This window comes from Providencia sp. PROV122, from assembly GCF_028482365.1.
Lineage (GTDB): Bacteria > Pseudomonadota > Gammaproteobacteria > Enterobacterales > Enterobacteriaceae > Providencia > Providencia stuartii.
Genome location: NZ_JAMPQI010000008.1, coordinates 1 through 57,671, shown reverse-complemented (window position 1 = coordinate 57,671; position 57,671 = coordinate 1). Strand labels below are relative to the sequence as shown.

Here is a 57,671-nt window from a genome sequence, read left to right as displayed (position 1 = left end):
ACAAGCAGGCTAATCAAAAGCCTACAAGTGCTGATGAGCGTTTAACAACCAAAGGCCATGAGCCATCCACGGGAAAAGAAAAGGAACAAGCAGAGCAGGCAATTGAGCAACTAAATTATAGCCGCCACTTACGCAACGGTAGCGAGCAACCTGCTTTACAATCGCAATTATTGGCGCAATCAGACGCTGTTGAGCAAGTGTGGTTAGCTAACCTGAAAAATGCCGTTGATCAGCAAACCCTGTCGTCAGCAACAACAAAATTTGCTGATGGTCAGCGAGCGGCTTTAGTGCCATTTGCCCAAAAAACTCAACCTTTAAATGACTCGTTGGTGGCGATGGCAACAATGGATGAGCCAACTGACCTAAGTGCTCAAATGCAATTAGCCGGCGAAGAAGAATCGCCATCATTAGGGGCTTTCATTAAAAATGAGCGAGAGCCGCGTAAAGATCAACCACTTTTCTCACTCAATGAAGGCCGCGAGAGCTTAACCAAAAACTTATCCTCAGACTTTATGCCATTAAATAAAAAACTGGCGGATAAAGAGGCACCAAGCTCCATCGTACCTACCTTTGCGACGGCAGATAACGGCGCCCTAATTAAAGGGGCATTTACCCCGACAACGGGCAGTGATGCCATTCAAATGGCACCTTCATCACCCACTCAAACGGTCAGCTTAACGCCGCTGCCTAACAGTTCTCAAATAGTTTCGACGAATGTGCCCGTTATCCCCATGCAGCCGGGAGTACCATTAGGCAGTGAAGCCTGGCAACAGCAATTGAACCAACATATGCTGTTTTTCTCACGCCAAGGGGTCTCACATGCACAAATTCGCTTACATCCGGAAGAGCTTGGCTCGTTAAATGTTCACCTACGCATTGAAGATAACCAAGCCGTTATGCATTTTGTGTCGCCTCACAGTCAAGTACGTGCCGCGATGGAAACCATGATGCCAATCTTACGTAATGCGTTACAAGAAAGTGGCATCCATTTGGCTCAAGGCTCGGTTGGGCAAGATAACTTTAGTGGTCAATCGAATGCGGATACGCACTCAGAGCAAGGTCACGAAAAAAATCTGTATGGCGGACAAACGCTTAGCAGCGTGACAAGTACTGAGATGGCGGCAGTGTCACCGACGACTTCCACCATTCGCACACGAGGTGGGATCGATACATTCGCTTAATTTTTAAACGAGAGGTGGTGATTTCGTAATTAAAGCGCCGAGTTACCCCCTTTTTGTTTCGTTTTTCCCCCCTTTAGTCTGGCTCAATCAAGCCATAATGCTAAAGATAACAAAGTAAAAAACCCCGAGGTGGGTTTGGTCTTCATAAATAGGAATTTTGCTAACATGTCGTCTTCAAGCAATACATCTAAGAATTCAAACAAAGGGTTGCTCGTGCTGTTCGCCCTTCTCGCCATTGCCGGTGCGGGTTTTGGTGGTTATACATGGTGGACAACGCAACAGACGGCAAATTCAGTTAATGAGGAAGAGAAATCACCTAAGCTATCCCAACCTATTTTTATGGATTTAGAACCTTTTACCGTCAACCTTCCGGGACTGAACGAATCCCCCGATCGGGTTCTGTATATCAATATCACGTTACGATTAGCAAATGAGAAATCACGCAAGCAACTGCATGATTTTCTACCTGAAGTCCGTAGCCGTTTGTTGTTATTGCTATCAGAGCAGAAGCCGAAAGCACTCAGTACTCATGACGGTAAATTGCAATTAATGCAAGCCATTAAAAAAACTTTGTCTCCAACTGTGATCCCCGGCGAAAACGATCAGGAGATCACCGACGTGTTATTTACGACATTTATTTTGCGGTAATTCAGATGAGCGATAATATTTTATCTCAGGCTGAAATCGATGCGTTGCTCAATGATGACGCACCATCGTCAAATGAATCAGCGACACAACCTAAAGACAAAGAGCAGGTTCGCCCTTACGACCCGAATACCCAACGTCGTGTTATTCGGGAGCGGATGCAATCACTCGAAATTATTAACGAGCGGTTTGCACGCCAATTCCGTATGGGGTTGTTTAATATGTTACGCCGTAGCCCTGACATTACTGTTGGTGGCATAAAAATCGAGCCTTATCATGAATTTGCTCGTAACTTACCTGTTCCTACAAACTTGAACCTTATTCATATGCCACCGTTACGCGGCACGGCATTATTCACATTCGAACCTGCGCTGGTGTATATCGCGGTCGATAACTTATTTGGTGGCGATGGACGTTTTCCTGTTCGCTCAGAAGGCAAGGAATTTACCAATACCGAGCAGCGCATTATTCATCGTATGCTGAAATTGGCATTAAGCGCTTACCGTGATGCTTGGAGGCCTATCGCTGATATTGATGTGGAATATGTTCGTTCCGAAATGCAGGTGAAGTTTACCAATATTACGACATCGCCTAATGACATCGTGGTCACGACACCTTTCTTAGTCGAGATAGGAAATACCATTGGTGAATTCAGTATCTGTATCCCTATTGCCATGATTGAACCGTTACGTGAACGGTTGATTAACCCACCTGTGGAGCAAGGGCATCAAGAAAATGAAGCTTGGGTGAGTAATTTAGTCACCCAAGTCAAGCGCTCAGAGTTAGAGCTAGTCGCAAATTTTGTCGATATTCCACTGCGGATATCTCGCTTACTGCAATTGCAAAAAGGGGATGTTATCCCTATTGAGAAGCCAGATCGCCTCATCGTTAGTGTTGATGGCGTGCCTGTGTTGACCAGTCAATACGGAACCCAAAATGGCCAATATGCATTGCGTGTAGAACATTTGATTAACCCTGTTTTAAACACTCTAGATGAGGAAAGTACCAATGAGTGAGGCGAAGAATTCTCCTGATGCATCAACCAATCACGACAGTGAGGACTTATGGGCTGAGGCACTGGAGCAACAAAAGAAAGCGGAATCCGCCTCTGCCGGTGCACAGGCGTTTGCAAATCTTGATGGGCAAAATGCACTCAATCAGCTTTCTGATATCAATCTTATTATGGATATCCCCGTTCGCCTCTCTGTCGAACTGGGGCGCACAAAAATGACGATTAAAAAGCTATTAAGTTTGTCACAAGGCTCTGTCGTTTCTCTCGATGGATTAGCCGGTGAGCCATTGGATATTCTTATTAATGGTTACTTAATTGCACAAGGTGAAGTTGTAGTCGTTTCTGATAATTACGGTATCCGTATCACGGACATCATTACACCTTCAGAGCGTATGCGCCGTTTAAGTCGTTAATAAGACAGCGGAGACTAGACTGAAATGAAAACAACACCTTTTATCAGCCAGACCGAACAACCTAGCAGCCAAATATCCCCTGCGATTAGCAATAGCGATAGTTTAGTGCAAGTTTCAGGGGCGTTAGGTGGCATCATTTTGTTGATATTGGCCGGTGCTTGGCTAGTGAAAAAACTTGGTTTTGCGCCTAGAAATTTAGGTAAACCCTCATTAATAAAAGTCAAATCGAGTTGCTCACTAGGCAATAAAGAGCGTGTTGTTGTGGTTGAAATGAATAACGAATGGCTGGTGCTTGGTGTCACGGCACAATCTGTTAATTTACTCCATCAATGCCCAGCTAAAAATGAAACTGCACTCACTTCAGTGACTGAGCCACTCACATTTCAGTCTATCCTAAAGAAAAAACAAGATGCCGCCAACCATGCGGCTTCAAATCTCTCTAATTATAACTAACTGGAAGCGCTCATGTTTTCTGTGAAATCCCCAGCAATGATCGCTTCGTTATTATTGATGCTACCTATGCAAGCTCTAGCATCATTACCGCCTGTAATCAGTCGAACATTACCCGATGGTGGGCAAAGTTGGTCGTTACCTGTCCAAACCTTACTTTTTCTAACATTGCTGGGTTTTATCCCTGCACTGTTATTGATGATGACAAGTTTTACGCGCATTATCATTGTGCTAGGTTTGCTGCGTAATGCGCTTGGAACCCCTTCTGCACCACCAAACCAAGTATTATTAGGCCTTGCGTTATTTCTCACATTTTTTGTGATGTCGCCTGTTGCCGACCAAGCCTATCGTGAAGCTTATCAGCCATTTAGTGAAGATAAAATCAGTTTAGAAACCGCTTTAGAACGCGGCACAGCCCCCTTTCGTACTTTTATGTTAGGGCAAACTCGAGAAAGTGATTTGGCTCTTTTTGCACGCATTGCCAAAGTCGGTGAGATCCAAGAGGCAAAAGATGTTCCAATGCGGATTTTAGTACCTGCATTTATCACTAGCGAACTAAAAACCGCATTCCAAATTGGTTTCACTATTTTCATTCCATTTCTGATCATTGACTTAGTGGTTGCCAGTGTCTTGATGGCGCTTGGGATGATGATGGTACCACCCGCCACTGTCTCTTTACCGTTCAAATTAATGCTTTTTGTTCTGGTTGATGGATGGCAATTATTACTCGGCTCTTTATCACAAAGTTTTTTTAATTAAGGGATCACAATGACACCCGAATCGGTTATGGCCCTGGGCACTGAAGCAATGAAAATTGCCTTAATGTTAGCGGCCCCACTATTGTTGGCGGCACTCGTTGCAGGGTTGACGATCAGTTTGTTGCAGGCTGCAACCCAAGTGAATGAGATGACGCTGTCATTTATCCCTAAAATTTTGTCGGTCATCGCGGTAATTATTATTGCAGGGCCTTGGATGCTCAACCTATTACTGGATTATATGCGTACGCTATTCAGTAATCTGCCCTTTATTATTGGCTAATCATGTTAACGATTACCAGTGAGACACTCACACTCTGGTTAAGCCAAGGTTTCTATCCTTTTATACGCCTTTTAGCGCTGTTTGGTACAGCGCCCTTTTTTAATGAAAAGCAATCCATTACTAAGGTACGAGTTATCTTAGCGTTTTTTATAATCTTAATAGTTTCTCCGCAACTTCCTGTCGTTAACATTCCCTTATTTTCAGCGATGGGGTTATGGGTCATCGTACAACAGATCGTGATTGGCGTGGCTATTGGACTGACCATGCAGATGGCATTTGCGGCTGTGCGCCATGCCGGTGAAGTGATTGGTTTACAGATGGGGTTATCTTTTGCAACGTTCTTCGACCCAACCGGTGGGCCAAATATGCCTATTTTGGGGCGTATTCTAAATTTAATTATGTTGCTGCTTTTTCTCTCATTTGATGGGCATTTATGGTTAATTTATATTCTTATTCACTCATTTGAATTGATCCCAATTCAAGTTTCCCCTCTTAGTCGAGATGGCTTTTGGTCATTGGCTCAATTTGCGAGTAGCATTTTTATTAATGGATTGATGTTGGCATTACCATTTATCACGCTGTTTCTGATACTTAACCTTGCTCTCGGTATTCTTAACCGAATGACTCCGCAGTTATCGGTGTTTGTGGTCGGTTTTCCACTGACTCTAACTATCGGTATTAGTATGCTTGGGTTAATTATTTCGATTCTTCCTCGTTACAGTGAACGACTGATTCATCAAGCTTTTGAGCAGCTATCCTTGATGTTTGGGTTACTTGGGGGGTAAATAAGTATTATCCCGTTTAAAAAACACTTTTTTATTTGAAATATAATTTTGATAAAACCTATCATATTTCCTTTTAATTCAGTCGATTTAATCTAATCAACTAATTAAGTATTTATCTAATAGCCCTATTATCACTATAAATGAGAATAAATACCCTGAGTTATAGTTCAGTTTTACTTTTAAAGAAAAACAGGTAATTACGCGTGGATTGATTTTTAGTTTACCAATGCAGCATTTAAAGAAAATTTTCATTTTTCACCCGTGATTATTGGTAGTAGCGTTTAAATTTAAGGTTAGCATAAACTCCGACATCGTCAACCAAATAAAAACAACAATAATATAGTTCAGGGAAAAATCATGTTCATCAAAACAAAAGGAAAGAAGTATAATCAGCCAGTTAACAAAACATAATTAAATAGCTGATTATACCGACCTTAATGCTGCCTATACGGCAGTAAACACTTGGAAAAAATACCAAGAATATAGTTCATTTCTAAGCTGTCTTATGACAGTTCAAGAGAACAGCAGTAAAGAACAAAGCACTTTCTAATTTCAATACTACTATCCACGTAAAACTGTAGCGCTTCAGGAATCAAAAAGAAAGGCCAGAATCAATTTAATAGCATCAATCTATCTATGTAGCAGTGAACTATATCAATTGTTTGCAATGCTCTAACTTTCTTTTCAAACCACCTATACAACAATATAGGTAGCCTACTGACTTGTAATCAAAAAAAGTGAAGCGACAGCGTCTCCTTTTCTCCGAGGTCAGTTATCGATGATGGATTTTTAGCCCATTAACTTAGCTAAGCCTGATTAGGTTGGGCTTCTTTTGACGGTGCAATCCAAAATATTCCTAGTCCATTGATTGGTGCTCTTATCAGGTACACGTTGTAATCTTTCGATACTACAGTGTGATTCAGAGGCTGAGTCGAAAAACGCTAATGGCGATATTGAGGTGTTTCGAGTTAATTCGAAAAAAGAGCTCCGCTTAAAAGGCGGAATTTTGCCCTATTCTATTTATGATCAGCTGTCCGAGGTTGACCAAGGGCTATCGTTGATAATAAACGCTTAGGCCGCACATTAGAATTGATAAAATTGGTTCAGGATAAATGGTAATACGCGTTCTCAAGGTGTTCCTCCGGATAATGGGCCATCTAACGGACGGAAAAGAAGCCTAAACGCATACTCAATCATGATGATATACTTGAAGCCTTAACTCAACTTCAAACTCGCACTGAGGAAATATTTGTTTTATTTCAGTAGGATGCTTATCTCAGAACTCAATTGATAATCGTTATCAAATTGGTCATAAAGATGAAGTCTAAGTGATTGGGGCTAACTAATATGGTTCTTTTCGTGAGCAAAGTGCCTCATATAAACCAGTTGTATTTACAAAGCCGATTGATAAATCCTCGCCTCTATTAGCGGTGACTTTGGACGAAAATAAAGAATTAGAAGCGACCTTTGTATTTTATAGAACAAGCCAAAATGGTCACCTTGAAAAATATTATAAAATCAAGTAGATGTTTCATTTTTCTAAGCTGCCTATGCGGCAGTGAACTGACTGGTCTTGCTAACACAATTGGTACTAATTTTCTAAGCTGCCTATGCGGCAGTGAACACGAAAGATGGCAGAGACTAACACACTCAATCTTTTCTAAGCTGCCTATGCGGCAGTGAACTATAGCGTATCAAATAAAAAATAAGTCACAACAAACAGTTAAAGCTATTTTTATCAAAATACCTTCTTTTTTACAGTCTGCTGCAACTTATTGTTTTTATGTTTAATTTTTAAAGAGCAAAAAAACAAGGGTAAAAAAGGTCAAAAATGTGGAACGGTGGCAACCTCTTCGCCTTTCCCCATAGACTGACTTAACCCATAACAATTAAACGTGCCTGCCTTTGCTTCCTTCGCAGCAACACACCGAATAAAGAGTGGAAATGGACGATGCCCATCGCCTTCTGTTTTAGACTTTGTTTGCTGACTTTCCATCCAAATAAAAGGTAAACGACTACGCGTTTGAGGCTCTTTTATTGCGCTTAAACAGACCTCAATAGGCTGCCCTGATTTTACTGAATACAATTGAGCTTTCTTATACCTATCCAGTTCAAGACGCTTTGCACCTTTTACATGTTGACGCACATAACTAATTGGCGTGGCATGCTCTGGCACCGCTTGAATCGACTTAATATGCACATAATCCGCTAGCCTCATTAGCCAGTGACTGATATTTAACTGAGTCAGCGTTTTTTCAGTCTTTGCGAGCAAACGCAATTTTTTTCCTAACCGGAAGCCAACACTTCCATATTCAGGAAATGCAACCGCAACTTCGCTATCACCGGCCTCAGACTTATTTTCTACCAACGCAATATGTATTTGCTGATAGACCTTTTGCCATAAAAAGTCCAACGGTATCGTCGAATCAGGCAGTAATGTGATCTCCTGATAATAGTCCATAGTTCACCTTATTTGTCACTTTCCCCAAAGACACCACCACGCACCAAGACCGCCATAACATAGTGTTCATCTTCGAGTCGTGCCAATTTTTCACCACGAGCCCATTTATCAAAATGCGTATAAAAGTCCTGTTTATCGCTAGGAGTTCGATATGCACGACCAAGGTTAGTCACGGCCCCATAAGGTTCAATAGCAATTGCCCCCGCACTATTAACTTCATCGTTATAATCAGGATACCAAGTATCGATAGAGCGTAGAGCATTGCCTATTTTTTGTGAATGCATCGCCGCATGACCGTTCACATGATAAAGGATCTTACTTTTATCACCTTTACCTTTATCCAATACCAACTCTTCACTAGGATAAACTTCCTGAGACTGCCCGAGTTGGGCATAGGTGGTAATTTCAAGAAGTAGTGCCCCTTCACTGTTTGCCAGTGCAGCAGCAATTTTAGCGCCTAACTCATTCACTTTATCATCTTGCTTTTCAAAACTACGAATGCTGTATTGTGTCGCATCAAATGTCCATTGCTGCTCTTGCCCTTTATTTAATACTTTCACTTCAACTTCAATTTTTTCAGCGCCCACGCGGTTGCGCCATAAGAAGCGTGCATTAGCAATATTATGCGCATAACGGCGACCAAGCTCACGGAAACCTTCCCTAGCAATATATTCTTTTGCCGCTTTAGTATAACTTTCTTTAAAAGAGGCATTATTACAAGCAGATGGCGTCTCTACACCCCCCAAAATTTTGAGTGTAAATTGATGCTTTAACGTATCTTGTTGAGTGCCTAATGCACAAGCATCAACTGTTTGTAAGTTGGCTTTTTCTACTTCAGCGTTCAATTTTAATGGGTCGTTTTTAACTGGACCTTTTAAACGATTTGAAATGGTACCTCGGACTGACTTTTCTTGTAGCACGAGCGGTGTACATTGTGATTTATGATCCCAACTCGTACCATAAAAATAACCATCTGAAGGAACTAATTTTTTTTCAAATGCCAGTACTGATGCTACATCATTATTCTTCGCCATTGTTACTCTCCGCTCGTAAAATATTTTGATTCAACTTGTTGGCATAAATAGAGACTATTTTCTAAGTTATTACTGTATTTCCATAATATTTCATTGGGATGGCCTATCTTATTGACCATGACAAATTGACCAAGCGTCACAAGACTTTCCGCAAACCGATGGGGAACGTTTGGGTCTCGTTGATTTTTAGCCTGACCTAATGGGGAAATACCTTGGTAACCTGTCGCTATTGGTACAATCCAGCCCGCTGTTTTACGCTGAACTTTCCACTCATAGTGTTTGTTTTTTGATTCATTTTGACTGTCTACTTCAACGCATTGATTATGGACAGTCACATAGTCTAAAAGCGCATCCATGGCATCTTGACCATCTTCCATTGCAGATACCATTAAGTCTCTACGCTCAATCAAAGCGTAGCCGGGCATTAAACTATTGAATAAGCTACGTCTATATTTCCCCATATCATCATTGGCAGGCAAATAATGCATCTGAGGCAGATCCACAGACAAAATATCGCCACCAGCCAGTTTCATCATTGGGATTAGCTCATAAATCCGGTCAACGATTGATTTATCCGTTAACACATTACCGTACTCATCATTTCTATCTGAAAATTCAATCAGTAATGAAACGTCTAAATGACACCGGGCTTCTTCAATAAACGCTGAACGGTTACCCTCTTTATCGAGTGGGTTACCCGTACCGACGATTGAACTTACAAAATCACTAGGACCTTTATACGTTTGTAAATTACATTCGTGGCTGATAACCGCGATTGACTCGAGTTGTAATTCTAAAAAGCCTATCTTTCTTAATTTAAGCTCTAGCGCATGCATAAACCCTAGCCATGCTGTCATGGCAGGAAAACCGATAGTGAATGGACTTGATAGTGCATTAGCATTATGTACTTTCAGATGTGAGAGCTTTATTAGATTCATTGAATTGTTCATCTCAATAATTCCTTATATCTCGCAACAACATCAACAATGGCATTAAATTCATCGTTACCTAAAAATAATGCTTTTTTGCCATTAACTACCTTATAGCCTGCAATAAATTGACGAGCAATTTCTGGAATTAATATTTCGAGCCAGTCATCCGTATTATCTCGTTGTTCTTGATTATCTGGAAATAACCATGTTTTTTGATAGTTGGAAATCTTATTTGGTAATGTGATATTTTCCGGTTCCAAAGCACGGCGAACTTTCCACATCATGACGATAATATAATCCACATATTCTTGAATTCGGTTATCTCGGTATTCAATAAAGCGGTTACCTCGTTTATCTTTCGGTAAATTAATTAATCCATGGAAAGCTTGAAATGTTTCCTTGGTGTGCCATGGATTTATCGCGTCAGTAAAAAAATTCGTTTTTGGTAAACGTGTTTCTCGAATATTCAACACTGGGGGCAAAGAAAGCAATAAATGGGCTTTCCCTGCATTTTGATTATTTAAAACTGAAATATTTTGTGGTTTAGTGCCACCAAAACCAATGGTTGTGAGCCCATAAATCTCTTTAAAACCTACCTCGCTATATTCCCCTTTACGTTTTAGATCACGTAATGTCTTAGTCTGTTCAGAAAAACGAATATCATCAATGCGGCGGCGCATTTCAAACAACAATCCTGAAGGGGTTAAAATAGACAATAAGTGATAGTCTTCGTCATCAAACCACACCGGAAAATAGACTTGTTTGATTTTTGAACTCGTCACCACCGAATCATCCGTTGCGCTCATTGCCAAAAAACCATTTCTTATCTCTTGATAAGACTCGTTATTCAGAGTTAATAACGTTTTTGCAAGTTGCGTTTCCGCTTCAATATGCGCTAATAACGTTGCCCCATCTTGCATCTGTAATGTAAGAAATTTATAGACATCTAATGCCGCTGCATTACCTAATGCATCAGGCTCTACAGCAACATTGCTTGAGCGTAAAAAGCCATCATTCGCTTGCTTTGCATTAGCGATAATTGCACTAACATAGCCATTTTTATTTTTACGTGCGCTAGGATGGCTAAAGGTACACGGGTGAGTCGAAAGCGATATTTGCCCTGCTCGTTTTGCCGCATTCGGTAACCATTGCGATAAAGCAAAAGTATCTTCACACTGTTGCTCTATTTGATGCACTTCTGCTTCACTCATAGAAGCTTTTAGATTCTTTTTAAGCCAGCCTTCTTTGCGCTCAGCAAAAAAGGCTTCTATTGCTGGATCTAACATATTTTGGCCCTTGTGACTTAACTTATCTATTAATCTAGCTTATACACAGATAGCTCCCCACTTATCTCAAGCTATATCCTATTTCCCCATCTGATAAACATCACGTTCAAAAATAAGTAGAAATACTCCTTTTTTGCTAAGTGATGCAAACTACCTTTTTATTGGGTATACCCCCATCTGGTCATCATAACGATATCCATCATGTACATTTAAACATTTTAAAAACGTTATCTCGCCATAAAACCGTGAAAGTGAAGTGATTTGCTCTGCTTCCTCTGTCTGGGATTCGAGAGATTTCGCATAATCCCGAACTAACCAAAGCCTCTTTTTCATTGACTCAGGGAACTCTATGAAATGAATTCCATTCTGAGCCCCCACATTAACCCAACCATTTTCGCGATGATATTCACTAAATTGCATTTCCCCTCTTGGTAAGATTTCCAACACCAATCGAAAAGAAGGGGCGCCGCTACGAAAAGATGCTATCTGTTGAGATATTGCTGTCATCCACCAATTACCATGGGTATAACCCCAAATATGAGATGCTGCATTACTGGGTATTGTTTGATGATTTGAACGTCGAGTGGTTCTTCTTGATGATGTTGCTGAATTTTCTGCCCGTTTAGGCGGGAAAATATGCTCAATTTTAAATGTATACTTTATCGCTGCATGCTCTAAACAGGCCAAATTAGTGTGTTTTTTACTTTCATAATTTGCTTGCTTTTGTATTCGAGGGATCGCATCAACTGATTTGTTCAATTGTTGTTCATCAACCAGTTCGTAAAGATCATGAGTCGATAACCCTAAATTAATATATCTATTTTCATAGCCGGGTCGAGAAAATGGATTATCATTGCCTTCTTCAAACCCTTTTAAGTTGTATTGTAATAACGCCATATTAGGTTGTGCCACTTCCCCTTCTCGATGACGACGAACACGCCCAGCGATTTGAATAATAGAACGCCAGGATGAAGGCTCTACCACCGCCCAATCAAAATCATGATCGCGCCCTACTTCTTCTACTGGTGTAGCAACTAGAATAAATATCAGATGCTTAGCTTTCCCCTCTGCACTGACTTGTGCGAGATGTTGGCGAATGATCGCATCATTTAGCGCATCAGGTTCTTCTCCTGATTTTTCCTTACGTTTTAAAACACTATCTAAATGTTGTTCCTGTTCATGCCGTAGCAATAGAACTTGCTGGCTATGGTAAGCCATAGTGCGGATCTCAACCTCATCAGGGCACTCACACTCAAGTAAGAAACGCGTTAGATCAATACAAGGTAAAATATTGGCAACACGGATTACGCCAAATGAAACTTGGATACCCGTGCGTTTATCAAGAAAAGCATGGTAATGATGTTGGGTTAATACAGCATTGAGGATGTGATTAAAATAACATTGCTGACTCTCTTGCGTATTATCCTTTGGTGTAGGAACTATTAATGCCTTACGGCGTGCAGGTTGCTGCCCTAACACTTTGGCTCTTTTATCAATAAACTTGCCATGGTACTGCTGATAAAAGTAAGGGGTATTTTCATCATTAGCCACAAGCGTAGCAGCTAGCGTTGAAGATTTACATTTCTCTTTTACGGGGTCATATTCCCCCTCATCAATCCACATACAACCAATCTCTAAAGACTGTTGACGGCTTTTTGCATGAGCATGCCACCCAGATTGATAAGCATGAAAGTAAGCCAAAGCAGTATCTGGGGTTATTGTAGCGGAAGAGATCATCACTTTACGCCCAAGTAACCCAACCATATGGATCAGACGCGCGATGGCTGCCGAGTCAGCCTCAATAAAGTCATCGACCTCATCAATCACAAGATCTGAAGACATTAAACGTAAACAAGGCAGAATATAACGACCGCCACGAATGGTTTCAGTAGCCCCTATAATATGGTCGATAGTACAAGCTAATACAGGAGCATAGAGTAAAGCCCTATCTTTCTCCCTTGTCAGTACGGTGGATAATACTTCTTCTGGCAGAATACCTGACCATTTATTCTCATCCCATCTGAGCATTTCTTCATTTTCATCAAATAACATTTCTTGTGATTCAGAGCCAGTTTGGTGAGGCTTCAAATCATTTGATTCGCTATTAGTCTGATGTGAAGAGGTATCATTCGAGGCTTCTGATGCATTTTCATTCTCTTTTGCATTCTGATGCAGTTGAGCCACCGCTTTAGAGCCAATTAAAACCGCAAGATCCCTTTCGCCTAGCCCAATCTTGTTTTGATCTTTATACTCATCCCCTGTTTGTAACGTTAATGTGCGTAACCCTAACGCTAAAATATAACGTAGACTCTGCTTATCTTCAGATAATGCTTGCATGATTTTGGCATTAGCCCGCGTTTTACCGCAGCCAGTACTCGCCATATTGACAATAAAATAACCTTTAATGTCATCATTACGCTCTTTGCGGTATTGATAAATTGAATTAACCGCATCTTCTTGCCAACTAAATTTCCCTGTGCTGTTTTTATCATATGCAAGCTTTGGAACATCACTAGCAAACGGCGGTTCACTTTCAAAATAAGGTAATGTTTCTGCAATATCTCGAGCAGTTTCAGCGACCTTGACGAGATGTTCATAAAGTTTCTGTTTAAATGTAACTTGCGGAATATTGTTAATATTGCGGATTTTGTGTGTGTTGGCATAAAGTGCAATATCACTGTGCCATTGTGGGTCATTCCCTTGAGATGAGTAATTATGATCTCCTAGCATTAAGCAAAGGCGAGCATAGTGAGCGATAACTCGCCAACTCCCATCTGCCATTGCTTGTTGGAACAAAGGGAGTTGATTTTTTAAATCAGTTGCCGCTTGTTGAACGGCTTGGACCCACGCTTTGGAGTTACTCAATAAGCCATTAGGGAATTCAAAACACATCTTGATGCGTTGTTGAAATTGAGCATCGTCATTCCCGTTTCTATAGCCCCAACTTTGTTTTATCTTAGCCAATAATTGAGTATGCAAATTAATGGCTTTGTCCTGCCAATTACAAAGCTCTTGCTCATCTAAGAAAGGTAACTTATGGTGAGTTAAAATTAGCCAAGTCAACAACGCTGCCGCATCGGGTAATTCAGCGAGTGGATTTGATGCTAAACAATTATCGTTTACGCATTGCTGTAGCTGTGATTCATCCCATTCTTGGTGAATGAGCGCATCAAGCCATTTTTCCTCACTCCCTTCCGCTGAATGGATTTTAACCAATGAACTAAACAATATTGAGGACACCCACTCATGCCGAACAGGGTCACCTTTAAAAGGCATTTTAACGGCTGGATTCAGTTTATCTTGAAATAAGCGGGATGCTTTCCCCCAGTCATGGAATAAGGCTGCTAACCTAGCAACAGCGGCAATTAAAGAGAGATATTTCCAATCATTTTCAAACTCGCTGCCTAAAAATGATTTTTCAGTACGGTTCACCGGAACATGCCCCTGTGAATTAAATTTATTGCGATTCCCGACGACCCATAAGAGTTGAGAGCGTGATCGAGAGCGTATCCAATGACAGCTTACAGCAGTATTGCGACTGGCGCTTTGCCTCAGCATTTTTTTGACTGTTTGTAAGCCGTCTTCAGTGATGAGGGTTTGCCATGTGTTATCACCAATACGGTTAGCAAATGCATCCAATACACGTCGTGTTCTTTTTAGTGCATGTTTTTCACATTGCGAAACAAAAGTGACCATCATAATTTAGGCTCCTGAATTTGTTGCTCTGAGCCGGTTTGTAACGCAATCGTTTTAACGGTATCAAAAAGAAAGTCTAAGGCGTGATTATCGATGAAAGATTGTAAGATTTGCTGGCGGAACTCTTGCTCTGAGGCTCCCTCTTTAGCGCAAATAAAGGGCCAAGGGAGAACGATGGCATCTTTAATTAAATCTGCGACATCAAATACCAGCGCGCCGCGTCGGGTTTTGCCATGCATAACCGCAAAACCGTGAGGGATCCCGAGTACCCATAAGCAACTCGCTGCGAAACCATATGCCAAATAATTACCGTGGTTTAAAAAGGCATTCGCTTTATCCATGGCTTGATGTTGACGTGTGAAATTTTTTTGCCCCGTGTTATTTGCTGCATATTTATAAAGTGCCTTCGTTAATTGGGCTTCTGTGAGTAATAGCGTCTGAGGGTCATCCGCCGCCTCAGTTCGTGTATGAAAGGTTTCTAAGGCATTTTGGATCAACGTATCATTATAAATAAACCCTTCATTCTGCAATTCTCGGGAGCTTTGCCAAGTCTTCTGTAAATAGCTGATGCGAGATCGTTGTAACGTTTTAGCGGCAGCTAAACGCTTTTTATCATCGAACCAAAAACGCATCCAACCTTGCAAATATTCGGTTGGCCGATATTCACTTTGTGGTGTTAACCATTCTACTTCCGTTGACATATATAAAGGTGTGCCACCGCCACCACAAAAACCAACCAGTACCCCAGCCTGTGAAAGCATTCTCATCGCAGCTTGAGTAATAGAGGTGCCAGTGCCTAATAGCAAAACTGTTGTATTCGCAATGGGAATATTGAAATAGAGGTTTTCATTTTTCGCTTCGGTGAAGTAGAGAACTCGACCATCTTTTTGCATAACGCGGCAATGCTCTAAATAGTACATATTAGCGCGCTTGGAATGAAGGATAGTTTTTAAATCAGCGGGAGAAAAGTCATCCATGTTGAATTAGCCTTCCATTGACTTGGTTAAATCATATGACTATTTAAATACAGTTTAACTTAAGTGTTGTCTATAGCTATTCATTGTTTGTAAAGAGTACATGGTGATTTTGGGAAGCTGATCGCAAAGCGTTTTATCAAAAATAACTTATTGCTTGTTTTAGCGTTATATCATTGTACGAACGATGATGACTATCAGGCGATGGGGATTCAGTTAAGCCGAAGTATTGATAATGCAAATGTCAGTCCAATCATCTTTTTTACGGGTAAAAATCAACGGTTGTTAGGTGATGTTTCGATGCTAAAACCGCTTGAGGAAAAGGTGAGCTGACGTTCGTTCTATCTATTATTTTATCCGATTCATGTATAACGGATAGAATCATAGTATTACGAACCTACAACTATAATACTTTCAATATCAATGCCGCTCATTTTCTGGAAGAAAATAAATAACATAAGGCTCCGCCCTCTGGCTATTTTCTTCGGCTGAACGCTCATCAGGAGAAAAACAAAAGCCTACCGCCCTCGTTTGACTCGGTTGGTCAAATCGTTTCTTGCCACAAAACAAGTTTGTGCCTTTTAGCGACTTCGCATCGTTTTACCTGTTAGTTTGCATGATGTTAAAAGCGTACTCAGAATCCCGCAAAACCGTTCTAAACTTTCAACGTATATTTGGATGTTTTATAGGGTGAACTGAAGTTTTAGAGGCTAACTTCATATTTTATCGAACAAGTCAGAATGGCTAGCTTGAAAGCATTATGGGGTAAAACTTACAGGAGTATCATTGGTTGATATCTCAGACATATTTCCGGATTCAATAAAAGATAATGACTCTATATGCCATATCAACGAATTCAAATGAAATATGAGTCGATATCACGACGCCATTTAATAGCGAATACATCAAAAGATATATATATTACTTACACATATCTTTTGATATCACATACTCTGTTGGTGCAAATATAGAGCTTTTATAACACTCAGTATAACCTTTTGATGTTAAATTAAATTTGATTTCAAAAGAAAAGAATAAACTAACAAAAACGCCAATTATAACTATACCAGCTAAATAGTTAGCCGCTTTTATAATTTTTTTTGTTGGCTTTTTTTTAAACGCCAAAATAAATCCAAAATATGAAAAATATAAGACTATTGGTGCTCCAAAGCCAAATAGTCCCGTTAAAAATGAAAATAATATTCTATCTTTCATTAAAAAGTAATCAAGATAATGAGATACTGATACATACACCCCGTATAATGCCAATAAAAACAATATAATAGAAGATATTAAAAACTTTATGTCCGGATTAGAAACCACGACTACATAACCCCCAAGTAGTGAACATTTGTTGTGGATGCCCTAATGGTACAGGTTTATTTGGCCTTTTAGATTTCAAAGCGTTAATAATTGATTCACTGATACCAAATTCATCATCCAGTTTATATAAAGCATATGAAATCAATGCACCTGTTACAATACCTCCTGTCACTGCCGTTGTTATTTAAGCAGCGATAGCGAATTTTGTCATATCCATGATTACTGTCCACTCCCCATTAATTGAGACACATCAATTTAGAGTTTTCTAACTGTTTACGATATACCTCTGGAGGGAGGTGATTTAAGCTTTCGTGCGTTCGATTTTGGTTATAATATTATTGCCAAAACCACACCATTTCACGTAGTTGGCTTAATGACTCAAATAAATATGCATTTAGAAATTCACGGCGGAATGAGCCATTAAAACGTTCGATAAAGCCATTTTGTTGTGGCTTACCGGGTTGAATATGACATAGCTCAATTCGATTATTTGCACAATAATTCAATAGCGTCGCTGAAATCAGTTCAGGGCCATTATCGACTCGGAGCTGTTTCGATAACCCTCTTTCTGCTTTTAAACCTTCAAGCACCCTGATGACGCGCTCAGCCGATAATAAAGTATCAACCTCAATCGCTAAACATTCACGCGTTCCTTCGTCAATAATATTGAGTGTTCTGAAACGGTTACCACAAGATAAACTATCATGCATAAAATCCAATGCCCAATGAATATTCGGTGTTTTCTCAATTATTAGTGGTCTTTTTTCACGTACTGGTAGCACTTTTTTAATTCGACGTTTTAGATTTAATCCTAATCGACAATAAACGCGATAAACTCGTTTATGATTAAAAGGATAGCTTTGAAAGCTCAGTCGGAAATGGTATTTACAGAAACCTGATTGAGGTGATTTCACTAAAATCGCTTGTATGGCATCAATCACCACACTGTCTTTTTTATGCCAATCTAACGGCTGACGATAAAAAGTAGCTCGTGACAATGATGTCAGCTTGCACGCTTTAATGACTGAGCGCAGGACTTTTTCTCAGCCACTATCAACCCTTTTTTGTAAAGAGTTCCTTCATTGCATGATTTTCAAGGCTGACTTCTGCAAACATTTTTTGAGTTTTGTACTTTCTTCTTCAAGCTCTTTTAATCGTTTAGCTTCATTAGTTTCCATGCCGCCATACTTTGTCATGAATGTTATCTATCTCGGTATTGATTTGGCTAAAAATGTTTTTCAACTTTGTGGATTAAATCAGTCGGGTAAACCGGTTTATAAAAAACGCCCTGATCGTAAAACGTTACTACAGACCGTCGCGAATATTCCGGCTTGCCTGATTGGTGTGGAAGCCTCCACGGGCGCATTTTACTGGCAGCATGAGTTCGAAAAACTGGGACATAAGGTAAAAGTGATCAGTCCCCAGTATGTAAAACCCTTTGTCCGCGGGCACAAAAATGACGGTAATGATGCACAGGCTATCGCAATTGCTCTGATGCAGCCAACAATGCAGTTCGTTCCCCCAAAAAGTCCGGAACAGCAGGATATTCAGGCCTTGCACTGGGCAAGACAGCGTATTGTTAATCACCGCACTGCGACAGTCTGTCAAATCAGAGGACTACTGCTTGACCGTGGAATAACAATCGGTACGGCAGTCTCAAGGGTTAGTCACGATTCTGGAGGACACAGAAAATGGTCTTAGTACCAGAATGCGCAGGAAGATAGCAGAACTCTATGATCTTTTTAACGATCTTGGTCGTCGTATAAACTTTTTTGATAAAAAAATTGATACTGTTTTCCGACAATCTGAAGCATGTCAGCGGATTGCCAAAGTTAAAGGTATTGGCCCTAAAACAGCAACTGCAGTTGTTGCTGCGATTGGCAAAGGAACTGAATTCAAAAATGGTCGTCATTTCGCTGCCTAGTTAGGACTTGTACCAAGACAGCACTCCAGTGGCGACAAATGTCTTCCACTTTCATCCCTGAACCAGCGAGTTTTAAGATATTAATAATTTGAGTTTCAGTAAAATGAGCTTTTTTCATCATGACCTCTGCAATTTTTAGGGCAGAAAATCTAATTATAGCTGTCTCATTTTAGGGGAAGTGGACAAGTACTTTATGGTTACTATCAAGATCCGTTTTAACGAAAATAAGAAAAACCAGTTACTAATCAGCACATTAGAAGCATTGAAAAATGAAGTAACAAAAAGATTAAGCGCTAAGTATTCTGATCTTAGGGTCGATATTAACTGGGGTACTCAAGATAATATATCTATTGATGGTCTTGGGTAGAATGAGAAGAAAACGTATATTGAAGAAACGCTGGAAGAGATATTCAATGATGGTGATTGGCTTCCTGAAACCCAAGAAGCCAAAGTGGAATATTTTAATAAGTAATATCTTAAATATTCAACCTAATTGTTTACAGATAATTACTCAATCCCTATACTTCTTGACTCTTTACTCTAAAATTTCAGTTAAGGATTAACTAATGAATTGGTATTTGGAAGTTATAAAAAATAATTATGCCAACTTTAATGGTAGAGCTAGACGTAAAGAATATTGGATATTTAGTTTAATCAATTTCATAATCATTATCCCTTTGTATCTTGTAGTTTTAGCCTCTACAAACGACTATACTGGAGATATAAATGGTTTGGGGATCGTAGCTCTAGTCCTCCTGATGATTTATTGCGTAGCTATTTTAATACCTAGCCTTGCAGTAACTGTTAGGCGCTTACATGACATAGATAAGTCAGGTTGGTGGTATTTGCTCACATTTATACCTTTTGGTGGTCTTGTCATTTTTGTGTTTACATGCCTTGATGGAACCCCAGGTAACAACCGATTTGGCTCAAACCCTAAAGAATAAATATACACATGCGCCAACTACTCGAGATGGCGCATTAATTTTTATTGTCCTCTATCTGTGATGCAGCTTCAAGCTTAGCATCTCTCTTTGCTGCTTCTTTTGCTAATCGCTCTGCTTCTGCTTGTCGCTGATTGTAGATTAAATTACTTGGCATTTCGACAAGCATATCAATCCAACGTGAATCAGGAACGTCGCAGGGTTCGTAGTTTTCGTAGTAAATTGACTTACTTTCTTCATCAATTTGCTTAATGCGTTTGTTTTGGAAACGTTCATTTCTAAGCTGCCTATACGGCAGTGAACAGGGGAGTTTGCCATCTATCACGCAATTCCTTTTTTCTAAGCTGCCTATACGGCAGTGAACTGGTAGGTGAGACATGAGATCAGTGAATGAGCTTTCTAAGCTGCCTATACGGCAGTGAACATGGAGGGGGCGAAAAATGCGGGTACCCAATTTTTTCTAAGCTGCCTATACGGCAGTGAACTCCAACGTCCTGCTTGTACATATGAGATTAAATTTCTAAGCTGCCTATACGGCAGTGAACAATTAGCTTACCAAACAAAATCCCTAAATAACAATTCGTTAGCCTATTTTTTAGAAAAATACCTTCTTTTTTATGACACTTAGTAACTTATTGTTTTATTGGCTAATTTTTTAAAGAGCAAAAACAAAGGGTAAAATAAAGAGTAAATCATCTTAAGAGAAATGCAATATAGGATAAGAGAAAAGAAAATAATTGTAGGGAAAAATAACGATACGGTAATTGCGCCAGCCTCAAATGAGTTGAGACTGGCACACGTCTTAACGACCACCAAATAATGACATGCTATTTAAATCTTTAAAAATATCTTGCGATGCTTGGAACATAGCCATTTCTTTATAATAGTCTGTTGTGACTCCAGTCCAATTTGTATCCAACAACTCACTTATGCGCTGACTATTTTGAATACTTCTTGTATCTGCTAGAAAGTTTAATTGGTCAATTTCTTGTAGCTGCAACCCCTGCTTCGACTCAATATTTGAGATTTTATCTAGCGCTGATTTAACCGCTGTATTGGCGCTATCTAATGCTTTTTGAGCTGCCTCTTTTTCGCTTTGTGTTGCTTGGTCTTGAGGCGTTTTCAGCGCAGCAATGCCTTCATTTAACGCTTTGAAAACATTCACGACATTATTGCTATCCGTTGCAAACACTTGTGCGCCAGTAAAGTAAGTGGTCATTTCGCGATCGCTGGATACATTCTGCATAATCGCTTTATCGCCGCCTTTGTAAATCACATCGCCCGCAGCATTCACCTCAAATGGTGGCTTGTCAGATTTATAACCTGCAAAAATATAGCGACCATTACCATCTGTCGTATTGCCTAACGCTACCAGCTGATCTTTCAAACCGCTTAATTGCTCCGCAAGTGACATTCTGTCACTATCACTCAAGCTACCTTGGTTTGAAGCTTGAATAATTGTTGTATCAATCTGAGTGGTAACCTCTGTCATCTGGGTCAACACGCTCATCTGTAGCAGCATGCCTGTTTTGGCAAAACCTCGACTTGCCACATATTGCTGGTTGCGGTTTTCAGATTGATTAACACGCACCGCCTGCGATGAAGCTTGGGGGTCATCCGACGGCTTGCTGACACGCTTACCGGATGCCAGTTGGCTACCCGCATCCATCCAACGCGCTTGAGCATTATTCATATCTTGCAAGCGCTGGTGATAAATCATATTCGTACTTAAACGCATAATAGAATCCTTTTAAATGACTAGAATTTAGAACGCTCTCATTAGGGCATTAAAGAGGTCATCTACAGTTTTTAGCACTTGCGCATTCGCATTAAAAAACTGTTGGATTTTTTGCATTTGAATGCTTTCTTCGTTCATATTGACGCCCGAAACCGCTTGCTCTTGCTGATAGAAACTTTCTGTCATTTTGTTTTGTGTTTCAGAGTCAATCTGTGCTTGCTTGGTTTGGTTACCCACATCATTGACGATAGTGGCGTAATAATCGGAAAACGTTGATGTGCCCCCAATTAATTTTTGGTCTTGAAGCTTAACCAGCTCTTTTAGGTTATCATTATCACCAGGCCCGCTCCCTTTCTCACCCGCCGCCGCAAAATTTGCCGCATCGCTTATCAAAGATTGCATGCCATTGATGACGCCATTAACTGGTTTGACTAAAAACGAATCACCACTTTGGGCATTGTTTTGGGTAATTTTCAGCTCGATACCATCAAACTTCAATGTATCTGGGGTTGAGCGATCAACGGTAACGGCAAAGCCTTCAGGTAGTCGAGTGACATTCCACTCTTTACCATCAAAACGCATCTCATAATTATTGCCAGTGACTTGAGAGACATCGCTATAGTTAAAATCAAATTCTGCTTTACCGCGGTTAAAGGTATTACTGACTACATTACCTTTGCCGATTTCGAAAAAGTCCTTACCCGGATTACCATTAGCATCAAAGCCTTTCTTATGTACTTCGTTGAATTTACTTGCGAAGACCAAGGCCAATTTATTGAGTTTTTGGTATGCAGGATCAATGACCTCTTTGCGAGAGCGTAATACGCCGCTGAGCTCACCACCACGAAACGCATCGTCTGCAATTTCGCGCACTTGACCATTAGCACCAACAAAACCAATACTAAAGCGGCTGTCATCCTGTGAGGAAGGAACGGCCTCAAGGCGGTTCGCATTTTCTCCAGTCACCAACGGTAAACCATTTGCAAAAGTGACGTTGTAGTTTCCATTTTGCTCAATCACTTTTACGCCAATCAATGAGTTGATCTCACTGACTAGGCGATCACGTACGTCCAGCAAATCATTAGGCTCTGAGCCGCTCACAGAGCGCACCCGCGCTATCTGTTGGTTCAAACCAGCGATTTTCTCTGCGTAGGTATTGATGTCTTTCACCTTAGTTTCAATTTGGCGATTAACATCACGCTCCATTTCTTGTAATCGTCTATCTGCTTCCTTGAACTGCCCTACCAGTGCATTTGATTTACCTAAAAAAACATCGATTAATGTTTTATCACTCGCATCACTACTTGCGGCATCAAGCGCTGTAAAAAAACTCCCAATATTGCTCGAAATATCTTCAATATCATTAGTGAGTAAGTCATCGACTTGGCTGCTGTTTTTCGCATAAGCTTCATACTCACCACTACGAGCGCGTGATTGACCATATTGCTGGTTAATAAACTCATCAAACTCACGGCGAACATGGCTAAAATAGGTGCCGTTACCAAAATAACCGTTAGGTGTCATTGTGCCGGGATTCTCCCCGAAAACAGCACTTTGGCGATGATAGTAACCCACACCTGCGTTAGCTAAGTTATTTGAAATCACACTTAACCCACCCTGTGCGGCATTCACACCACTAAGTGCATTATTCATTACATTGTTCAGCATAAGCTTTTCCTTTATCTGCTGCTTATCGCCATGGTTCATCGATAATAACCGTCGCAATATCAACCCGAACTTTTTATTTATATTTCAAATAATTCGAGGTGCAGTTAGGTAACAAATCACTGTATCCTTGCAGCACCAATAAGCATCATCAATCGTGCTGTCACTTGAAATATGACGAATATAGTTAGTTATCGGAAAGATGCCGCAAATGTTTAGTGTTTACGGCACCTTTCAAGATGAAAATTTAAAAAATATCACTCAGATCGACGGTATAGGCTTGAACCGCTCGTGACGCCGCTTTGTCTGCTGTCTGATAGCCACGAATTTGATTGATTAACGTAATTAATTTATCGGCATAATTAGGGTCTGTCGCATAACCTGCTTGGTGTAAGCGACGCGCCGCTACCTCAGGGGATTGCGCGTGTTTAACATCACGATAGCGTGGGTTCTCAGTCAATAAATTAATGTAATCGGCTATCGCTTCTTCATATGAGCCATACACACGGAAATCGTCTCGCATTTTGATGCTTTTGCCATTAATCACTTCCGTTGTCATAATATTGGTTACTGGTCCTTGCCAACTTTTACCCGCTTTAATACCAAATAGGTTATGGCTGGTTTTGCCTTCCGCCGTTAAAATTTCTCGACGTCCCCAACCACTTTCTAATGCCGCCTGAGCAAGGACCAAAAGGTGCGATATACCACTTTTCTGGCTGGCAACTTTTGCAGGCTCTATTAGTCGACTAATAAAGTTTTGACTATTTAAAGAGAGGGATTTGACCTTCTGCATGGATGACGATAGAGCATCTCCTAACGGAGCAAAACGACGGACAATCTGCGCCATTGCTTGATTAGGTAGAGAGTCTATCAATCGATCATCCATGTTAAAGGGCTTCACTGGTACGTCTTCTGAAGATGTATCACCTTGCATTTGAGTTAGCTGCTGATACATCATTTCACCAAAGCCTAACCCTTTTTGTGACAGGTCTTGCGCAATTTGCTGATCATACATACTGGTTAGCATACGCGTCTGATCGGAGGAAAAAAGACCATCTTGCGGTAGTGCATCACGCATGCTTTTTAACATCATTTGTACAAACGTCGCTTCTAATTGCTGGGTGACTTGACGCAACCCTTTATCTGGCGAATCAGTTAATTCACGCTTTAAATGGCTGAGCGACTGCAAATCAAATGCGGCACCTTGCATTAATTGCATATCATTCATCAGATGATCTCCAGCTTAGCGCGCAAGCATCCAGCGCTTTCCATGGCCTGTAAAATCGACATTAAGTCGGTTGGCGTCGCCCCTAAAGTATTAAGTGCTTGTATCACTTGGTTAAGTTGTACGCTGGCATTGACTTTTTGTAATGCGCCGCCTTGCTCCCTCACCCCAATATTCGTATTACGGGTAACGACGGTTTGCCCGCCTGCAAAAGGCGTGTTCGGCTGACTGACCTGAGTTTGCCTCTCTACCATCACCGATAAACTGCCGTGTGCTACCGCACAGCTTTCTAATGTTACACTGCGATTGATCACAACTGAGCCTGTTCGCGAATTTAAGATCACTTTGGCTTCGGCAATTGGCGTACGTACATTCAATTCTTGAATTTGTGCAAGAAAACGCACCTGATCACTATTGTTCATTGGCACACGTAGCTGAACTGTGCGTGAATCTAATGGTGTTGCGGTGCCTGCACCACGTAATCGGTTAATTGCATCACTAATATCTTGCGCTAATGTGAAGCTATCATCGTTCAGTTGTAAGTTAATGATGCCATTTTGACCAAAGCTAGTAGGTAGCTCACGCTCAATGGTCGCCCCTCCAGTGATCCGCCCACCAGCTAATTGATTGACTTTAATACTGCTTCCCCCCGCACTCGCGCCAGCTCCACCAACTAAAATGTTACCTTGTGCCATGGCATAAACCTGCCCATCAACGCCTTTAAGTGGGGTCATTAGCAAAGTACCACCTCGTAAGCTTTTCGCATTCCCCATCGAGGAGACCACCACATCTACGGCTTGTCCTGCGCGAGCAAAAGGTGGCAATTTCGCGGTAACCATCACGGCTGCCACGTTTTTCAACTGCATGTTAGTGCCAGGTGGCACGGTGATCCCCATTTGAGATAACATATTGCTCAAGCTTTGAGTGGTAAAGGGTGTTTGCATGGTTTGGTCACCGGTGCCATCCAGCCCTACTACCAATCCATAACCAATTAACGCGTTGTCACGTACACCCTGCACTGTTGTCAAATCCTTGATACGTTCGCTATATGCCGATGTAGCAAATAGACAAAGCAGCGTTAGCAGAAGAGTCACTAATTTATTCATTCGATTATCTCTATGGGTTTACAGCTCAATTTCTACCTAAATTAATAAGGCGAAACGTTTAAGAAAAAGCGTTGCAACCAGCCCATGGTTTGCGATTCATTAATATAACCATCACCAACATATTCAATACGCGCATCCGCCACTTGTGTGGAGCTGACATTGTTATCTGCGCCTATTGTGCGAGGGTTTACCACGCCCGAAAAACGAATCGACTCCGTTCCTTGATTAATCGCTATCCGTTTTTCGCCCACTACATGCAAGTTACCGTTAGCTAAGAGTTGATCGACCGTGACGGTTATGGTGCCTCTAAAGGTATTGTTGGCATTGGCCCCGCCTTTCCCTGAAAAATCACTACTGCCTTTCACATCCAGCTCTGTATTACTGCCGCCCAGCCAACCTTGCATAAAACCAGGCAAGATTGCGGCTAAGAACCCCGTTTTACCGCTGCGATTTGCATTCGCGGATGAGTTCTTACTGGCGCTCACATTCTCTTGCAAATTAATGGTTAAAATATCGCCTACATTGCGAGGTCGCCTATCTTCAAACAGTGGTTGGTAGCCGTAATAGGCGGGCTGAGCACTTTGAAAAATAGCGCCATTGGGTGCGGGGGCTGTGGGTGCTGTCGGTAACGCACTTGTTTGAGTATCCACCAGAGGACGAGGTTTGACATAAGCACAACCACTTGTGGCTAATACCAAAGCAATCACCAAAACCTTACTCGGTGAAAAGAATGAATCGCCCTTAATTTCAGGGGTAAAACCGTTTTTCGTCATCATGGTACTCTTTTGCTGCTGTGTCTGTTTTATCATCACATCAAATGCCTAGTTATCACCAAATGACAACTTACCTTCTCGGGCAAATTGTCATTTGGGATCAGGCCGCGCGTTATGCCATCAAATTACAGTTGCGTTAAGCGTTGTAGCATCTGGTCGGAAGCTGAAACCGCTTTACTGTTAATTTCATAGGCGCGTTGGGTTTGGATCATATTCACCAATTCCTCAGCCACATTGACGTTCGAGGTTTCAAGCATATGCTGATACAGCAAACCAGCACCATTCGTGCCCGGCGCGCTTTCATTTGGCGCTCCTGAGCTAGCGGTTTCCATGTACAGGTTCTCACCCATACTTTCCAAGCCCGCATCATTAATAAATGTTGTTAGCGTAATTTGCCCAATTTGCTGTGGTTGGTTATCCCCATAGACCGTGATTGAGACCGTACCATCACGTGCGATGGTGAGGCTATTGGCATTATCAGGGATGGTGATGGCAGGTACGATTTGGTAACCACTCGAAGTGACTAGCTGACCATCTTGGTTTGGCTGCAAAGCACCGTCGCGTGTATATGCATCCGTACCATCGGGCAACTGCACATGTAGGAAACCTTGTCCTTTGATAGCAATGTCGGTGGTGTTTCCGGTTTTATTCAACGCACCTTGGCTATGAATACGCATTGTCGCCACAGGGCGTGACCCTGTACCCAGTTGTAAACCTGATGGTAAAGAGGTCTGCTCAGAGCTCATTGCCCCCGGTTGACGAATATTTTGATACAGTAAATCTTCAAATACTGCACGTTGACGTTTGAAACCATTTGTACTGACGTTTGCCAAGTTGTTGGAAATAACATCAAGGTTGGTTTGTTGGGTATCAAGCCCAGTTTTAGCAATCCATAATGAACGGATCATCGTTATTCCTTACTGAAAATTAGCTAACGGCAAGCAGTTGGTTGGCTTTTTGTGCATTTTCATCGGCACTACGAACCACTTTCATCTGCATTTCAAAATACCTAGCGTTGGCAATCATCGACACCATTGCTTCTGCGGCATTGACATTACTGCCTTCAATCACCCCAGATGTCACGGAAGCTCGCTCACTTTGTGCAAGCCCATTACCATTCGCCGCCGCGGCTTGTGGTGATAGATGAAATAAGCCATCTTCACCGCGAATTAAATCTTGCGGCTGAGCTTCAACCACTTTTAAGCGCCCTATCTGCCCTAACATTGTTGGCGGGTCGGTCGCCAATAAGGCCGTCACTGTGCCATCTTCACCGATGGTCAGTTCCGCATTCGGCGGCACATTGATCGGGCCACCATCTCCTTGTAGACGGCGCTCACCAATCACCAATTCACCGTCAGGTGAAATTTGAATGTTACCGTTACGGGTATAAGCTTCACTACCATCTGCAAGTTCAACGGCTAGAAAGTGTTTGTCGTTTAATGCCACATCCATTGGCCTGCCCGTATAGTTGAGCGGCCCTTGGCTCATATCCGCTCCGGGCGTTGAAGCAACCACCAACGTTCGTGTTTGCTCGCTATCTCCATGAATAGGAACAGCCCGCATCGCCGCTAATTGCGCTTTAAAACCCGATGTGGAAACATTCGCAATGTTATTAGAAACAATCGCTTGGTTTTCAAGCGCATGTCGTGCGCCTCCCATTGCGGTATAAATGACATGATCCATAGCCACCCTCTACACTTAGCGTAAGTTAACCATCGTTTGCAGCATCTGATCTTGGGTTTTGATCGTCTGTGCGTTCGATTGGTAGTTACGTTGCATCACAATCATGTTGATCAGCTCTTGGCTCATATCTACGTTGGAAGATTCCAGCGCACCGCTCGTTAGCTTACCGAATTGACCGACGCCCGGTACGCCATCCATCGGGTTACCAGAGGCATTAGACGGTGCCCAAACGTTACCACCTTGTGATACTAAGCCATTCGGGTTAGCGAATGCTGAAAGTGCCACTTGCCCAACAACACGTTTTTGTTGGTTTGAGTAATTCGCCACGATCAAGCCGTTATCTTCGACTTTGAAATTGGTGTACTCACCTGCCGGATAACCGTTAACATCAATCGCACTCACCGATGATTCGCTGACTTTTTGCTGGCGTGTTTTATTTAGGTCAATCTGCAACGTACCGTTATTGGCACCATTTAGACCTTGATAATCAAACGCAAAAACGGCATTAGTTGGGCTATTTAGGCGGCCATTTCCATCAAACTCCATATCTCCTAATTTCTTAGCCACTTTATCGCCAGCATCTTTTGCATAAGCCGTCCATTTGTTATCGTCTGTTTTGACAAAGTAAACGGAGATTTCATGGGTATTACCTTGGCTATCAAATGCGGTCATGGTGGTACTGAAGTTATAGCTGCCAGTATCATCTGGGTTATTGATATCAAAAGGTTTGGATTTAACTTTGTCTTCAGAATTCAGGTTGATAGTCAGTTTTGCCAAATCAGAGGCTTGAGCATCCATCATATCTGTTGGGATATTTAGCCCTTGAGGAACACCACCACTTTGAACGACCACATTACCATTCTCATCCAAACCAGCCGGATAACCTGTCACTGTCATTCCTTGGTTGTTGACGAGGTTGCCGCTTTTATCGCGAATAAATTGCCCATCACGGCTATAAAAAATATCACCGTTTTGGTCTTGCACACGGAAAAAACCATTTCCTGAAATGGCCACATCCGTCGGTCTGTCAGTACGAGTGATTGGGCCATCTTTAAAGTTTTGGGTTACCGCGGCAACGTTAACCCCCAGACCTACACCTGAACCGGCAAACATATCGGCAAAAGAGGTGGTTGCACCTTTAAAACCATTAGTTGCGGAGTTGGCAATATTATTACCAATCGAATCAAGCCCCGCTGAGGCAGCATTTAAGCCACTAACTGCTTGTGAAAAAGACATGTTTTCTCCATGACGGTTGGGGAAATAAAATTAAGATGATGGATAGACTTTAAAAATGCTGCTAAGCGGCACACTTTGTCCTATACCAACATCCAATAAAGGAGCATCTGTACCCGGCGTGACACCATTAACTCGGGTATATCCCAATTTGGTGACTTCAATTTCTGCGCCGTTACTGACAGCCCTTACATCAAAGAAGTATTTGCTGTTCGTATCAGCAACGAGTTTTCCATTGTCATCGCGCCCATCCCACGACATGTCATAAATGTCAGGTTTCACTTCTGTGTCGTAAGAGATGGTACGAATAATGGCTCTATTTTTATCGCGTATCGTGATCTCAACGCTGTCAGCCATTTTGGGAAGGAAGAAACCAAACGGCGATGAGATATAATCCCCTTGGGACGCATCATCATCTCCGCCATTGTCATTGGCTGCGGACAACGCACGGCTAGTTTCATCATCAGGTAATGGATTTGTTGGTTTAGAAATAGCCGTATTATCACTGTCATTTTGCGTTTTTAATGGCGCAAGAACGATTTCATTACGCGGTATCAAAACCCCTTTTCCGACCAATTGAGTCGCTTGCAATGATTGACCAGAACCAATTTGGCTTGAAATTCCGCTGACTTTGTCACTCAGCTTATTCATACTTTCAAGGGTCGCGATTTGTGCAAGTTGGCTGGTCAACTCTGCGTTTTCCATCGGCTTAGTGGGGTCTTGATTTTGCATCTGCGTCACAATCATTTTTAAAAACGTGTCACGCATATCATCCGTTTGACTCTTATTTTTATTTGGAATATTACTTTTCAGCGGCTCTGGGCCTGCTGTGGTGTTATCCAAAGAGTCATACATGGTGGCTGCTATGCCCATTTAGCTTCCTCGTTACTGGCCTATGGTTAAGGTTTTCTGAAGCAGCGTTTTAGCTGTATTCATCACTTCTAAGTTTGCTTGGTAGCTACGCGATGCCGAAATGGTATTGATCATTTCACCGACCATATCGACGTTAGGCATACGCACGTACCCCTTCTCATCCGCCAATGGGTGACCGGGTTTGTATTCCATACGTGGTGGCGTGGGATCTTCAATCAACTGGCTCACACGAACACCGCCAACGCCATTACGGCCTTGAGGCGTCATTTGGAAAACTACCTGTTTAGCACGAAACGGTTCGCCATCAGGGCCTACAACACTTTCCGCGTTCGCCATATTGCTAGCGCTCACGTTAAGACGCTGTGATTGCGCGGTCAGTGCGGATGCTGAAATATCAAAAATACTGAGTAACGCCATTTTTATTACCCCTGCTGTAACACGGCCAACATACTTTTGACGCGGCTATTAATAAAAGTGAGATCTGCTTGGTACTTCAATGTGTTATCTGCGAATTGACTGCGCTCTATATCCATATCGACGGTATTACCGTCCATTGAGGTTTGATATGGAACACGATATTTAAGATCCAATTCGGGCTGTTTCATGTTTCGACCTTCGATATGGCCTTTTGATGTCACCGCCAAAGCAACGCCTTTACCTTTTACAACGCCATTTTTCATGGCTTGCTGTAACTGGCGGCTAAAATCAATATCACGCGCCTGATACCCCGGTGTATCCGCATTAGCAATATTTGCAGCCAAAATAGTTTGCCTTGCCTCGCGTATTGATAACGCCTGTTGCTGAAAAGCAAATGTGGCATTTAATTTATCAATCATGTTCAACCCCAATAAATTTTGCTTATCTCTCTCTTATCGTTATCACGATAAAATAAGCACCAATGCGTCACGCCATTCGCTAACTGTAATTTTCAAAGAATAGCAATGCAGAAAACGCTGAAATTTAAAATTCGACGCGCTTATATTAGCCGTATAACAAAAAATCTAATGGCAAGATAAAGGCAAAATTATTGACCTATTTGGCCCATTCATTATTGATGAGATGCGTAAACTGCGAGCAATTAGAAAAGTATCTTTTGATGAGGAGGCAACTCAATGAATGGTTTTCATACAACGCTATTTGGCTCGTTAATTTTACTAACGACAACAGCGCAAGCCTCTTTACCGCAAGACATTAATAACTATTTTCGTAAAATACACACCAAGCCGAATCAAGTCTCTATTGAGATAAAAACACCTATAGAACGTTGGCCTAGTTGTGAAAAGCCCCAAATTCTTCCTCCTGTCGGTAATCGTAATATGGGAAATGTTTCATTACCGGTGCAATGCGGTAAGAAAAAACAGTTTATTCAGTTAACTGTTAATGTCACCGGACAGTATTATGTGGCAACACGTAATATCGCTCGTGGGGAAAAAATTGAATTTGTCGATATTGGCACCCAAAAGGGGTTACTCCATAAGCTACCTACAGGGGCTGCCACCGATAAAGTGGCAATACGCGGCAGCATCGCATTGCGTGATATCAATGCAGGTCAAACATTGACACAATCTATGATGCGTCGACCTTGGGCCGTTAAAGCAGGACAAAACGTTTATGTCTTTGCAAATGGCCATAATTTTTCGGTTAAATATGAAGGACGAGCCATCAACAATGCCGCCACCGGGGAAAACACGCGTGTTCGATTAATCAACGGTCAGGTTGTTAATGGAGAAGCCTTAGAAAATGGCAGTGTGCGGGTAGCGCTAAAGTAGCGAATTTTGATTGAGACTCAATAAGATAATCGATATTATGCGCCTACTCATATCAAAGGGTATCATTATCATTCTCAAGCATTAGAATAGTCTTAAAGATAAGCATTAGATTAAAGAATTGGTAATTAACGCCGATATTCCATTTATAAAAATACTGGAACAGGAAAAACACTATGGCTATCGAGCAAACATCTGCAATTTCAGCGCTAACGCAAGTGACAAACCGTGACCCACAGGATCCCACGGCGCCCCTTCGTGAGAAAAAAGTATCAGCGACTGAATCCGTTAAAGAAAGTACTTTTTCACCAAGTGAACTAAAAAAGAAGTTATTGCAACCTCAAGCCAGTGATATCAACAGTGAAAAAGTTGAACGAATTAAACAGGCCATTAAAGATGGTACATTGCAAATGAATACCGAGAAAGTTGCCGACGGTATTTTACGTGATGCCCATGAATTCATGCTATCAATGAAGTAAGACAATGAATATGAATGATGATTTGTTGACGTTGCTAGAACAACAGCTCACTCATTTACAATCACTGCAAATAGTGATGAAAAATGAGGAGTTACTGTTAGGCTACCATCGTGTTCCCCCATCACCGTTTCAAGAAGCCACCGAGCAAAAGCGTTATTTGGTTGCCGCTATTGGACATGGTGAAACACATCGTCTACGCCTTGAGCAAGAAATGGGAATTGTGGCGCCCTACGATGAAAACCCTGCGCTTCATAGCCTGTGGGGTGAAATCAAAGCGCTGACAACAACATTAAAAGAGTTAAATTACCGTAACCACCAAATGTTGCAGTTACATATTGAACTGAATAACCAGCGTCTTGCTTTTGTCAAAAAACATAATAACCAATCAACTTATGGTGCAGACGGTTTAGAAGAAAAGCGTCCAGTATTAGGTAAGAAAATTTCTATTTAGGCGACGGTGATAAACAAGATCACCGTTCTGTTCGGTAACGTGCAGTCATGCGCTTGTAAGCCATATTGAATATACTCTTTATCTTCTCTTGTTTTTCGACTAAATAAATCACGCCATTTTTATGTCTATAAAAGAAAAGTGGTCACCTATATCCACTATCGCATTAAGTGAACATAGGTGACCGTTATACGAAATGATTAGCTAGCGCTATTCAATATCAGCCTGCCTTTTGTAACCTTAATGAAGTGCTAGCGTAGTTTTATTACCAAGGCAATTTAGCACTCAAACAAGATGAGGCTCTGATTTTTATTCCTGTCATTTTAAGCCAAAAAGCGTAATAACCACAGAAAGTGTGAATTAAACGCTTCATGCCTCCACTACGCTATTAAATCGCCCAAAACAGTAAGTTAAAAAAGATAACCCGCTCTCTTATGCATCAAAGCAGTTGTATAACAACTGCTTTGATATCCGTATCAGGAATGCGTTGACGCTTTGCTTGTACATGATAAAAAGCGCTTCTTACGGCATCGCCCATAAGGCGAGACTTTAACTGTTACTTCTGCAATTTTAAGCAAAATAACGTAATAACTACAGAAAAGTGTGAATTAAGCATTTCATGCTTCCAATACGCTATTAAATCGCCCAAAACGTTAAGTTAAAAAAGATAACCCGCTCTCTTATGCATCAAAGCAGTTGTATAACAACTGCTTTGATATCCGTATCAGGAATGCGTTGACGCTTTGCTTGTGCATGATAAAAAGCGCTTCTTACGGCAAAAGCGATAAAACCTCATTCCTATACTCAGCAACTTAGTTACCACTGATCATCGATGTCATGCGAATTTTCCGGCGATCGTTTAGCTCAAGATTCGACATTACCACCAGTTCAGGTAAGCTTCTGCGTAAAAAGCGAGATAAGATCAAACGTAGTCCATGATTGACCAATAATACCGTCGGTGCGCCCATCGCCTCTTGGTGCTTCACGGCCTCTTCGGCTTGCGTCTGAATAAATTGCGCAAGGTTTGGCTCTAAGCCACCACCATTTTTGGCCGCTTGTAATAAAATCTGCTCAAGCCCCGCATCTAGACCAATGACTTGTATTTCATCCGCATTGCCGAACCATTGCTGAGTGATTGCCCGCCCTAATGCGATACGTACCTGTGATGTTAGATAATCCGTATCTTTTTGCTCACCATTTTCACCCGCCATTTCTGCAAGTGTTTCGATGATTGTGCGCATATCACGGATCACAACATCTTCCATTAATAGATTCTGTAATACCCGATGCAATGTGGTCAAAGAAATGGTATCCGGTATTAAATCATCAGCCAGCTTCGGCATCTCTTTCTTCACTCGGTCATAAAGCATTTGTGCTTCTTGGCGACCAAACAATGTGCTCGAGTTTTGTAGCAAGATCTGATTAAAGTGCGTAGCAACGGCAGTGCTTGCTGAAACCACGGTATACCCTTGGATTTGCGCTTGTTCACGCAAATCATCATCAATCCAAACGGCAGGTAGGCCAAAGGCAGGCTCTTTGGTTGCATCTCCGGGTAGCGTACCTGCGGCATTACCTGGGTCAATCGCCAAGCTTCTTCCTGGTTGCGCCTCACCATGTCCGACAACCGCACCTTTAATAAGGATACGATATTCACAAGGCGCTAACTCTAAGTTGTCACAAATATGCACTACAGGTGGCAAGTAACCTACCTCTTGCGCAAATTTCTTGCGTAAGCCACGAATTCGTCCAAGTAATTCACCTTGTTGGTCATTATCTACCAGTGGAATTAAGCGATAGCCCACCTCCATGGCAAGTAAATCTTCAAGCTGAACATCATCCCAAGTGGCTTCAACGACCTTATTTGCCTCTTGGAACTGTTTCATTTGCCCATCATCTGCCTGACTTTCTGGCTGTTTAGCTTTGCGAATCAAATACCAGCCTAGCCCTGCTAATGCGGCAGTAAACAGTAAAAATACAAAGTTTGGCATACCTGGGATTAAACCGATTAACCCCAACACACCGGCACTTAGCCACATCACCCGTGGGTTATTAAATAGCTGAGTGACCATCTGCTCACCGACATCTTCATCGGTTGCGACTCTGGTCACAATCACCCCTGCCGCCGTTGAGATAATCAAAGCTGGGATCTGAGCGACTAAGCCATCACCAATCGTTAGCAAAGTATATGCACTCGTGGCATCGCCCAATGTCATATTATGTTGGCCAACACCAATAATTAGCCCACCGACAACGTTGATCACCATAATCATGATCCCCGCGATGGCATCCCCACGCACAAATTTACTTGCACCATCCATTGAGCCATAAAAATCGGCTTCTTGGGTCACTTCAGCACGGCGCTTTTTGGCTTCATCATCATTGATAATGCCAGCATTTAAGTCCGCATCAATTGCCATCTGTTTACCTGGCATACCATCAAGGACAAAGCGTGCGCCTACTTCGGCAATACGCCCCGCACCTTTGGTGATCACCATAAAGTTAATTAACACTAAAATGATGAAAACCACTATCCCTATGGCAAAGTTTCCCCCCACCAAAAAGTGACCAAAGGCTTCAACAACACGCCCAGCCGCATCAGGCCCAGTATGCCCCTCCAGCAGAATAATGCGCGTTGACGCAATATTTAGTGATAGACGTAATAGTGTGGCAAACAGCAAAATGGTTGGGAAGGCTGCAAAATCAAGGGTACGCTTAGTGAACATTGCCACTAATAGCACCATGATCGATAAAGCGATATTAAAGGTAAACAGTAAATCTAAGATAAAAGCCGGTAATGGCAGTACCATCATCGACAAGATCAGCAAGATGAGAACAGGCCCAGCAAGAATTTGCCATTGCGTTCCCTGTAAGTTTTTAGGCAATTTTAATAATGCAGCCAAATTAGCCATCGCGATTGTTTTCTCCAGCAAAATCCAGCGCCGGTGGCACTGGTAAATTTTTCGGTTTTCTTGGTTTTAATCCACCCTCACGCCGCCAGCGACGTAGCTGGTAAACCCATGCTAAAACTTCTGCCACCGCAGCATATAGCGCTACAGGAATGCTTTGCCCGATTTCGGCAGGCGATACAGTGCACGCGCTAATGGGGGAGCTTCTAATTGTAAAATTCGATGTTCTTGGCCAATTTCTTTAATGCGTTGAGCTATCACGCCTGCGCCTTTAGCGAGCACTTTCGGTGCTCCCATACGTTTATCATCATATTTCAGTGCAACCGCATAATGAGTTGGGTTCGTCACTATCACATCCGCTTGAGGTACATCAGCCATCATACGATTCCGCGCAATTGCACGCTGCTGTTGGCGGATTTTGGCTTTTATCTGAGGGTCACCTTCTTGTTGTTTAAACTCATCTTTAATTTCTTGGCGACTCATGCGTAATTTCTTCAAATGTGAACGAAATTGATAAAAAACATCAAATGCCACCATTGGGATCAGCAAAAATACGATTAGGTATCCAGCAAAAATCACTTTATGCATTGCATTCCCTAAAGCGGTTACGGGAGATTCAGTCACAAGATGCAAAAGTGATGACCAGTTTTGCCAGAGAAAAATAGCTGCCCCTAGCCCGACAAAGAGCGATTTCAAAATGGCTTTAAATAATTCAGAAAGCGCATTCATCGAAAAAATTCGTTTTAATCCACTGATAGGATTAAGTTTTTTCAAATCAAATTTAATTAATTTGCTATTAAATAATAACCCTCCAACCAGCGACGATGCAGAGATCCCAACTAACGCCAATCCACCAATAACAGGTAATAAAGCAAATAGTGCTTCGCCCACCATGCGCCCAAAGTAGCTCACCATTAACAAGGTGTTTTGTATGTAATGCCCATCGAAAATAAAACCTTGACGAAAAATTTGCCGTAGTTCATCAGCAAGATGCCCACCACTGAGCCACAGGAGACTGACCCCTGCTAACATCATCATGAGTGAACTGAGTTCTTTTGAGCGAACTATCTGCCCATCATCTTTCGCCTTCTGTTTTTTATGGGGCGTGGGTTCTTCTGTTTTTTCTACATCACTTTCATCGGACACGCCGTTTCCTTGCTCGTCAGCAGATTAGAAGTTTGTGCTATAGCATGACAGAGTGTAAAAAAATCAATGCAAGAAAATAGACGAAGTTCACAAGGGTTATTTGCCAATTGAGTAAGATGACATCCGTTTTGCGAACCGTTACGTAACGCCTAGTAATAACACCACGCCGAGGTGGCGGTAGGGGAAAAGATAGGTTATTTTTCCCTGAGAATGAGTCAGAAATAAATACACTAAATCCTATTTTGTTAGGTAATTTCAAAGGGTAAGCTACCTACCCACTCTTTAGCTTAAAGGTCATAAATATATGGATAGTTGTCATCTCGTCGCCCCAGATGTTTCAGCAGAGAATGCAGAAAAAGAAGCGGAACGCATGCTGAACTGGCTCAAGCAACAAGGGATTATCGACCCTGATTACCAACTCATAGAAGATGATGAGGTGATATATCGCCCCACCCCTGAGTATAAACAGCCTATCCTCTATATTATTGATGACAAAATTGTGCCCACTCAGTTACCGGAACATATATTAAAAAACTATCTCACCATTACCACTCAACGTACCGTATTTCATGCAGGTGGAAATGGTCTTGGTATCTACTGCCCTGTTTGTAAAAACGAACAAAGCAACCAAAGTGAAGATTGGAGCGATGCTGTAACTGCATGGTATGAAGGTAATCCGCATGATTTGTCATGTGTTAATTGTGATTATCGTGCGCCAATTGGCGACTGGCATTATGACCCAACCTGGGCATTTGGCGAGCTTGGTTTTAGCTTTCATAGCTGGGATATGAGTAATGCGTTTATTCAACAATTTACCAAAGCATTTGGGGGGAGAATCATTGATGTCTATCAGCATGACTGAGCATCACCGCCTTATTACACTGATTAATTTGCAATTCGCTCTTGACCCCCTGCTTTTTGGCAAGGGGGGAACTTCAACAAAGATTTAAAAACCTAGCTCGTCTAATAAATCATCAACTTGTGATTGTGATGCCATCACATTGACACCTTCCTTGTTAATTTGCGGGCCATTTAGCAAACTGTCATTTTGTTGCTTCACTCGCATCTCTGGTGGCGTATTTTCCATAAGCAGTGCCAACAGCTGTTTTTCTGCCTCTTCAACCACTTCCATCATTTTTTTAATCACTTGCCCAGTTAAATCTTGAAAATCCTGAGCCATCATAATTTCAAGCAACTCGGCTTTCGTCGTACAGCTGTCATTAATCACACGCCCCAAAAAAGCATGGGTTGATTGATGGAGTTCAGGTGTGATTTGATTCGTATTCACCCCTTCCCATTGCTGTTGTAGTTTGATTGCCTCATCATGCATTTCTACTTGAAGTGGCTTGATTATATCAATACCGTTTAGGGTTTTTTCTGCCGCTTGAGCCGTCATTTGGGCGATATAACGCAAACGATCTTTACCATCAGGAATGCTAGCCACCGCCTGCTGAACACTCTTTTCTAAACCGAGTTCACGCATGCTTTCGCGTAGCGTTCTCATCAAGGTGCCAATCCGCGTAATGACCTGTTTTAAATCTTCATTACCTGTAGGATTGCTCGTCGTTACTATTTGCTCTGTCATCACACTCTCCTTTTACAGGTTCGTTTATTGCAATCCCATTTTTTCAAAGACTTTATTCAGTTTCTCTTCCAATATAGCCGCGGTAAATGGCTTCACGACATAACCACTCGCGCCCGCTTGTGCCGCCGCAATGATATTTTCTTTTTTCGCTTCTGCCGTTACCATCAAAACAGGAATGTGCTTCAACGCTTCGTCGCCACGGATCGTTTTCAGTAGTTCTAAACCATCCATGTTTGGCATGTTCCAATCTGCTACGACGAAATCGATATGGCCCGCACGAATTTTTTCTAATGCATCAACGCCATCTTCTGCTTCTTCTATTTTATTAAAACCAAGTTCTTTTAATAAGTTACGGACAATACGTCTCATTGTGGAAAAATCATCAACAACCAAAAAACTGAGATCTTTAGCGGCCATAACCACTCCTTCAAAAATACAATAGTAAATTCTGTAACCGCTAAGCGGAAACAGATGAAAGTCGAGCCAAAACGCTTGGGGCAATTTTGGCGATATCCTGAATTTCGTCCACGGCATCCAGCTCAATAGCGGCACGTGGCATGCCAAATACCACGCAACTACTTTCATTTTGTGCGTAAGTCACCGCACCTTGTTGGCGCAAGTTGAGCATACCTTTGGCCCCATCCATCCCCATTCCGGTCAATAGAATGCCAACACATTTACGCCCCACACATTTCGCAACAGAATCAAATAACACATCGACAGAAGGACGATGGCGATTAACCGGCTCGGTTTGTTGCAAACGAATCTGATACCCTCGCCCGTTATCAACCACCAGCATGTGAGAGTCACCCGGCGCAATATAGGCATAGCCCTTTTGCAAAGGCTCATTGTGCTCCGCTTCTTTTACCGTCAATGAGCATAACTTGTTTAGCCTTTCTGCAAACGAACGCGTAAAACCCGCAGGCATGTGCTGAGTGATCACGACTGGCGGACATTCGCGAGGCAACATTTCTAAAAATTGACGGATGGCTTCTGTTCCTCCCGTCGAAGCGCCCACGGCAATCACTCTGCTATGGCAAACATAAGCAGATAATGGCTTAGCGATATTGGCTGGCTCTGGAGTTGCTTTTTCTGTGCGCGCAAAACGGTTTCGATGTGTTATTTTCGACATGGCGGCAGCACGAATTTTTTCACCAATCACATCTCGATAGCTCATCATCGTTTCACGAATACCAATCTGTGGTTTGGTAACAAAATCAACCGCGCCCAGCTCTAATGCTTTTAATGTGACCTCTGAGCCTTTAGAAGTTAATGTTGATACCATCACGACAGGTAATGGGTGTAAACGCATCAATTTCTCTAAAAAATCAATTCCATCCATACGTGGCATTTCAACATCGAGCGTTAACACATCGGGTTCATGTTGTTTAATTAAGTCACGAGCTACATAAGGATCAGGCGCTGTGTCAACTACCATCATATCGGAGTGACTGTTAATGATTTCACGCATGATTTGACGCATTAGTGCTGAGTCATCGACACAAAGCACTTTAATTTTTTTCATCACCCCCTCCTCGCCGGTTGTAGGCTGTAGACGGTTTGTCCTTTAATTACAAATCGTTGTGATAATTGAGATAAATTTTCTGAATGGCCGATAAATAACAGTCCATCCGGTTTGAGTAACGGTGCAAATCGTTCTAATAATTTGATCTGCGTGTCTTTATCGAAATAGATCATGACATTACGACAAAAGATTGCATCGAAACGGTGTTGAAGCTGCCAATCGCTATCACTGAGATTTAAATAACGAAATTCAATCATCTGCCTAAGCGTTTGTTTCACTCGCGCATAGCCTTCAAAGTCGCCAACGCCTTTCATAAAATAGCGTTGACGTTGCAACGCGCTGAGGGCTTTTAACTCCTCGATACGATAAACACCTTGTTTTGCTTTACTTAACACTTCCGTATCAATATCACTCGCAATAACTTTGGCATTCACCGCTTGTGAACCGAGCACATCACTTAATGTCATCGCAATGGAGTAAGGCTCTTCACCGGTAGAAGAGGCCGCACACCAAATATTGATATTGCTACTTTTACGAGAGCGTACAAAGTCAGCCAATGTCACGAAATGGTGAGGCTCTCGGAAGAAGGCGGTTAAATTTGTCGTCAACGCATTGACAAATGCTTGCCACTCTGGGTGTAAAGGCTCGCGCTCCAGCATACGTAGGTATTCAGAAAAATTATTGACGTTACAATCACGTAGTCGTTTTAGCAGCCTGTTATACACCATGCTTTTTTTATTCATGGTAAGAACGATGCCTGATTTTTTATGAATAAACCGGCAAACCCGACCAAACTCTTCATCGGTCAATGGTTCTATTTGTGGTGCAAAAAGCATCGTACTTTGTCCTATTTGATAAAAACCCAGAAGCAGCCGGTTATCGGCTGCTTAGTCTTAACAATAATAACTAGCTAACCTGTGCGGCTTTTGTTTCTGACACTTCAAAAAAGGCAACTGTATCGACTAAGTTATTTGCCTGATCTTCCAAGGCAGCTGTTGCACTTGTAGATTGCTCCACTAACGCAGCGTTTTGTTGCGTCACTAAATCCATTTGGCTCACTGCGGTTGCGACCTGTTCGATACCACGACTTTGCTCATTAGAGGCAGAGGCGATATTGCCCATCAATTCGGTGACCTGATTAACTGCTGCCACTAATTCATTCATGGTTTGTCCGGCCTCATTAACTAATTGAGATCCTTGATTAACACGACCCACAGATTCATCAATTAGTGTTTTGATCTCTTTTGCCGCTTCTGCGCTACGCTGAGCTAAAGCGCGTACTTCCCCTGCCACCACGGAGAAGCCTCGACCTTGCTCTCCGGCTCTTGCCGCTTCTACTGCCGCGTTTAAAGCCAAAATATTTGTTTGGAAAGCAATGCCATCGATTACGCTAATAATGGCGCTAATTTTTTGCGAGCTATGTGAAATTTCCGTCATGGTATCAATAACATCAACGGTAATATCGCCGCCTTTTGTTGCTGTTTTTGATGCTGATATTGCTAGCTCACTGGCTTGACGTGCGTTATCTGCGTTTTGTTTCACCGTCGCCGTGAGTTGCTCCATGCTAGCCGCTGTTTCTTCTAGCGACGCAGCTTGCTGTTCGGTGCGAGATGATAAATTATTATTACCCAACGCAATTTCACGAATACCGGTATACATTTGGTCGGTATTGGTACGTAAATTAATGACGGAGGTCGCCAGTGATTCTTGCATTAATTTTAGTTGCTCAAAGACCTCACCAATTTCGTCACGTGTCGTCACTCGAATATCTTGGTTCAACTTACCTTTCGCCAATTTCATAAAGTGATCGCTCATGCTCATCAATGGATAAATGAGTTTTCGTTTCATCCAAAAATGGGCTAAGCCAGAAACCGCTAAAATAATAAAAGTCACCGCAAAGAACATGAACCATGCCACTTTGTTATAAAAATTGGCGGAATCTAATGAGTTTTGGCTATCGGTATTCAATAAATTCAGGTATTGATCGATAACTGCGGCCATCTGTTCTTGATGTTGTTGTGCAGGTAATGCGACATAACCAGGAATATCATTTTTATCAATTAACGCTCTTAACTCTTTTAAAATAGCTAGAAACGCTTGATATTTTTCGTCAATAACCGCGATGTTTTCGTGTTCACTCAATAATGGCTGAGCTTTAAATTTTTCGTAGTCGTCAGCAGCTTGTTGTAAAAATTGCTCAAAAACCGCTTTTGCGTTATTAATACTCGCGGTATCCGAGTCCACTTTCATATGCACGACAATTTGAGTCAATGTGCTACGAGCCTGCATCAAATCTTCATAAGTTGTTTCGAGTAAATCACGTTTTTTCGAACCAAGATCGATACGCTCTAAAGAGGAGAGCTCACTTGACACTATCCCTAATGAGAGTGCGCTCGACACAATTTGCATCCCACAAAACATCACGAGAAGCAGATATAAACTGACTGAAATCCGTATACTCTTACCAAACATATTTTATCCCCACATACGCCAGCCAAGATTTCCATGCGTTACAGTCACTATCGCAGTGATGCACAGAAACGCTGCCAGGTGTAAAACTTGGCAGCGCTAAGCTGAGCTGAGTCTTTAGAAAGTTTCCCAATTGTCATCATCTTGATGATTTTTCGATGATATTTTATTTAGATCCGGTGTCTTCACGACATTTGAAATGGTTCTTGCCGCAGGCTCAGTTGTTTGTAACTCTTTTTGTTTCATTGCAGGCAAACGGAAAATAGAGATTAACTGAGCAAGTTTTGCGACTTGTTCTTCCAAGACATTTGCCGCAACCGCTGACTGTTCAACCAATGACGCGTTTTGCTGTGTGACTTTATCCATCTCTTCAACAGCAATGCTGACTTGTGAAATGCCTTTGCTTTGTTCATCTGAGGCCAACGCAATATGCGACATGATGTCGGTAACACGGGTCACTGACTCGACAATTTTAGTCATTGTCTCACCTGCATCTTCTGCTTGGCGCGCGCCTGTATCCGTTCTTGATACAGAATCTTCGATGAGTGCTTTGATCTCTTTGGCAGCATTTGCACTACGTTGTGCCAGATTACGCACTTCATCGGCAACAACTGCAAACCCACGACCATGCTCCCCAGCGCGAGCAGCTTCAACCGCCGCATTTAGGGCTAATATGTTGGTTTGGAAAGCAATACTATCAATGACAGCCGTGATATCTGAGATTTTTTGCGAGCTTTCTGCAATATTCAGCATGGTATTTACCACGTTGGATACCACTTTCCCGCCCTCTTTCGCAATCGCTGAAGCTTGGCTTGCATATTCGCTTGCTTGGTGAGCGTATTCTGTATTTTGCTTAACCGTCGCCGTCAACTCGCTCATACTTGCCGCGGTTTCTTCTAAACAAGCCACCTGTTGTTGAGTGCGAGCAGAGAGATCATTATTACCCGCAGCAATTTCGCTGGTGCCTTGATAAATAGTCTCACTACCATCTCGAACGCCGCGTACGGTGTTGATCAGCTCTTTTTGCATATGCTCTACGCCACGCGCTAATTCACCAATTTCATTTGTTGCTTTAGTATCAACACTTGGGGTCAAATCACCCGCAGCAAAAGTGGTAATTCGTTGAATTAAAGCTCTTAATGGTTCAATGATGCCTTTGCGTACATAGCGATAACTAAAGAAGCCAATCAGTGCTAATACGATTGATAAAACAATAATCATATAAAGTGATTCGCGATAATTTGCTTCTGCACGTTTCACTTCACTTTGGAAATCTTCCGAAATATCCGCAAAGTAAGCATTAAACTGTTCTTCAAATTTAATTTGATACCCAGATGTACGGTGAGCATAGAATTCATCTAACTGCCCTTTTTGAGCATATTTTCCTAGCTGGATCAGAGCGTCCCGATAAGTTTCATAGGTGGAAAAAAGCTGTTCAAATTTCGTTTTATCATGGCTCGTTTCTGCCATCAGGTTGATATATCGCTGATAAGCAGCATCTGCGGCTTTGAAATTACGCTCTGCCGCTTTAATTAAATCTTCGGCAGAAGCATCATCTTGGTAGGTACGCCCTTCCAATAAAAAAGCATTGACCGAGCGATTTAAATTAGAGCGAGCTTGTAATAAATTAACCCAACTTTCGGTTAATACTTGTCTTTGGCGTTGGAGCGAATTCAAATATTTAATACTGTCACTATTATCCCCAAGTTTATTGAACATCAAACCGCTGGATATTAATTGCAACAGAATAAAGATAACAATGACGGACAAAAGTCCTGATACGATTTTAATTCGGCTATGCATGATGTTTTACTAACATAATGTTATTGTAATTTGGATATCGGTCATAAGGCTAAAAACTTTAGCCATAGTAGATAGAATATTTGAGGCCAAGTTATTACTCGGCCATGTTGTCAATCAGTGCCATCTCATCACTGGTTAAAAGCTTTTCTATATCCACTAAAATCAGCATTCTTTCACCGACTGTACCTAGCCCTGTCAGGTACTTAGTAGATAATGTCACCGCAAAATCAGGCGGAGCTGCAATTTGTTCTTCGTTTAAAACCAATACATCGGAAACACCATCAACAACAATTCCAACAACACGATCTTTTAAATTCACCACAATAACGACGGTATTATCGTTATAAGTGACATTTTGATGAGAGAATTTCACACGCAGGTCAATAATAGGGATAATCACACCTCTTAAATTGGTCACCCCTTTAATAAAGTCTGGTGTATTGGCAATACGAGTCACTTGTTCGTAACCTCGGATTTCCTGTACTTTTAATATTTCAATGCCATATTCTTCTTCACCTAAAGTAAAAATGAGATAACCTTCCCCATTTTTTTCTTCATCAAGTTTATTTAAATCATCATCCAACATTGACATGGTGTTTAGCCTCTATTTAGTGCATAACGGGTTGTGCAATTTGCTGCTTCTTTTTGAGCAGAATGCTGTTATTCATTTGTTGTAGCTCGGCAACATCTAAAATCAGAGCGACCGAGCCATCCCCCATAATGGTGGCGGCGGAAATACCGGGGATTTTTCGGTAATTACTTTCAATATTTTTAACAACGACCTGCTGTTGCCCAATTAACTTATCAACCAACAGTGCAAAACGGTGTCCGGCATGTTGAATAATCAGCACAATACTGTTGGTTAAATCACGCTCTGCGCCTGTGATGCTAAACACTTGATGCAACTCAACTAATGGCAAATACTCACCACGAACCAATAACATTTTTTCCTCACCAGCAAGGCGATAAATATCTTCTTGGCGTGGTTGCAACGTACTGATAATGGCACTTAAAGGAACAATAAAAACATCCTCTGCAACTTTAACCGACATACCATCGAGGATAGCCAATGTGAGAGGCAGCAAAATGCGAATAATGGTTCCTTTTCCTTCGGTAAAACCAATCTGAATACGGCCCCCCATATCTTGAATATTGCGTTTCACCACATCCATGCCAACGCCGCGTCCAGAAACATCGGTGACCACTTCGGCTGTAGAAAAACCAGGCGCCATAATTAACATGGCTATCTCTTCATTACTCATGCCATCATGAACATTCATGCCTTGGGAGCGTGCTTTCGCCAAAATGCGTTCACGGTTAAGCCCCGCCCCATCGTCACGAACTTCAATACAGATGTTGCCACTTTGATGTGATGCAGATAAGGTCAAAGTCCCTGTTTCCGGTTTACCATTTGCCACACGAACTTCTGGTTTCTCGATACCATGATCGAGGCTATTACGTACAAGATGGTTAAGTGGATCTACAATCCGTTCAATCAAGCTCTTATCAAGCTCTGTCGCACTTCCTTCCACCTTCAGCTCTATTTTTTTGTTAAGCTTAGTGGCGATATCTCGCACCATTCGAGGGAAACGACTAAATACATAATCCATTGGCATCATGCGGATCGACATAACAGACTCTTGCAACGCTCGCGAGTTGCGCTCTAGCTGCACAATCGAACTCAATAAGTCACCGTATTCGTTATGGTCAAGCTGCTGGCTATGTTGTGTCAGCATGGATTGAATGATCACCAGCTCGCCGACTAAATTAATCAGTTGGTCCACTTTTTCCACGGCAACACGAATACTACTGGAATCCGCTTTCGCTTTTGCCGGAGGCGCCTTACGAGCTGTTGCCGTAGGTTTCGATTTCGTCGTCTCTTCAGCGTCTGTTTGTGGAGCCTTAGGTTTCATCGCCGCTTCAGCTACTGCCGTGGTAGCAACATCTTCGGCAGGTGACTTGGCAGCTGGCGGTAAATGGGCTAAACAAGTTTGAGCATCAACCACTTGATGTGTAATTTGTGATTCATCGACCACAAAACAGAGCACCCCACAAATATCGTCAATCACGGTATTTGTTCCAAGCCAAGCTTTTAAGCTATCTGCCGTTTTTTCGGTGTCATAAAGTGTGCCAAATAAAGCCAATTCTTCTGCTAATAAATCGACTTCATTGGCTTTTAGCTGACTTAGCGTGATAACAAAGTAATGGGTATATTCATCACTTGCCGCTATTTCAGTTACCGTCGGCTGTTCAATCGGAGTCGATGCTTGGATTGGAAGTGCCTCAGTGACCACTTCTTCTGCTTTTTGTTCAACACGGCCAAGCACCTCACAAATATGTTTAAATGCCTCTTCATCAGGTAACGAGTCATTTTTATAAGCTTCAAGTTGTGATGCCATCACATCTTTAGCGTCTAAAAAAACATCAATAATATCTGGCGTTAAAGTCAGTTCATCGTGACGTGCTTTATCGAGCAGGTTTTCCAATGTATGCGTGGTGTTTTGCAACTGTGTGAAACCAAAGGTCGCAGCGCCCCCTTTTATTGAATGGGCACTACGGAAAATGGCATTTAACTGTTCGCTATCTGGGTCGAAAGGATCGAGCTCAAGTAAATGTTGTTCCATATCCCTAAGTAGCTCATCAGCTTCATCGAAAAACGTTTGATAAAACTCGGTAATATCCATGGTTCTTATCCAATTTAGCTTAGGTTTCACTTAACGTTGTAAGTCTGTTTTTAAGTGTCACAACGAAAATTAATTTGAAGGCGTTAATACTGCTGCTGAATGAGTTGCCCCATCCGCCTTTTTTTCTGCATTCTCTATTGATGATGCCTCAGCGTCTTGCTGCGGTTTGTTCAATAGTTCATTCAGTGGCGTTGCACCATCGTATTCATGCAAGATCTGTTCAGTCTCAGTTTCATTTAATACAATAATGCTAATACGGCGATTGACTGGCGCTAATCCATTGTTTTTATCCAGATGAATACTGGAAGCCATCCCTACAACACGTAAAATTTTGTCTTGGTTTAATCCCCCAGCGATAAGTTCACGACGCGAAGCATTTGCCCTATCAGCTGATAATTCCCAGTTGTTATAGTTGGCTCCATTCGCATACGGCAGATCATCGGTATGACCTGATATGCTAATTTTGTTTGGAACATCATTGAGTAAAGGTGCTATGGCACGCAAAATGTCGCGCATATGTGGCTCAACATAGGCAGAGCCCACCATAAACATTGGGCGATTTTCACTATCAACAATTTGGATGCGTAAGCCATCATCAATCATGTCGATCAGTAGATGAGGCTTCAGTTCATTTAACCGCGGGTCTTTTAGAATCGCTTGCTCAAGCGATTGCTTTAGTTTTTCAAACCGATAATTGGATTGATCTTCTATTTTGTTATTCGGCTCAGGTAAGATATCCCCATCACGAAACACGATATCTTTCCCCCCGCCCGGAATTGGATTGGTGGCATCACCACTTTTAGTGCCTGAATTAATGGCTGTTTTTAATGGGGTACGAAAATATTCGGCAATCTGTGTCAATTCTTGTGGGCTAGATATGGAAATTAGCCACATCACTAAAAAGAACGCCATCATCGCCGTCATAAAGTCTGCATAGGCAATTTTCCAAGAGCCACCATGTCCATTTTGATGGCTTGCAACGCGCTTTTTGACTCGAATAATATGGGCGTTATTTCCTCTCATTGGCTCATTACTCCTCGCTCTGTGCTTGTGAACGATGACTAATTTTGACTTCGCGAACCTTATCTTCTAGTTCCATGAATGAAGGGCGATCAGCGCTGTACAAGACTTTACGACCAAATTCGACAGCAATTTGAGGGGCATACCCTTGTAACGCGGAAAGGAATGTCACTTTTATACATTCCAACATTTTTAATTGTTCATTGGTGCGTAAACGAATCAATGCAGCCAGCGGTAAAATAAACCCATAAGCCACTAAAATACCAAGGAAAGTACCAACCATCGCATGCGCAATTAATGCGCCTAGTTCACCCGCAGGGCGATCGGCTGATCCCAATGCGTTAACCACACCCAGTACGGCGGCAACGATACCAAAAGCCGGCATTGAATCCCCAACCATATTTAAACCAGAGGCAGGCACCTCACTTTCTTGGCGAAAAGTCTCAAGCTCTTCATCCATCAAGGCTTCAATTTCATGACTTTGTAGATTGCTTGTTACCATTAGGCGTAAATAATCCACAACAAACATCAGCGTTGTTTTATCTTTTAATACACGGGGATATTGCGAGAAAATTTCACTCTCTTGAGGGTTTTCAATGTCTTTTTCAAGCGCCAGTAAACCTTCTTGACGTGATTTATTTAATAACTGAAATAGCAATGCCATCAAATCCATGGACATCGCTTTGTTGTATGAAGAACGGCGGAACACGCGGGGTAACACTTTGCATAAGGCGATAATCGACTTACCACTGTTACCAACAACGAATGCACCGAAACCGGCACCTAGAATAATGACAAATTCAGCAGGTTGGTAAAGTGCCCCTAAGTGGCCACCAAGCATCAGATAGCCGCCGATGACTGTACCTGTAACAATGATATATCCGATGAGTATTAACACAATATTCCCTTCAACTCAGTTATGTAACAGATGGCAGTTAAAGGGAATATTAGGAAGGACAGATAATTTATTATCTGTTTACCACATCAATCCAATTACATTACCGCTTTAGTAATGCCATCCTGTCGATATACCGTAATATCGGCGAGATGTTCGGAAAGTTTACGTTTTTTTATTGCCCGTGATGGCGGCTGGCATAAACTGCAAGTAAAACTATTTTCTGGTATATGAGCATAAGTAATAAATGAGCCATGACAGCAGCTACACACCGAGCTTTGCAACATGCCACTCTCAACGAAACGAACTAGTGTCCATGCGCGTGTTAAAGCTAATAATGGTTCTTCTGATTGCGGTGCGCATTGTTCCAAATATAGACGATAAGCTTTCACAATGGCATCAACACCCTTGCAGTGCCCTGTGTTAATTAAAAACTGATAAGCGTTATAAAACATGGAAGAGTGAATATTTTGTTCCCAAGTCATAAACCAATCAGTTGAAAACGGAAGCATACCCTTTGGTGGTGGGCATCCTCTTAACTCTTTATATAAACGGATTAATCTACCTCGGCTAATTTGGGTCTCACTTTCTAACATTTGGAGACGAGCGCCTAAAGAAATCAGTTCCATCGCAAGGCGAATATCGCTAGCTTCTTTAACAATACTTTTTTCAGTAGTACTACTCATCATTTTCTCGCTGTTTCATTGTCATGTGCCTTGTGCGTTTGCAACAAGTGAGTTGAAAGTAATATACCTGTATGAATTTGTTGTAATTCATCCACCCTTGAGTCACGTGTTAACTTCTCTATCGTGTCACTATTTTCAAATCTAAATTGGCAGATAAGCTGGTTTGTTTCTGCTAATTTAACTAATTGAGGCAAGGAAAGATCTGCTAATGTAGTCGCCATTGATTCAGAAATACCAAGACGAAACATCGCGGAGGCCTTTTCTTGAGAGATAAGTTTTTGAGCAAGCAGCAGATAGGAAAGATTAATATCGTATATATGCTTCAGAAAATCAGTCGTTGAGGTCATTTTTTTTCCTTTTAAATATTATCTACATCTGTGTGCAAATAGGACAAACATGAAGTTTAAACGTACCGCTATAACCTAATTTTTAATAATAAGAAAAATATACTAGGCGACAGTCTCCATTACCGATTCATGCCACTCATTAAGCGAATACCTATTAAGGAGTATAAAATACGTGAAAGTTAAAACTTAAATTAAATCTATTTCCTAAATACTTACAAAAAATAATGAACCAACTAAAATCTTTATCAAATGTAGGAATTTGCCGATATCAATTTTAGTCGTTATTTATTATGCACCACAAAATTAACTATTCAAGATGCTGATGTTTCTTTTTACCCTATTAGAACGATAATCCGTCGATTCATAAACAATTCTTCATTATAACTATATCTTCTACTTCCATATCTCAAATAACCACGACATATAAGTTTGACATAACCTAAATTACAACACCTTAGATAACCTTTCTACTCATATTTGTTTAAAAGTCAACTAAAAAGACCAAGCATAATAGACAAAGCAGGATATTGATCTATATCAAAGAAAGTTATTGGGAAACTCTTATCTATTTTAGGTAAACGTTCAAATTGAATGAGAAACAGATTTAATTTTATTCATTAAATTTCAATTAATTCAATAAAGTAAATATTATTCATTCAAAATTCCTCAACCTCAATTGTTTGTTTTTTATACTGTAATTCAAATGATGCATTATAAATCCCACTTAATATTTAATAAGTTTCACTAATCAATTAAATGATATTGATTATTATTTACTCTTTCGCTTTACTGGTAATTTTTTCTTAACAAAATACAATTTATTTTTTCAAAAACCGCTATTTTTTTATCTGAGAAATAGCAATATCAATTAATGTTTAAAGAGAAATTCATTATTTACCTCATTTATTCTTTATTGGTTGGGCAATAATTTTACTTTTGGCAATTTGTCATTGGCGTCTATTTTTTTTAATAAAATGATCAACCTACATTTCCAACGTCGCAAATAGTGAGATCAAGAAAATAAATTATTCGGGTTATAAACATTATTTTTCTATTAATTTATTGTTTCAATATTTAGAGATTTAGTTGCATAAAAACATAAAAATTCAAGCATTATCTGATTACTAATTTTCTTTCAGAAAGGTAAAATTTTACTCCCTTTTAGGTAACAATTAGTAACATTAGGTTATAGTTTATGACTAATACTATCTATTTTTATTTTAACAAATTGACTATTTTCAATAATCGACATAAGTAAAATTTCTTAGCAACTGCAAAATGGATCCAGCTATCTCCTCTTTTCATTTCAAAATTTCATTTCAAAAATAAAATAGGATCTAATAGCCAATTTGTTGAATTTATGAGCAAAAATAGAATCTCAAAAATGAGATAAACATCACAATTAGTTTCATACTTTCTGAAAGTTTTCCAATTAATGGGATAGTTTCAAATAATGCCGCTGAATAGAGCTTCATCAGGTTATATAAACTGTTTTAAAAGTAATCACTTAGCTCTTTTCTATCTCACTAGCTTAAAAATTTTTTTTCATTGCCTACCCACCTTGATAAAAAGGCGATAAAGCGCCGAAAAAACCGCCTTAAAACGATAAAAAAGTCCTTGCTTTGACTTTGTTTACAACATTAAACAATTGATTAACTTTATGATAACAAAAATAACAATCGCGACTATTCGAAGATAGTGAGCTATTTTCCATCCAAAAAAATACCAATATTATCAATAAATTAAATCATTCCTCATATATTAACCATCTCAATAACAAAAAATAACAGATAATAATATTGCTTTTATTCTTTTTATGATGAATTAATTTATACGTTTGCGCTGTCAGAAAGTAAAAATTCAAGATTAATATAACGATAATCCCTACACGAGGTTCCTATGATACCGACAGTGAAGAACGTATTTCTTCTAACTATTGGCTCCTATTCAATGTCATCCAGTCTTAATGCAGCAAACTTAGCAACAACCACTTTTCAAGTTTTAATGACGGTAACCAGCTCCTGCCAAGTGAGTGTTAATTCTGATATCAACTTAGGCTCCGTCAGTTTAAACACTAGCAATCCATCGTCGAAAACCACATTGAGTGTGACCTGCTCGAAAAACATTCCTTTTAGCATTGGGTTGTCACCTTCGGCGCTGAATAGTGGTACGGATGATGGCACAGGCACTTTATCTTCAGTGACTAATTCAATAAGCAACACCGATAAAATTCCTTATCAGCTCAAACAATCATCTGCAACAGGAAGTCATTGGGGAAATACCGCAACATCGTTAACGCAAGGAAATGGAATTTCCGGAACGGGCAATGGAGAGGTGCAAAATTTTACAGTTTATGCGGTAGTGACAAACACTAATTTCACGCCAGATACCTATTCTGACGTTGTCACTGTTAACGTCAATTATTAAGGCTTCGTCATTTCAAAATCACTATAAGGAAGATCAAACGAATGGCATGCAGACTTTCACCATTATTTATCTGTTCATTCATCTGGTTATTCTACTCAAGCCAGCTTTATGGAGGTGGGTTACAAGTCACACCTGTCACACTGACATTTAATCCCCAACAGAATTCCGCAGGAATTTGGCTAAGTAATAATGGAAAAGAGCCGATACAAGCGCAAGTGAGGACATTTCTCTGGTATCAAAAAAATTCAAGCAATGAGCTAGTGGCTACCAGAGACATTATTATCAGTCCTCCTATGATCAAACTGAACCCCAATGAACAACAATTAGTCAGAGTGATCCGGAACAACAATATAATGGGGAGTGAAGAACTAGCCTATCGCCTTTCAATAAATGAGTTGCCTACCGGGCAGAATAGCAGCAATAAATTACAATTTGTTTTGCATTATTCACTGCCTATTTTTGTACAACCCTTAAATATGCCGAGTGCTACCGTTTTCTTAGAATGGCAGTTCATAAAACATCCATCCAAAAACACCCTGATTGTACATAACAACGGCAATACCCATGCCCAACTATCCAATATTCACTTCATTGACTGCAAAGGGAAACATACGATCATCAATTCCGGCTTGTTAGGATACGTATTGCCGCGCTCAACGATGCAATGGGAAGTAACACTGCCCGAAGTTTGCTCCAAACCAAACAATACAATAAAAGCTTTGATCAATGGTGAACAGCAAACCTACCCTATTTAATATTTGTTACCTGCATTTATTAGCAGAAATTTTCCTGCTATTTGCTGCTTTTTATCCTATTTTGGTTACCGCTCAGCTAAATGCTTACCCTACTTCCTTTGAACATTTGATTGATGATACTTCATCGCTACCCGGCACTGAGCTTTATCTTGAGGTCATCATTAATCAAACACATTTTGGTATTGCTCGCTTTGGTTACCAAGATGACACACTGTGGGTAAGTGCTGAAACATTAAAACAATTACATTTCAATCTCCCCACACAACATAAAAGCCTTATCGGCTTGCATGAACTAACCGAGATTAGTTATCGCTATCATGCCGATCAGCAGAGATTGATTATTGACGCCCCACTTTCATTATTAACTCTTAACGCTACCACTATTGACTTAATAGCGTCAGAACAAGTGCAAGCTCACGCCTCAAAAGGCGCTTTATTAAATTATGATTTGCATCTAGCGAAAAATATCACCAATTCATTAAGCAGTTTTTCTGAATTACGATTATTTAATCCATTTGGCCTATTGAGTACGACACAGCAAAGCCACAATACACTGGGACACCCTGAATTATCCTCCTCATTGACGCGCATAGATACTGCTTGGCGCTCCTCATTTGAAGACAAACACCTATTTTTGAATTTAGGGGATACCGTCACTCGTGCTTTAACATGGTCACGCGCCACACGGATTGCAGGGTTACAAATAGCTACTGATTTTTCCTTACAGCCATATATGCCAACTGCACCATTGACGACTTTTTATGGTTCGGCAACGGTGCCATCAAACGTGGAATTATATATTGATGGTATTAAACGCTATAGCGGTGAAGTGCCAATCGGTCATTTTGCATTAAATAGCTTACCGACGGTCAGTGGTGAAGGAAAAGCGCAAATTGTGTTAACTGATTCATTAGGTAGAGCCACGACTCAGAATATTTCATTTTATAATGACCAAACATTATTACGTGAGGGGCTTGTTGATTGGTCAGCTGAAATTGGCTTTATACGTGAAAATTATGCTATTCGCTCATTTGATTATGCTAGCAAGCCCGTTATAAGCACAACGGTTCGTTATGGGGAAAATAATTATTTAACAACCGGCACTCATGCCGAATTGGCAACCGATTTGTTCAATTTGGGGATTGAAAGTCATTGGATACCACAAATAGGAGGAGGAACACTTTCAACCGCTATCGCGATAAGCACTGACTCTCGCACTCCAGGTTGGCTCTATTATGCGGGTTATCATTGGGCTAATAATCTCATTAATTTCAGCGCCTCAGCCACCATAACCACACCTCAGTATTATGATATTGCAACAAATTATTCTGCGCCACCATTGGCGTTTAATGGTAATGCTGTTTTTGGCTATAATTCGGAATATCTTGGTAGTTTTAATCTGTCCTATTTTGGCTTTCGCCCCCATAATGACCCGACAATAGGTTATTTGGGTGCTCATTGGTACAAACCCATTAACGATACGCTATCTATTAGCGCCAGTATTAATAAAAAACTTACCGATGATAAAGAAAGCATTATATACCTAGCGGCCACAATGATACTCGGGAATAAGCAAAGCATTCGCATCACGAGCCAAAAAAATCAGAATGCTCAAACGTACCAGATAAATGCAAACCAATCGGCCCCTTCAGAGGGAGGGTTAGGCTGGAATATTACGGCAAGCAAGCAGGATAGTGAAAATAATCACCAAATCGATATTAATTATTTTACCGATAAAATACATCTTAGCTCAGGGTTTAATAACCTAAACCAAACCCACTCACAGTATATTGGTGCAAGTGGTGCTATCGTCGCGGCTAATAATCACTTTTTTATTTCAAAACCAATTATGAATAGCTTCGCCATTGTATCAACAAATGGTATCGGCAACCTTCCTATTCGGTTAGAAAATAGCGTTATCGGTACAACAAATCATGATGGGTTACTTTTAATTCCTTCACTTAATAGTTACCAGCGAAATGTGCTAACGTTAGATCCAACTCATTTACCTGCCAATATTCAAGTTAAACAGACCCAAATAGACGTTATCCCCAAATATCATTCAGGTGTTCTCGCTAAATTTGATTTAATTAAAACGCACCCTGCATTAGTGATCCTCGCTGACCCAAATGGTGTGCTATTACCTGAGGGAAGCCAAGTTGCATTAAATGGCCAAAAAGAGAATTTAGTGACAGTGGGATACGATGGCATAGCCTATTTCGATACCTTAAAAACTGACAACCATCTGCTGATCCATTACCCCAAAGGAGAATGTACTGTCACATTTACCTATCCAAAAACCGATGAGCTTATTCCTCAGATTGGCCCATTACACTGCCATCCTGAGTCATCCCCTTATTTAGATTAAAATCCGTCAAACAAGGATCAAATGATGTCTACTCACATTACTAACAAATACAAAACGCTGAGCTTATTATTCACTTTCTTTGCAATATTTCTCAATCAACCTCGCCCCGCTTATGGCTTAACTTGCTCCATTTTAAATATCGACACACTTAATTTCGGCAACATCATGCCCTTAACTAATAATACTGCAACTACCTCACTCACTATTCATTATAGTTGTACGAAGGAGTTACTCGATACGTTTCTTGGCGCCACACTATGTTTAAATATAGGTAACTCCAGTACTTCTAGCCAAATCGTTTCTCGGCAAATGTCCCCCATTGGAATAAATGCCCCCATAAGCTATCAGTTATATCAAAATGCAAATTATAGTCTTATTTGGGGGAGCCAATATATTTCTGACACTAGCCCTGTCATGATCAAACTGAATATCGGTCAAGGGTCAACGCCAACAACAGGTTCGGTGACCGTTTATGCCCAATTATCGCTCAATCCATCAACCGTGATCCCTGCCACTTATATTGATACCTATACCTCATTGACTGCTAGCTCAACTTTAAATATCGGTCTGCTCAGTACGCCAAATAGTTGCGGTTCCATTATTGGCCCCACTTTTCCTTTTACTGTGACAACCACAGTTAATAAGCAATGCATTGTTTCCGCCAGCGGCGATATTCATCTCGGTAATGTCAAAAGCCAGACAACCAACACCACAGCTAATGGTAATATTTCTGTTACCTGTACAAATACAACCCCTTTTAGTATTGGTTTACTACCTTCAAATAATAATTTGCAAGGTGCAGGTTTCTTGCAAAGTCCAACAACAACCGATCAAATACCTTATCAACTTAGCTCAACACCAGGACCCAATGGGATAATATGGGGTAACAACCTCGTTAATTTGGTTTCCGATATAGGCTCTGGTATCGCTAAGCTTTACCCCGTGTATGTCACTGTTCCTTCTGCTAACTACCAACCCGGAAATTACAGCGATACCGTGACAGTTAATGTCAGCTATTAGTTTTATGGCAAAACAGAGTTAGTTAGACATCATCAAGATATTCCTATTTTGATAAGAGCTTAGAGCTTGTTCTAATTCATTTTCCCATATCATATGCTTTAAAATTCATTAAGTAATAAATAAGGTGTGAAAATAAAATATAAAATTCATCAATATCTTTTAATTAAAGCAATCGCCCTATGAGTACAAAATTCCACGCTGGGAATGATCTTTGAAGATTTGCTTATTAAATAATGAACATAACCATTTGTTATTATGGATAAAAATTAAAACAATCAGAATAATTGTTTTATAGAGTATACTTTTTTAGCATTAAAATTTACAACTAACAGACTTTATCCTCTACTTGACAAGCATTCTAAGTGTAAGATTTTTTATCATTGTAAAACAATGAGTTAAAGAAATTAAACGTTAGGAATTTTCTGGAACGTTTTTTCGCTCAATGTACATAGATTTTTTCTAATATTTTCGATAGTTAAGCGTTTTTCATCAAAATAACGAACAAAAGCGAAAACATTTTATACTACTTAAATACTAAAAATGGCAAAACGAAAGCAATAAATATCGATATGACAATTATTTTACGCTGAGTCACTTATCCTAGGCCGTTCGGATTATTCCGATACATTTACATCCCCACCCTCGGCATATATTATTTTTCCTAACCAAAATCACCATGCGCATTGGCTGATATTAATGATATTGAGCAAGGAATATATTGCTCTTATTGCAATAAACCATCGTTATTAATCACCTGACTTATTATGATAACTCAGGATAATAAAAGGACATATTATGCCAACTCCATGTTATATCTCTATCGAAGGAAAAACGCAGGGCAACATCACTGCGGGAGCATTTACCCCTGAATCGGTCGGTAACATCTATGTAGAAGGTCATGAAGACCAAATGCTGGTACAAGAGTTTTCCCACATTGTGACCGTACCA

The 57,671-nt window shown here is 41.0% G+C and carries 51 protein-coding genes, 4 pseudogenes and 1 CRISPR repeat array (1 of these 56 running past the window's edge); of the genes and pseudogenes, 21 read left to right on the top strand and 34 right to left on the bottom strand.

The features are described from left to right. The 9 genes and pseudogenes from PSE69_RS06945 to PSE69_RS06900 all read left to right on the top strand — a co-directional run. On the top strand, window positions 1–1,181 hold the 3' portion of the coding sequence (locus tag PSE69_RS06945) for a flagellar hook-length control protein FliK (RefSeq protein WP_121874876.1). It extends 181 nt beyond the left edge of the window; only the last 1,181 of its 1,362 coding nucleotides appear in the window; the start codon falls outside the window, past its left edge; the stop codon is at window positions 1,179–1,181. Between the two features lie 165 nt (window positions 1,182–1,346). Beyond that, window positions 1,347–1,829 carry a flagellar basal body-associated protein FliL gene (fliL, locus tag PSE69_RS06940; RefSeq protein WP_004918672.1) on the top strand — a complete coding sequence of 161 codons (483 nt, stop codon included), beginning with the start codon at window positions 1,347–1,349 and terminating at the stop codon, window positions 1,827–1,829. A gap of 5 nt (window positions 1,830–1,834) precedes the next feature. Then, window positions 1,835–2,842, top strand: a complete 1,008-nt coding sequence (gene fliM, locus PSE69_RS06935; protein WP_004918669.1) for a flagellar motor switch protein FliM — start codon at window positions 1,835–1,837, stop codon at window positions 2,840–2,842. Continuing rightward, window positions 2,835–3,251 carry a flagellar motor switch protein FliN gene (gene fliN, locus PSE69_RS06930; RefSeq protein WP_004918665.1) on the top strand — a complete coding sequence of 139 codons (417 nt, stop codon included), beginning with the start codon at window positions 2,835–2,837 and terminating at the stop codon, window positions 3,249–3,251. Before fliM ends, fliN begins: the two co-directional genes overlap by 8 nt. Window positions 3,252–3,275: 24 nt before the next feature. Next, a complete protein-coding gene (gene fliO, locus PSE69_RS06925; RefSeq protein WP_004918662.1) occupies window positions 3,276–3,704 on the top strand; it encodes a flagellar biosynthetic protein FliO in 429 nt (142 codons plus the stop codon). 12 nt (window positions 3,705–3,716) lie between these two features. Then, window positions 3,717–4,460: a flagellar type III secretion system pore protein FliP gene (gene fliP, locus PSE69_RS06920; RefSeq protein WP_014658072.1), complete on the top strand. Its 744-nt coding sequence runs from the start codon at window positions 3,717–3,719 to the stop codon at window positions 4,458–4,460. 9 nt (window positions 4,461–4,469) lie between these two features. Further along, window positions 4,470–4,739 carry a flagellar biosynthesis protein FliQ gene (fliQ, locus tag PSE69_RS06915; protein WP_004918656.1) on the top strand — a complete coding sequence of 90 codons (270 nt, stop codon included), beginning with the start codon at window positions 4,470–4,472 and terminating at the stop codon, window positions 4,737–4,739. A 2-nt stretch (window positions 4,740–4,741) separates the two neighbouring features. Further along, window positions 4,742–5,524, top strand: coding sequence for a flagellar biosynthetic protein FliR (gene fliR / locus PSE69_RS06910; protein WP_004918654.1), 783 nt, complete (start codon window positions 4,742–4,744; stop codon window positions 5,522–5,524). A gap of 1,370 nt (window positions 5,525–6,894) precedes the next feature. Then, a pseudogene (locus PSE69_RS06900) lies at window positions 6,895–7,050 on the top strand (type VI secretion system tube protein Hcp); the annotation flags it as partial. A 299-nt stretch (window positions 7,051–7,349) separates the two neighbouring features. Here the strand turns inward: PSE69_RS06900 and cas6f are convergent. The 8 genes and pseudogenes from cas6f to PSE69_RS06860 all read right to left on the bottom strand — a co-directional run. Next, the gene (cas6f, locus tag PSE69_RS06895; protein ID WP_004918644.1) at window positions 7,350–7,985 is read right to left on the bottom strand and encodes a type I-F CRISPR-associated endoribonuclease Cas6/Csy4; all 636 of its coding nucleotides are present in this window, start codon (window positions 7,983–7,985) and stop codon (window positions 7,350–7,352) included. A gap of 8 nt (window positions 7,986–7,993) precedes the next feature. Next, on the bottom strand, window positions 7,994–9,019 hold the full coding sequence (csy3, locus tag PSE69_RS06890) for a type I-F CRISPR-associated protein Csy3 (protein ID WP_004918643.1): 1,026 nt from the start codon (window positions 9,017–9,019) through the stop codon (window positions 7,994–7,996). A 2-nt stretch (window positions 9,020–9,021) separates the two neighbouring features. Beyond that, the gene (gene csy2 / locus PSE69_RS06885; RefSeq protein ID WP_014658070.1) at window positions 9,022–9,969 is read right to left on the bottom strand and encodes a type I-F CRISPR-associated protein Csy2; all 948 of its coding nucleotides are present in this window, start codon (window positions 9,967–9,969) and stop codon (window positions 9,022–9,024) included. Then, window positions 9,966–11,237, bottom strand: a complete 1,272-nt coding sequence (locus PSE69_RS06880; protein ID WP_272675192.1) for a type I-F CRISPR-associated protein Csy1 — start codon at window positions 11,235–11,237, stop codon at window positions 9,966–9,968. The genes csy2 and PSE69_RS06880 overlap by 4 nt, the downstream gene beginning before the upstream one ends. A gap of 150 nt (window positions 11,238–11,387) precedes the next feature. After that, a complete protein-coding gene (gene cas3f / locus PSE69_RS06875; protein WP_272675191.1) occupies window positions 11,388–14,936 on the bottom strand; it encodes a type I-F CRISPR-associated helicase Cas3f in 3,549 nt (1,182 codons plus the stop codon). Beyond that, a complete protein-coding gene (cas1f, locus tag PSE69_RS06870) occupies window positions 14,933–15,910 on the bottom strand; it encodes a type I-F CRISPR-associated endonuclease Cas1f (RefSeq protein ID WP_272675190.1) in 978 nt (325 codons plus the stop codon). The genes cas3f and cas1f overlap by 4 nt, the downstream gene beginning before the upstream one ends. A gap of 918 nt (window positions 15,911–16,828) precedes the next feature. Further along, window positions 16,829–17,230 (bottom strand): DUF1240 domain-containing protein, encoded by a 402-nt coding sequence (locus PSE69_RS06865; RefSeq protein WP_259465994.1) that lies wholly within the window; start codon window positions 17,228–17,230, stop codon window positions 16,829–16,831. A gap of 236 nt (window positions 17,231–17,466) precedes the next feature. After that, a pseudogene (locus PSE69_RS06860) lies at window positions 17,467–18,423 on the bottom strand (IS3 family transposase); the annotation flags it as partial. A gap of 1 nt (window position 18,424) precedes the next feature. Here PSE69_RS06860 and PSE69_RS06855 point away from each other — a divergent pair. The 3 genes and pseudogenes from PSE69_RS06855 to PSE69_RS06845 all read left to right on the top strand — a co-directional run. Then, a pseudogene (locus tag PSE69_RS06855) lies at window positions 18,425–19,151 on the top strand (IS110 family transposase); the annotation flags it as partial. Window positions 19,152–19,347: 196 nt separating this feature from the next. Further along, window positions 19,348–19,521: a DinI-like family protein gene (locus tag PSE69_RS06850; RefSeq protein ID WP_121874879.1), complete on the top strand. Its 174-nt coding sequence runs from the start codon at window positions 19,348–19,350 to the stop codon at window positions 19,519–19,521. A 199-nt stretch (window positions 19,522–19,720) separates the two neighbouring features. Continuing rightward, the gene (locus tag PSE69_RS06845; protein WP_004918626.1) at window positions 19,721–20,101 is read left to right on the top strand and encodes a DUF805 domain-containing protein; all 381 of its coding nucleotides are present in this window, start codon (window positions 19,721–19,723) and stop codon (window positions 20,099–20,101) included. Between the two features lie 34 nt (window positions 20,102–20,135). Here PSE69_RS06845 and PSE69_RS06840 read toward each other — a convergent pair whose 3' ends face one another. The 12 genes from PSE69_RS06840 to flgB form a co-directional block, all read right to left on the bottom strand. After that, window positions 20,136–20,267: a hypothetical protein gene (locus tag PSE69_RS06840; RefSeq protein ID WP_256719919.1), complete on the bottom strand. Its 132-nt coding sequence runs from the start codon at window positions 20,265–20,267 to the stop codon at window positions 20,136–20,138. Window positions 20,268–20,373: 106 nt separating this feature from the next. Then, window positions 20,374–20,643: a CRISPR direct-repeat array (repeat unit 28 nt; unit sequence TTTCTAAGCTGCCTATACGGCAGTGAAC). A 257-nt stretch (window positions 20,644–20,900) separates the two neighbouring features. Beyond that, complete coding sequence (gene flgL / locus PSE69_RS06835) at window positions 20,901–21,836, bottom strand: flagellar hook-associated protein FlgL (protein ID WP_014658063.1); 936 nt, start codon at window positions 21,834–21,836, stop codon at window positions 20,901–20,903. Window positions 21,837–21,863: 27 nt separating this feature from the next. Further along, a complete protein-coding gene (gene flgK, locus PSE69_RS06830; RefSeq protein ID WP_014658062.1) occupies window positions 21,864–23,504 on the bottom strand; it encodes a flagellar hook-associated protein FlgK in 1,641 nt (546 codons plus the stop codon). 244 nt (window positions 23,505–23,748) lie between these two features. Further along, window positions 23,749–24,729 carry a flagellar assembly peptidoglycan hydrolase FlgJ gene (gene flgJ, locus PSE69_RS06825; protein WP_004918619.1) on the bottom strand — a complete coding sequence of 327 codons (981 nt, stop codon included), beginning with the start codon at window positions 24,727–24,729 and terminating at the stop codon, window positions 23,749–23,751. After that, window positions 24,729–25,832 carry a flagellar basal body P-ring protein FlgI gene (locus PSE69_RS06820; protein WP_004918617.1) on the bottom strand — a complete coding sequence of 368 codons (1,104 nt, stop codon included), beginning with the start codon at window positions 25,830–25,832 and terminating at the stop codon, window positions 24,729–24,731. The genes flgJ and PSE69_RS06820 overlap by 1 nt, the downstream gene beginning before the upstream one ends. 41 nt (window positions 25,833–25,873) lie before the next feature. Further along, on the bottom strand, window positions 25,874–26,641 hold the full coding sequence (locus PSE69_RS06815; RefSeq protein WP_004918615.1) for a flagellar basal body L-ring protein FlgH: 768 nt from the start codon (window positions 26,639–26,641) through the stop codon (window positions 25,874–25,876). Between the two features lie 89 nt (window positions 26,642–26,730). Further along, window positions 26,731–27,513 carry a flagellar basal-body rod protein FlgG gene (gene flgG / locus PSE69_RS06810; RefSeq protein WP_004918612.1) on the bottom strand — a complete coding sequence of 261 codons (783 nt, stop codon included), beginning with the start codon at window positions 27,511–27,513 and terminating at the stop codon, window positions 26,731–26,733. 19 nt (window positions 27,514–27,532) lie between these two features. Then, window positions 27,533–28,288: a flagellar basal body rod protein FlgF gene (locus PSE69_RS06805; protein WP_004918610.1), complete on the bottom strand. Its 756-nt coding sequence runs from the start codon at window positions 28,286–28,288 to the stop codon at window positions 27,533–27,535. A 15-nt stretch (window positions 28,289–28,303) separates the two neighbouring features. Then, a complete protein-coding gene (flgE, locus tag PSE69_RS06800; RefSeq protein ID WP_004918608.1) occupies window positions 28,304–29,524 on the bottom strand; it encodes a flagellar hook protein FlgE in 1,221 nt (406 codons plus the stop codon). 30 nt (window positions 29,525–29,554) lie between these two features. Beyond that, on the bottom strand, window positions 29,555–30,394 hold the full coding sequence (locus PSE69_RS06795; RefSeq protein ID WP_061064158.1) for a flagellar hook assembly protein FlgD: 840 nt from the start codon (window positions 30,392–30,394) through the stop codon (window positions 29,555–29,557). Between the two features lie 12 nt (window positions 30,395–30,406). Next, window positions 30,407–30,811, bottom strand: coding sequence for a flagellar basal body rod protein FlgC (gene flgC / locus PSE69_RS06790; protein WP_004918605.1), 405 nt, complete (start codon window positions 30,809–30,811; stop codon window positions 30,407–30,409). Window positions 30,812–30,816: 5 nt separating this feature from the next. Further along, on the bottom strand, window positions 30,817–31,230 hold the full coding sequence (gene flgB, locus PSE69_RS06785) for a flagellar basal body rod protein FlgB (protein WP_004918603.1): 414 nt from the start codon (window positions 31,228–31,230) through the stop codon (window positions 30,817–30,819). A 276-nt stretch (window positions 31,231–31,506) separates the two neighbouring features. On the opposite strand from flgB, the gene flgA reads away from it, so the two are divergent. The 3 genes from flgA to PSE69_RS06770 all read left to right on the top strand — a co-directional run bounded on the left by flgA (window position 31,507) and on the right by PSE69_RS06770 (window position 33,090). After that, a complete protein-coding gene (gene flgA / locus PSE69_RS06780; RefSeq protein ID WP_053110748.1) occupies window positions 31,507–32,163 on the top strand; it encodes a flagellar basal body P-ring formation chaperone FlgA in 657 nt (218 codons plus the stop codon). A gap of 173 nt (window positions 32,164–32,336) precedes the next feature. Further along, window positions 32,337–32,639, top strand: coding sequence for a flagellar biosynthesis anti-sigma factor FlgM (gene flgM, locus PSE69_RS06775; protein WP_004918599.1), 303 nt, complete (start codon window positions 32,337–32,339; stop codon window positions 32,637–32,639). 10 nt (window positions 32,640–32,649) lie between these two features. Then, complete coding sequence (locus PSE69_RS06770; protein WP_169342339.1) at window positions 32,650–33,090, top strand: flagella synthesis protein FlgN; 441 nt, start codon at window positions 32,650–32,652, stop codon at window positions 33,088–33,090. Window positions 33,091–33,899: 809 nt separating this feature from the next. Here the strand turns inward: PSE69_RS06770 and flhA are convergent. After that, window positions 33,900–35,996 (bottom strand): flagellar biosynthesis protein FlhA, encoded by a 2,097-nt coding sequence (flhA, locus tag PSE69_RS06765; RefSeq protein WP_121874881.1) that lies wholly within the window; start codon window positions 35,994–35,996, stop codon window positions 33,900–33,902. Further along, window positions 35,989–37,139 (bottom strand): annotated as a pseudogene (gene flhB / locus PSE69_RS06760) (flagellar biosynthesis protein FlhB). Before flhB ends, flhA begins: the two are co-directional and overlap by 8 nt. A gap of 304 nt (window positions 37,140–37,443) precedes the next feature. On the opposite strand from flhB, the gene PSE69_RS06755 reads away from it, so the two are divergent. Further along, on the top strand, window positions 37,444–38,001 hold the full coding sequence (locus PSE69_RS06755) for a hypothetical protein (protein ID WP_121874882.1): 558 nt from the start codon (window positions 37,444–37,446) through the stop codon (window positions 37,999–38,001). Between the two features lie 84 nt (window positions 38,002–38,085). Here the strand turns inward: PSE69_RS06755 and PSE69_RS06750 are convergent, their stop codons facing one another. From PSE69_RS06750 to flhD, 12 genes are all read right to left on the bottom strand, one after another. Continuing rightward, window positions 38,086–38,724, bottom strand: coding sequence for a protein phosphatase CheZ (locus PSE69_RS06750; RefSeq protein WP_004918584.1), 639 nt, complete (start codon window positions 38,722–38,724; stop codon window positions 38,086–38,088). Window positions 38,725–38,748: 24 nt separating this feature from the next. After that, window positions 38,749–39,141 (bottom strand): chemotaxis response regulator CheY, encoded by a 393-nt coding sequence (gene cheY / locus PSE69_RS06745; RefSeq protein ID WP_004918582.1) that lies wholly within the window; start codon window positions 39,139–39,141, stop codon window positions 38,749–38,751. Between the two features lie 40 nt (window positions 39,142–39,181). Then, on the bottom strand, window positions 39,182–40,249 hold the full coding sequence (locus tag PSE69_RS06740; RefSeq protein ID WP_014658053.1) for a protein-glutamate methylesterase/protein-glutamine glutaminase: 1,068 nt from the start codon (window positions 40,247–40,249) through the stop codon (window positions 39,182–39,184). Then, window positions 40,249–41,085, bottom strand: a complete 837-nt coding sequence (locus PSE69_RS06735) for a chemotaxis protein-glutamate O-methyltransferase (protein WP_004918579.1) — start codon at window positions 41,083–41,085, stop codon at window positions 40,249–40,251. The genes PSE69_RS06740 and PSE69_RS06735 overlap by 1 nt, the downstream gene beginning before the upstream one ends. A 70-nt stretch (window positions 41,086–41,155) precedes the next feature. After that, window positions 41,156–42,721 (bottom strand): methyl-accepting chemotaxis protein, encoded by a 1,566-nt coding sequence (locus tag PSE69_RS06730; RefSeq protein ID WP_121874883.1) that lies wholly within the window; start codon window positions 42,719–42,721, stop codon window positions 41,156–41,158. Window positions 42,722–42,835: 114 nt separating this feature from the next. Continuing rightward, complete coding sequence (locus PSE69_RS06725) at window positions 42,836–44,521, bottom strand: methyl-accepting chemotaxis protein (protein ID WP_014658052.1); 1,686 nt, start codon at window positions 44,519–44,521, stop codon at window positions 42,836–42,838. Between the two features lie 94 nt (window positions 44,522–44,615). Then, entirely contained in the window at window positions 44,616–45,113 is a 498-nt protein-coding gene (gene cheW / locus PSE69_RS06720) for a chemotaxis protein CheW (RefSeq protein WP_014658051.1), read from the bottom strand. A 16-nt stretch (window positions 45,114–45,129) separates the two neighbouring features. Beyond that, window positions 45,130–47,205, bottom strand: coding sequence for a chemotaxis protein CheA (gene cheA, locus PSE69_RS06715; protein ID WP_121874884.1), 2,076 nt, complete (start codon window positions 47,203–47,205; stop codon window positions 45,130–45,132). A gap of 69 nt (window positions 47,206–47,274) precedes the next feature. Continuing rightward, the gene (gene motB, locus PSE69_RS06710) at window positions 47,275–48,228 is read right to left on the bottom strand and encodes a flagellar motor protein MotB (RefSeq protein WP_004918569.1); all 954 of its coding nucleotides are present in this window, start codon (window positions 48,226–48,228) and stop codon (window positions 47,275–47,277) included. Between the two features lie 7 nt (window positions 48,229–48,235). Then, window positions 48,236–49,123, bottom strand: coding sequence for a flagellar motor stator protein MotA (gene motA / locus PSE69_RS06705; protein ID WP_004918567.1), 888 nt, complete (start codon window positions 49,121–49,123; stop codon window positions 48,236–48,238). A gap of 95 nt (window positions 49,124–49,218) precedes the next feature. Then, complete coding sequence (gene flhC / locus PSE69_RS06700) at window positions 49,219–49,806, bottom strand: flagellar transcriptional regulator FlhC (protein WP_040133449.1); 588 nt, start codon at window positions 49,804–49,806, stop codon at window positions 49,219–49,221. After that, window positions 49,806–50,153: a flagellar transcriptional regulator FlhD gene (gene flhD / locus PSE69_RS06695; RefSeq protein ID WP_004918564.1), complete on the bottom strand. Its 348-nt coding sequence runs from the start codon at window positions 50,151–50,153 to the stop codon at window positions 49,806–49,808. Before flhD ends, flhC begins: the two co-directional genes overlap by 1 nt. A 1,899-nt stretch (window positions 50,154–52,052) precedes the next feature. Between flhD and PSE69_RS06690 the strand changes: the two genes are divergently transcribed. From PSE69_RS06690 to tssD, 5 genes are all read left to right on the top strand, one after another. After that, window positions 52,053–52,580, top strand: a complete 528-nt coding sequence (locus PSE69_RS06690; protein ID WP_223854747.1) for a Csu type fimbrial protein — start codon at window positions 52,053–52,055, stop codon at window positions 52,578–52,580. A 41-nt stretch (window positions 52,581–52,621) separates the two neighbouring features. Continuing rightward, window positions 52,622–53,335 carry a fimbrial biogenesis chaperone gene (locus PSE69_RS06685; protein WP_121875259.1) on the top strand — a complete coding sequence of 238 codons (714 nt, stop codon included), beginning with the start codon at window positions 52,622–52,624 and terminating at the stop codon, window positions 53,333–53,335. Beyond that, window positions 53,307–55,703: a fimbria/pilus outer membrane usher protein gene (locus PSE69_RS06680; protein ID WP_121875258.1), complete on the top strand. Its 2,397-nt coding sequence runs from the start codon at window positions 53,307–53,309 to the stop codon at window positions 55,701–55,703. The genes PSE69_RS06685 and PSE69_RS06680 overlap by 29 nt, the downstream gene beginning before the upstream one ends. 24 nt (window positions 55,704–55,727) lie before the next feature. Next, on the top strand, window positions 55,728–56,723 hold the full coding sequence (locus PSE69_RS06675) for a Csu type fimbrial protein (RefSeq protein ID WP_042116484.1): 996 nt from the start codon (window positions 55,728–55,730) through the stop codon (window positions 56,721–56,723). A 795-nt stretch (window positions 56,724–57,518) separates the two neighbouring features. Beyond that, a partial coding sequence (gene tssD / locus PSE69_RS06670; protein ID WP_272675195.1) for a type VI secretion system tube protein TssD occupies window positions 57,519–57,671 on the top strand: 153 nt, incomplete at its 3' end.

What these genes read in the sequence shown, in the direction of transcription:
- fliL (WP_004918672.1), top strand. Translation starts at nt 1,347, where the DNA reads ATGTCGTCTTCAAGCAATACATCTAAGAATTCAAACAAAGGGTTGCTC.
- fliM (WP_004918669.1), top strand. Translation starts at nt 1,835, where the DNA reads ATGAGCGATAATATTTTATCTCAGGCTGAAATCGATGCGTTGCTCAAT.
- fliN (WP_004918665.1), top strand. Translation starts at nt 2,835, where the DNA reads ATGAGTGAGGCGAAGAATTCTCCTGATGCATCAACCAATCACGACAGT.
- fliO (WP_004918662.1), top strand. Translation starts at nt 3,276, where the DNA reads ATGAAAACAACACCTTTTATCAGCCAGACCGAACAACCTAGCAGCCAA.
- fliP (WP_014658072.1), top strand. Translation starts at nt 3,717, where the DNA reads ATGTTTTCTGTGAAATCCCCAGCAATGATCGCTTCGTTATTATTGATG.
- fliQ (WP_004918656.1), top strand. Translation starts at nt 4,470, where the DNA reads ATGACACCCGAATCGGTTATGGCCCTGGGCACTGAAGCAATGAAAATT.
- fliR (WP_004918654.1), top strand. Translation starts at nt 4,742, where the DNA reads ATGTTAACGATTACCAGTGAGACACTCACACTCTGGTTAAGCCAAGGT.
- cas6f (WP_004918644.1), bottom strand. Translation starts at nt 7,985, where the DNA reads ATGGACTATTATCAGGAGATCACATTACTGCCTGATTCGACGATACCG.
- csy3 (WP_004918643.1), bottom strand. Translation starts at nt 9,019, where the DNA reads ATGGCGAAGAATAATGATGTAGCATCAGTACTGGCATTTGAAAAAAAA.
- csy2 (WP_014658070.1), bottom strand. Translation starts at nt 9,969, where the DNA reads ATGAACAATTCAATGAATCTAATAAAGCTCTCACATCTGAAAGTACAT.
- PSE69_RS06880 (WP_272675192.1), bottom strand. Translation starts at nt 11,237, where the DNA reads ATGTTAGATCCAGCAATAGAAGCCTTTTTTGCTGAGCGCAAAGAAGGC.
- cas3f (WP_272675191.1), bottom strand. Translation starts at nt 14,936, where the DNA reads ATGATGGTCACTTTTGTTTCGCAATGTGAAAAACATGCACTAAAAAGA.
- cas1f (WP_272675190.1), bottom strand. Translation starts at nt 15,910, where the DNA reads ATGGATGACTTTTCTCCCGCTGATTTAAAAACTATCCTTCATTCCAAG.
- PSE69_RS06850 (WP_121874879.1), top strand. Translation starts at nt 19,348, where the DNA reads ATGGTTACTATCAAGATCCGTTTTAACGAAAATAAGAAAAACCAGTTA.
- PSE69_RS06845 (WP_004918626.1), top strand. Translation starts at nt 19,721, where the DNA reads ATGAATTGGTATTTGGAAGTTATAAAAAATAATTATGCCAACTTTAAT.
- PSE69_RS06840 (WP_256719919.1), bottom strand. Translation starts at nt 20,267, where the DNA reads ATGCTTGTCGAAATGCCAAGTAATTTAATCTACAATCAGCGACAAGCA.
- flgL (WP_014658063.1), bottom strand. Translation starts at nt 21,836, where the DNA reads ATGCGTTTAAGTACGAATATGATTTATCACCAGCGCTTGCAAGATATG.
- flgK (WP_014658062.1), bottom strand. Translation starts at nt 23,504, where the DNA reads ATGCTGAACAATGTAATGAATAATGCACTTAGTGGTGTGAATGCCGCA.
- flgJ (WP_004918619.1), bottom strand. Translation starts at nt 24,729, where the DNA reads ATGAATGATATGCAATTAATGCAAGGTGCCGCATTTGATTTGCAGTCG.
- PSE69_RS06820 (WP_004918617.1), bottom strand. Translation starts at nt 25,832, where the DNA reads ATGAATAAATTAGTGACTCTTCTGCTAACGCTGCTTTGTCTATTTGCT.
- PSE69_RS06815 (WP_004918615.1), bottom strand. Translation starts at nt 26,641, where the DNA reads ATGATAAAACAGACACAGCAGCAAAAGAGTACCATGATGACGAAAAAC.
- flgG (WP_004918612.1), bottom strand. Translation starts at nt 27,513, where the DNA reads ATGATCCGTTCATTATGGATTGCTAAAACTGGGCTTGATACCCAACAA.
- PSE69_RS06805 (WP_004918610.1), bottom strand. Translation starts at nt 28,288, where the DNA reads ATGGATCATGTCATTTATACCGCAATGGGAGGCGCACGACATGCGCTT.
- flgE (WP_004918608.1), bottom strand. Translation starts at nt 29,524, where the DNA reads ATGTCTTTTTCACAAGCAGTTAGTGGCTTAAATGCTGCCTCAGCGGGG.
- PSE69_RS06795 (WP_061064158.1), bottom strand. Translation starts at nt 30,394, where the DNA reads ATGGGCATAGCAGCCACCATGTATGACTCTTTGGATAACACCACAGCA.
- flgC (WP_004918605.1), bottom strand. Translation starts at nt 30,811, where the DNA reads ATGGCGTTACTCAGTATTTTTGATATTTCAGCATCCGCACTGACCGCG.
- flgB (WP_004918603.1), bottom strand. Translation starts at nt 31,230, where the DNA reads ATGATTGATAAATTAAATGCCACATTTGCTTTTCAGCAACAGGCGTTA.
- flgA (WP_053110748.1), top strand. Translation starts at nt 31,507, where the DNA reads ATGAATGGTTTTCATACAACGCTATTTGGCTCGTTAATTTTACTAACG.
- flgM (WP_004918599.1), top strand. Translation starts at nt 32,337, where the DNA reads ATGGCTATCGAGCAAACATCTGCAATTTCAGCGCTAACGCAAGTGACA.
- PSE69_RS06770 (WP_169342339.1), top strand. Translation starts at nt 32,650, where the DNA reads ATGAATGATGATTTGTTGACGTTGCTAGAACAACAGCTCACTCATTTA.
- flhA (WP_121874881.1), bottom strand. Translation starts at nt 35,996, where the DNA reads ATGGCTAATTTGGCTGCATTATTAAAATTGCCTAAAAACTTACAGGGA.
- PSE69_RS06755 (WP_121874882.1), top strand. Translation starts at nt 37,444, where the DNA reads ATGGATAGTTGTCATCTCGTCGCCCCAGATGTTTCAGCAGAGAATGCA.
- PSE69_RS06750 (WP_004918584.1), bottom strand. Translation starts at nt 38,724, where the DNA reads ATGACAGAGCAAATAGTAACGACGAGCAATCCTACAGGTAATGAAGAT.
- cheY (WP_004918582.1), bottom strand. Translation starts at nt 39,141, where the DNA reads ATGGCCGCTAAAGATCTCAGTTTTTTGGTTGTTGATGATTTTTCCACA.
- PSE69_RS06740 (WP_014658053.1), bottom strand. Translation starts at nt 40,249, where the DNA reads ATGAAAAAAATTAAAGTGCTTTGTGTCGATGACTCAGCACTAATGCGT.
- PSE69_RS06735 (WP_004918579.1), bottom strand. Translation starts at nt 41,085, where the DNA reads ATGCTTTTTGCACCACAAATAGAACCATTGACCGATGAAGAGTTTGGT.
- PSE69_RS06730 (WP_121874883.1), bottom strand. Translation starts at nt 42,721, where the DNA reads ATGTTTGGTAAGAGTATACGGATTTCAGTCAGTTTATATCTGCTTCTC.
- PSE69_RS06725 (WP_014658052.1), bottom strand. Translation starts at nt 44,521, where the DNA reads ATGCATAGCCGAATTAAAATCGTATCAGGACTTTTGTCCGTCATTGTT.
- cheW (WP_014658051.1), bottom strand. Translation starts at nt 45,113, where the DNA reads ATGTCAATGTTGGATGATGATTTAAATAAACTTGATGAAGAAAAAAAT.
- cheA (WP_121874884.1), bottom strand. Translation starts at nt 47,205, where the DNA reads ATGGATATTACCGAGTTTTATCAAACGTTTTTCGATGAAGCTGATGAG.
- motB (WP_004918569.1), bottom strand. Translation starts at nt 48,228, where the DNA reads ATGAGAGGAAATAACGCCCATATTATTCGAGTCAAAAAGCGCGTTGCA.
- flhC (WP_040133449.1), bottom strand. Translation starts at nt 49,806, where the DNA reads ATGAGTAGTACTACTGAAAAAAGTATTGTTAAAGAAGCTAGCGATATT.
- flhD (WP_004918564.1), bottom strand. Translation starts at nt 50,153, where the DNA reads ATGACCTCAACGACTGATTTTCTGAAGCATATATACGATATTAATCTT.
- PSE69_RS06690 (WP_223854747.1), top strand. Translation starts at nt 52,053, where the DNA reads ATGATACCGACAGTGAAGAACGTATTTCTTCTAACTATTGGCTCCTAT.
- PSE69_RS06685 (WP_121875259.1), top strand. Translation starts at nt 52,622, where the DNA reads ATGGCATGCAGACTTTCACCATTATTTATCTGTTCATTCATCTGGTTA.
- PSE69_RS06680 (WP_121875258.1), top strand. Translation starts at nt 53,307, where the DNA reads ATGGTGAACAGCAAACCTACCCTATTTAATATTTGTTACCTGCATTTA.
- PSE69_RS06675 (WP_042116484.1), top strand. Translation starts at nt 55,728, where the DNA reads ATGTCTACTCACATTACTAACAAATACAAAACGCTGAGCTTATTATTC.